This is a genomic window from Bacteroides sp. 519 (genome assembly GCF_010500955.1).
Taxonomy (GTDB): Bacteria; Bacteroidota; Bacteroidia; order Bacteroidales; family Bacteroidaceae; genus Bacteroides.
Map to the genome: position 1 here is coordinate 230686 of NZ_QVMJ01000004.1, position 57671 is coordinate 288356.

Annotated in this window: 49 protein-coding genes (2 of these 49 only partly in view); 22 read left to right on the forward strand and 27 right to left on the reverse strand. The window is 40.4% G+C overall.

The features are described from left to right. The 5 genes from D0T85_RS05785 to D0T85_RS05805 form a co-directional block, all read right to left on the reverse strand. On the reverse strand, window positions 1–622 hold the start of the coding sequence (locus D0T85_RS05785) for a DNA topoisomerase IV subunit B (protein ID WP_163211144.1). The gene continues 1229 nt to the left of window position 1, outside the view; the window shows 622 of its 1851 coding nt (coding positions 1–622); it begins with the start codon at window positions 620–622; the stop codon falls past the left edge of the window. Between the two features lie 118 nt (window positions 623–740). Further along, entirely contained in the window at window positions 741–1874 is a 1134-nt protein-coding gene (locus D0T85_RS05790) for an N-acetyltransferase (protein WP_163211146.1), read from the reverse strand. Between the two features lie 31 nt (window positions 1875–1905). After that, a complete protein-coding gene (locus tag D0T85_RS05795) occupies window positions 1906–2862 on the reverse strand; it encodes a calcium/sodium antiporter (RefSeq protein WP_163211148.1) in 957 nt (318 codons plus the stop codon). 75 nt (window positions 2863–2937) lie between these two features. Next, window positions 2938–4785: an erythromycin esterase family protein gene (locus D0T85_RS05800; protein ID WP_163211150.1), complete on the reverse strand. Its 1848-nt coding sequence runs from the start codon at window positions 4783–4785 to the stop codon at window positions 2938–2940. A gap of 21 nt (window positions 4786–4806) precedes the next feature. Continuing rightward, window positions 4807–6678: an erythromycin esterase family protein gene (locus D0T85_RS05805; RefSeq protein ID WP_163211152.1), complete on the reverse strand. Its 1872-nt coding sequence runs from the start codon at window positions 6676–6678 to the stop codon at window positions 4807–4809. Window positions 6679–7344: 666 nt separating this feature from the next. Between D0T85_RS05805 and D0T85_RS05810 the strand changes: the two genes are divergently transcribed. Beyond that, window positions 7345–8550 carry a hexokinase gene (locus D0T85_RS05810; RefSeq protein ID WP_163211154.1) on the forward strand — a complete coding sequence of 402 codons (1206 nt, stop codon included), beginning with the start codon at window positions 7345–7347 and terminating at the stop codon, window positions 8548–8550. Between the two features lie 112 nt (window positions 8551–8662). Here D0T85_RS05810 and D0T85_RS05815 read toward each other — a convergent pair whose 3' ends face one another. From D0T85_RS05815 to D0T85_RS05825, 3 genes are all read right to left on the reverse strand, one after another. Continuing rightward, on the reverse strand, window positions 8663–9835 hold the full coding sequence (locus tag D0T85_RS05815) for an SAM-dependent methyltransferase (protein WP_370459932.1): 1173 nt from the start codon (window positions 9833–9835) through the stop codon (window positions 8663–8665). 5 nt (window positions 9836–9840) lie between these two features. Continuing rightward, window positions 9841–10839, reverse strand: coding sequence for a M28 family peptidase (locus D0T85_RS05820; protein WP_163211156.1), 999 nt, complete (start codon window positions 10837–10839; stop codon window positions 9841–9843). Window positions 10840–11007: 168 nt separating this feature from the next. After that, complete coding sequence (locus D0T85_RS05825) at window positions 11008–11913, reverse strand: LD-carboxypeptidase (protein ID WP_163211159.1); 906 nt, start codon at window positions 11911–11913, stop codon at window positions 11008–11010. 105 nt (window positions 11914–12018) lie between these two features. Here D0T85_RS05825 and D0T85_RS05830 point away from each other — a divergent pair, with 105 nt between their 5' ends. The 3 genes from D0T85_RS05830 to D0T85_RS05840 are packed head-to-tail and all read left to right on the forward strand — an operon-like array spanning window position 12019 to window position 16619. Continuing rightward, on the forward strand, window positions 12019–12927 hold the full coding sequence (locus D0T85_RS05830; protein WP_163211161.1) for a phosphate acyltransferase: 909 nt from the start codon (window positions 12019–12021) through the stop codon (window positions 12925–12927). Between the two features lie 17 nt (window positions 12928–12944). Further along, complete coding sequence (buk, locus tag D0T85_RS05835; protein ID WP_163211163.1) at window positions 12945–14006, forward strand: butyrate kinase; 1062 nt, start codon at window positions 12945–12947, stop codon at window positions 14004–14006. A 27-nt stretch (window positions 14007–14033) separates the two neighbouring features. After that, the gene (locus D0T85_RS05840) at window positions 14034–16619 is read left to right on the forward strand and encodes a glycoside hydrolase family 2 protein (RefSeq protein ID WP_163211165.1); all 2586 of its coding nucleotides are present in this window, start codon (window positions 14034–14036) and stop codon (window positions 16617–16619) included. Window positions 16620–16738: 119 nt separating this feature from the next. On the opposite strand, the gene D0T85_RS05845 is transcribed toward D0T85_RS05840, so the two are convergent. The 4 genes from D0T85_RS05845 to D0T85_RS05860 all read right to left on the reverse strand — a co-directional run bounded on the left by D0T85_RS05845 (window position 16739) and on the right by D0T85_RS05860 (window position 19637). Further along, complete coding sequence (locus tag D0T85_RS05845; protein WP_163211167.1) at window positions 16739–17080, reverse strand: hypothetical protein; 342 nt, start codon at window positions 17078–17080, stop codon at window positions 16739–16741. 118 nt (window positions 17081–17198) lie between these two features. Continuing rightward, the gene (locus D0T85_RS05850; protein WP_163211168.1) at window positions 17199–18182 is read right to left on the reverse strand and encodes a hypothetical protein; all 984 of its coding nucleotides are present in this window, start codon (window positions 18180–18182) and stop codon (window positions 17199–17201) included. A 250-nt stretch (window positions 18183–18432) separates the two neighbouring features. Then, complete coding sequence (locus D0T85_RS05855) at window positions 18433–18861, reverse strand: DUF1810 domain-containing protein (protein ID WP_163211170.1); 429 nt, start codon at window positions 18859–18861, stop codon at window positions 18433–18435. Window positions 18862–18875: 14 nt separating this feature from the next. After that, window positions 18876–19637 (reverse strand): hypothetical protein, encoded by a 762-nt coding sequence (locus D0T85_RS05860; protein ID WP_163211173.1) that lies wholly within the window; start codon window positions 19635–19637, stop codon window positions 18876–18878. Between the two features lie 906 nt (window positions 19638–20543). On the opposite strand from D0T85_RS05860, the gene D0T85_RS23000 reads away from it, so the two are divergent. From D0T85_RS23000 to D0T85_RS05870, 3 genes are all read left to right on the forward strand, one after another. Further along, the gene (locus D0T85_RS23000; RefSeq protein ID WP_255495686.1) at window positions 20544–20666 is read left to right on the forward strand and encodes a hypothetical protein; all 123 of its coding nucleotides are present in this window, start codon (window positions 20544–20546) and stop codon (window positions 20664–20666) included. A gap of 597 nt (window positions 20667–21263) precedes the next feature. Next, window positions 21264–22178 carry a YafY family protein gene (locus tag D0T85_RS05865; RefSeq protein ID WP_163211174.1) on the forward strand — a complete coding sequence of 305 codons (915 nt, stop codon included), beginning with the start codon at window positions 21264–21266 and terminating at the stop codon, window positions 22176–22178. A gap of 71 nt (window positions 22179–22249) precedes the next feature. Beyond that, a complete protein-coding gene (locus tag D0T85_RS05870) occupies window positions 22250–22819 on the forward strand; it encodes a hypothetical protein (RefSeq protein WP_163211176.1) in 570 nt (189 codons plus the stop codon). A gap of 23 nt (window positions 22820–22842) precedes the next feature. Here the strand turns inward: D0T85_RS05870 and D0T85_RS05875 are convergent, their stop codons facing one another. From D0T85_RS05875 to D0T85_RS05890, 4 genes are all read right to left on the reverse strand, one after another. Beyond that, window positions 22843–23406, reverse strand: coding sequence for a leucine-rich repeat domain-containing protein (locus D0T85_RS05875; protein ID WP_163211178.1), 564 nt, complete (start codon window positions 23404–23406; stop codon window positions 22843–22845). Window positions 23407–23983: 577 nt separating this feature from the next. After that, window positions 23984–25051: a serine/threonine-protein kinase gene (locus D0T85_RS05880; RefSeq protein ID WP_163211180.1), complete on the reverse strand. Its 1068-nt coding sequence runs from the start codon at window positions 25049–25051 to the stop codon at window positions 23984–23986. 147 nt (window positions 25052–25198) lie between these two features. Then, window positions 25199–26695: an acetyl-CoA hydrolase/transferase family protein gene (locus D0T85_RS05885; RefSeq protein ID WP_163211182.1), complete on the reverse strand. Its 1497-nt coding sequence runs from the start codon at window positions 26693–26695 to the stop codon at window positions 25199–25201. 25 nt (window positions 26696–26720) lie between these two features. Then, window positions 26721–27071: a hypothetical protein gene (locus tag D0T85_RS05890; protein ID WP_163211184.1), complete on the reverse strand. Its 351-nt coding sequence runs from the start codon at window positions 27069–27071 to the stop codon at window positions 26721–26723. Between the two features lie 334 nt (window positions 27072–27405). On the opposite strand from D0T85_RS05890, the gene miaB reads away from it, so the two are divergent. Continuing rightward, window positions 27406–28770 carry a tRNA (N6-isopentenyl adenosine(37)-C2)-methylthiotransferase MiaB gene (gene miaB / locus D0T85_RS05895; protein ID WP_163211186.1) on the forward strand — a complete coding sequence of 455 codons (1365 nt, stop codon included), beginning with the start codon at window positions 27406–27408 and terminating at the stop codon, window positions 28768–28770. Window positions 28771–28852: 82 nt separating this feature from the next. Here the strand turns inward: miaB and D0T85_RS05900 are convergent, their stop codons facing one another. The 4 genes from D0T85_RS05900 to D0T85_RS05915 all read right to left on the reverse strand — a co-directional run bounded on the left by D0T85_RS05900 (window position 28853) and on the right by D0T85_RS05915 (window position 33473). Continuing rightward, entirely contained in the window at window positions 28853–30292 is a 1440-nt protein-coding gene (locus D0T85_RS05900) for a hypothetical protein (protein ID WP_163211188.1), read from the reverse strand. Then, window positions 30282–30992, reverse strand: a complete 711-nt coding sequence (locus D0T85_RS05905) for a hypothetical protein (protein ID WP_163211190.1) — start codon at window positions 30990–30992, stop codon at window positions 30282–30284. The genes D0T85_RS05900 and D0T85_RS05905 overlap by 11 nt, the downstream gene beginning before the upstream one ends. Window positions 30993–31053: 61 nt before the next feature. Further along, window positions 31054–31656 (reverse strand): hypothetical protein, encoded by a 603-nt coding sequence (locus D0T85_RS05910; RefSeq protein ID WP_163211192.1) that lies wholly within the window; start codon window positions 31654–31656, stop codon window positions 31054–31056. A gap of 143 nt (window positions 31657–31799) precedes the next feature. Continuing rightward, a complete protein-coding gene (locus D0T85_RS05915; protein WP_163211194.1) occupies window positions 31800–33473 on the reverse strand; it encodes a nucleoside kinase in 1674 nt (557 codons plus the stop codon). 103 nt (window positions 33474–33576) lie between these two features. Here D0T85_RS05915 and D0T85_RS05920 point away from each other — a divergent pair, with 103 nt between their 5' ends. Further along, complete coding sequence (locus tag D0T85_RS05920) at window positions 33577–35271, forward strand: Na/Pi cotransporter family protein (RefSeq protein ID WP_163211196.1); 1695 nt, start codon at window positions 33577–33579, stop codon at window positions 35269–35271. A 71-nt stretch (window positions 35272–35342) separates the two neighbouring features. On the opposite strand, the gene rd is transcribed toward D0T85_RS05920, so the two are convergent. Further along, on the reverse strand, window positions 35343–35504 hold the full coding sequence (gene rd / locus D0T85_RS05925) for a rubredoxin (protein WP_163211395.1): 162 nt from the start codon (window positions 35502–35504) through the stop codon (window positions 35343–35345). A gap of 206 nt (window positions 35505–35710) precedes the next feature. Between rd and D0T85_RS05930 the strand changes: the two genes are divergently transcribed. The 6 genes from D0T85_RS05930 (at window position 35711) to D0T85_RS05955 (ending at window position 41680) form a co-directional block, all read left to right on the forward strand. Further along, window positions 35711–38395 (forward strand): calcium-translocating P-type ATPase, PMCA-type, encoded by a 2685-nt coding sequence (locus tag D0T85_RS05930; RefSeq protein ID WP_163211198.1) that lies wholly within the window; start codon window positions 35711–35713, stop codon window positions 38393–38395. A gap of 15 nt (window positions 38396–38410) precedes the next feature. Next, window positions 38411–39019, forward strand: a complete 609-nt coding sequence (locus tag D0T85_RS05935; RefSeq protein WP_163211200.1) for an HAD family phosphatase — start codon at window positions 38411–38413, stop codon at window positions 39017–39019. Window positions 39020–39059: 40 nt separating this feature from the next. Beyond that, window positions 39060–39962: a bifunctional riboflavin kinase/FAD synthetase gene (locus D0T85_RS05940; protein WP_163211202.1), complete on the forward strand. Its 903-nt coding sequence runs from the start codon at window positions 39060–39062 to the stop codon at window positions 39960–39962. 10 nt (window positions 39963–39972) lie between these two features. Continuing rightward, window positions 39973–40656, forward strand: a complete 684-nt coding sequence (locus D0T85_RS05945; RefSeq protein WP_163211204.1) for a M15 family metallopeptidase — start codon at window positions 39973–39975, stop codon at window positions 40654–40656. Between the two features lie 110 nt (window positions 40657–40766). Continuing rightward, window positions 40767–40994, forward strand: a complete 228-nt coding sequence (locus tag D0T85_RS05950) for a DUF3791 domain-containing protein (RefSeq protein ID WP_163211206.1) — start codon at window positions 40767–40769, stop codon at window positions 40992–40994. Beyond that, window positions 40991–41680 (forward strand): DUF3990 domain-containing protein, encoded by a 690-nt coding sequence (locus tag D0T85_RS05955; protein WP_239060649.1) that lies wholly within the window; start codon window positions 40991–40993, stop codon window positions 41678–41680. Before D0T85_RS05950 ends, D0T85_RS05955 begins: the two co-directional genes overlap by 4 nt. Here D0T85_RS05955 and ccsA read toward each other — a convergent pair. The 6 genes from ccsA to D0T85_RS05985 all read right to left on the reverse strand — a co-directional run bounded on the left by ccsA (window position 41677) and on the right by D0T85_RS05985 (window position 50844). Continuing rightward, window positions 41677–43911, reverse strand: a complete 2235-nt coding sequence (gene ccsA / locus D0T85_RS05960; protein ID WP_239060650.1) for a cytochrome c biogenesis protein CcsA — start codon at window positions 43909–43911, stop codon at window positions 41677–41679. The genes D0T85_RS05955 and ccsA overlap by 4 nt on opposite strands. Continuing rightward, window positions 43896–44825: a sugar phosphate isomerase/epimerase gene (locus tag D0T85_RS05965; protein WP_163211208.1), complete on the reverse strand. Its 930-nt coding sequence runs from the start codon at window positions 44823–44825 to the stop codon at window positions 43896–43898. The genes ccsA and D0T85_RS05965 overlap by 16 nt, the downstream gene beginning before the upstream one ends. Window positions 44826–45101: 276 nt before the next feature. Beyond that, on the reverse strand, window positions 45102–46469 hold the full coding sequence (locus tag D0T85_RS05970; RefSeq protein WP_163211211.1) for a Gfo/Idh/MocA family oxidoreductase: 1368 nt from the start codon (window positions 46467–46469) through the stop codon (window positions 45102–45104). Between the two features lie 327 nt (window positions 46470–46796). Further along, window positions 46797–48350, reverse strand: a complete 1554-nt coding sequence (locus tag D0T85_RS05975) for an SUMF1/EgtB/PvdO family nonheme iron enzyme (protein WP_163211213.1) — start codon at window positions 48348–48350, stop codon at window positions 46797–46799. Window positions 48351–48446: 96 nt separating this feature from the next. Continuing rightward, complete coding sequence (nadB, locus tag D0T85_RS05980) at window positions 48447–50012, reverse strand: L-aspartate oxidase (RefSeq protein ID WP_163211215.1); 1566 nt, start codon at window positions 50010–50012, stop codon at window positions 48447–48449. A 37-nt stretch (window positions 50013–50049) separates the two neighbouring features. Then, window positions 50050–50844, reverse strand: coding sequence for a helix-turn-helix transcriptional regulator (locus tag D0T85_RS05985; protein ID WP_163211217.1), 795 nt, complete (start codon window positions 50842–50844; stop codon window positions 50050–50052). A 196-nt stretch (window positions 50845–51040) separates the two neighbouring features. On the opposite strand from D0T85_RS05985, the gene D0T85_RS05990 reads away from it, so the two are divergent. The 7 genes from D0T85_RS05990 to D0T85_RS06020 form a co-directional block, all read left to right on the forward strand. Then, the gene (locus D0T85_RS05990; RefSeq protein WP_163211219.1) at window positions 51041–52003 is read left to right on the forward strand and encodes a Lin1244/Lin1753 domain-containing protein; all 963 of its coding nucleotides are present in this window, start codon (window positions 51041–51043) and stop codon (window positions 52001–52003) included. Window positions 52004–52364: 361 nt separating this feature from the next. Then, complete coding sequence (locus tag D0T85_RS05995; protein WP_163211221.1) at window positions 52365–54131, forward strand: bifunctional DNA primase/helicase; 1767 nt, start codon at window positions 52365–52367, stop codon at window positions 54129–54131. Between the two features lie 11 nt (window positions 54132–54142). After that, window positions 54143–54382 carry a DUF4248 domain-containing protein gene (locus tag D0T85_RS06000; protein WP_163211223.1) on the forward strand — a complete coding sequence of 80 codons (240 nt, stop codon included), beginning with the start codon at window positions 54143–54145 and terminating at the stop codon, window positions 54380–54382. Between the two features lie 338 nt (window positions 54383–54720). Then, window positions 54721–55218 carry a DNA-binding protein gene (locus D0T85_RS06005; RefSeq protein WP_163211225.1) on the forward strand — a complete coding sequence of 166 codons (498 nt, stop codon included), beginning with the start codon at window positions 54721–54723 and terminating at the stop codon, window positions 55216–55218. Between the two features lie 203 nt (window positions 55219–55421). After that, window positions 55422–55523 carry a smalltalk protein gene (locus D0T85_RS06010; RefSeq protein WP_163211228.1) on the forward strand — a complete coding sequence of 34 codons (102 nt, stop codon included), beginning with the start codon at window positions 55422–55424 and terminating at the stop codon, window positions 55521–55523. 82 nt (window positions 55524–55605) lie between these two features. Beyond that, window positions 55606–55995, forward strand: a complete 390-nt coding sequence (locus tag D0T85_RS06015; protein WP_163211230.1) for a hypothetical protein — start codon at window positions 55606–55608, stop codon at window positions 55993–55995. A gap of 28 nt (window positions 55996–56023) precedes the next feature. Beyond that, window positions 56024–57671 carry the start of an RHS repeat-associated core domain-containing protein gene (locus tag D0T85_RS06020; protein ID WP_163211232.1) on the forward strand. It continues 4262 nt past the right edge of the window, so only the first 1648 of its 5910 coding nucleotides appear in the window; its start codon is at window positions 56024–56026; its stop codon lies off the right edge, out of view.

Here is a 57671-nt window from a genome sequence, read left to right on the forward strand (position 1 = left end):
TCTTACCGTTATAAAGAATAACTAGACCCGAGTTAAGGAATACATAGTTCTTTAATAGTGGCTCAATGTATTCGTCCAGGTAGTTGTATTCTTTAAATATTGAGCTATCGGGAGTAAATTCAATAAATGTGCCGTTGGGTTCGTTTGTAGGTATAATCGGAGTTTCGGCGGTGATATCTCCTTTGGAGAATTCGGCTGTTTTTTCTTCTCCGTCGCGGAAACTGGAAATACGAAAATAGGTAGATAAAGCATTTACTGCTTTAATACCAACTCCGTTTAATCCAACCGACTTTTTAAATGCTTTAGAATCGTACTTACCCCCTGTATTCATTTTTGAGGCCACATCTACCAGTTTTCCCAAAGGAACTCCACGGCCCATATCACGGACTTTTACTTTTCCATCAACAACAGAAACTTCAATGGTTTTACCATATCCCATCATGTATTCGTCGATAGAGTTGTCCATCACCTCCTTCAGGAGTACATAAATACCATCATCCGAGTGAGATCCATCGCCTAATTTCCCAATGTACATACCGGGACGGCGACGGATATGCTCTTTCCAATCGAGCGTTTTAATGTTATCCTCGGTATAACTCACCTCTTGCAATTTATCTTCCATATATTGTATTAAAATTATTTAGAACACAGAGACACAGAGGCGCAGAGAATTAAATGGAGTTTTTTGAATTGCTTCTAAACAAAACTCTGTGCCTCTGTGTCTCTGTGTTCTATTACTTTTAATTAATTACCTTCACAAAGGCTCTACGCTTTTTGTGTTGTTCTGTTTTAAAGTAGTCCCATTGAGCCTGAACCTTTCCGTTTTGTTCAAGTTCGGGGTTGCTCTCAGCAAAGATAAAACCTATTTTTTTATAAACTGGAATTAAATCGGAAAATAACAAAGCGTTAACACCTTTGTTTTGGTACTCGGGTTTTACTGCTACCAGCAATAAATCAAGCATTTTAGCGCGTTTAATAAACAGAGCCTTTAGCAAGTGATACCATCCAAATGGTAACATTTTTCCTTTTGCTTTTTGCAATGCTTCTGATAATGAGGGCATGGAAATTCCTACTCCTACCAGTTTATCTTCGCCATCGGTTATAAGGGTTACCATCCGAAGATCTACTATAGGCAAGTACATTTTAACATATTGTTCAATCTGTTTTTCAGTGAGAGGCGAAAAGCCATAGAAAGATTGATAGGCTTCGTTCATTAACTGAAATATCTCCTGTCCATAATCGGCAGCTATAGCTTTTGATGAAGTATATTTCTTTACTTTCAGGTTGTATTTGGCTTTTACCAGATTGGTTATGCGTTGATGTTTCTCGGGAATATCATCGGGGATATATATTTTGAATTCTACCCAGTCGGCATCTTTTTCAAAACCCAACTTCTCCATGTGAACAGGGTAGTAAGGATAGTTGTAAATGGTAGCCATTGTGCCTAACTGATCAAAGCCTTCAATAAGCATTCCTTCGGCATCGAAATCGGTAAACCCAAGTGGTCCTTGTATGTGAGTCATGCCTTTAGCTTTTCCCCATTCTTCAACAGCATTAATGAGGGCCGCCGACACTTCCTGATCATCAATAAAGTCGATCCAACCAAAACGCACATCTTTTTTATTCCAAACTTCGTTTGCTTTACGGTTTATTATGCCGGCTATGCGTCCAACGATCTTATCGTCTCTATAAGCCAGAAAATATTCGGCTTCGCAAAACTCGAAAGCGGCATTCTTTTCTTTCGAAAAGGTATTCAGCATATCATCGTAAAGATCGGGTATGGAATATGGGTTGTTTTTATATAACTCGTAATTGAAACGAATGAATTTTTTAAGCTCTTTTTTATTGGATACTCTTTTAACGATAACTGCCATGGTATTCTTCTATTAAAACTGCAAAGATAAATTATAATATTGAATTATGTAACAAAACAGCCACATACCCCACATAACACAACACTAAAATGGCGCCTTCAACTCTTGTTATGGTGCGTTTTTTAAAGAACAAGCCAAAGAACCATAACAAAATGCCCGAAGCCAAAAGTACCAGCAAATCAAAATTGGTGATATCGCCCATTTGCATTGGAGCAATTGTTGCACTACAGCCTAAAACAAAGAAAATATTAAATAGATTGCTTCCAATTACATTACCGATAGCTATTTCAGGGTTTTTCTTCAATGCTGCTACTACCGAGGTTGCCAATTCGGGTAAAGATGTTCCACCGGCCACAAGCGTTAGGCCAATAACAGATTCGCTTACTCCGAAACTGCGGGCAATACCACTTGCTCCGTCAACAAACCATTGTCCGCCTAAAACCAGTCCGCCTAAACCTCCTAATATGTACAATGTTGATTTCCAAACCGGCAACAGCTTTATTTCGCTTTCCGGTTCATTACTTCCCGATGCTATGGCAAACGTATAACTCAAAAATATAGCAAAGAAACAGAGTAGGATTAAACCATCGGTAACACTAAGTATGTTTACTGAGGTTTTATCAAGAATAACATCATTGGCACACACCAATAGAGCAATGAAGGCCAATATACATAGGGGGATTTCCTTCTTTAATGTATTGCGGGTTATTGCAATAGGGGCTACTAAAGCTGTGCAACCAACAATCATTAAGCAATTAAAAATATTGCTACCTACTACATTACCAATGGCCAGATCGGTACTTCCTTTCAGTGCCGAAGAAACACTGACTGTTAATTCGGGTGTTGAGGTACCAAAAGCCACAATGGTTAATCCGATAACAATTGATGGTATATTAAATCGTTTGGCTATCGATGCAGCACCATCCGTCAGCCCATTAGCACCAAGCAGGATTAAGAGCAATCCGCCTAAAAGTAATAGTATGTTCATGTTAGTTGTTAGTTATGAGCTGCAAATATAGTATGCATAATGTTGTCAGCATCCATTCGGGCAATAAATTTTTCTTTATTTGCTTCCAAAAGACTTAATGATTTCATTCCTTTCATGTACTTTCTCAATTTGAAAAAGCAATGAATCACCTTTTGCTACTTCGTTCATATTCTTATACCCCTCCGATCTTTTAATAAAAATAAAAGCATCAGTTAGTGTTGTTAGATTTATTTCTGCGTATGTTTCGGTAGGTGTGTATATGTTTCCAATAAGCCTGACTTTGGTTATTAATGGTTTGTTTGCAGGAGGATAAAAACAAAGCCAGGGCAACTGTTTGCTCGAACATACATCTTCAAAACTGTTTTGCACAGGCTTTTTCATGTGTACTATTCTCCGGACACTTTCTCTTGGAAGAGGTGCTGTTATTTCACCTTCGCCTGCAGTAATACCTATATTATAATATGCCTCTCCAAACTGTTTCTCAAAATAATAACCCATAGAAAATACATAAGGAATAACTCCGCGCATAACATATTTTTTATTGGTATGTCCTAGATGTGCAACAACCACAGCGCTTTCTTCTTCCGACAACCAAGTATTAATAAACTTCATAGAGTTATTAAACATGGAAAAATCCCGAGAATTTAATTCGTGGTATAACTCTTCTGTAGTTGTAGATGGGGTAAGAGGAGTGTTTTTAAGAACTGCATAATGAAATATCTCAAAGTTTTTTTCTCCCATTATATTTATTAATTCCTGTTTATGAGTATCCATATAAGCAAGAATATTATTGTAGTTTTCTGTATTTTCCCGATTATTTAATAACACCAACAAAGGCCGTAAGTGTTTGCTGGTATTGTTGTTGTAAAAAGCATATACATAGTCGAATAATGGGCTTTTTAGAATATTATACCACCCGTTATGGTTTCCTGCAATATGTACAGTCTTGGTTTTGCCCTGATTATAATCTTTCAGCCATTTAAAAAGCTCGGTTAATATTTCCGGATCTCCCACAGTGGAAGGCGAAAGATCAAGTTTCAGATCAGAAATTTTTTCTTCGGGTATTATTCCATGAATATACAAATCTAGTAATAATGTTGTATACATACACGATTCGAATAATACCAACTTGCAGTTGTTTTCTTTCACCATTTTTTTAATAAACTCAACCTGAAAACGGCTAATGCTTCCATTGCCATGTATGGTTTCGCCAAGTGCTATTATCTTTTTATCAGGTGGAACGCTTATATTAGAAAACAAATTAACTGTATCCAGTGGAATAATATTCTTGTCTGATAACTTCAATTTCTTTTCTTTAATTTTTATCTCAGATAAATCGCAATTTCCTATTTGCACCTCCATTCTATCCAAAGAGAATTTACGTTTTTCTGTTATTGCATAATCACCCAAGGCCAGAATTCCTATTTGTATAAACTGAGTATTGTTTAATGAAAGGAGTACAGTGTCGTTCTTCCATTCTTCGTGTTTTATGTCCTTTTCTATTGTTTGTATAACATTAAATTCACAATCGAATTTGATAACATTCAACAGGCTTTGTGTTAAATTTATCGATTTGCTATTTAATATTATCCGTATTGAATCCTTATTGTATTTCTTCTCTATCTCAAACATTTGATTGAATGCAACAGTCAGATTATGTGGCCTTGTGTCCGATTGATTATTGAAAGGCGCAACTGTCAAACAAAGTGGATACTTATTATTAACTATATCGGAACTGTCTATTTGCAATTCAGAAGAGAGAGCTGTTAATCGCCATTTAAAATCTTCTCCTTCCGCATAGCGGAAAGAGAAGTTAAATTTGTCTTCTATATTCTCTTTGGACTGGAAGAAGCTTCCGGATGCTAAGAATATGATACATCCGATACTAAGAATGAGAATGGGTAATAATATTTTCTTGTTCATCTACATATCCTCCACAATGTTTTAAAGTGATTCTTCAACACGTTCTTTTATCTCTTTTATTTTCATTTTTCTTCGTTCCGCTTTCTCTCCGCTTTCTTTTAATGGTTTCAGCATTTCCTGATTAAAAAGCTCCGATTCCTCATCTGTTAGTTTCGATCCACTTTTCAATTTATCCATTAGCTTGGCCATTGGATTTATAAACTCTCTGGTATCTTTGCATTTATTAATGTATAATACACCATCATAACGACGGAACAGATTAAAAGGAAGAAACTCACTTGGATATTCATGGCTGGCAATAAAACGAACAGGTATCAATCTATCATATTCCGAAGTGATTGGCACGTAAACTACATCTTCGTTTAACTTGCTTAATTGATACTCTAAACTTCCTGGCACAGGCAGTGAAATCTCTCTCTTATTGAAATAAGAAAGTTGATCTTTAATTAATACGCTTCCTTGCCCAACTGATAACAGTAAAGCAGTATATTCGGTGGGAAATTCTTTTTGAAGATAATACCCAAGCGACAGGCTAGGAACTGCCGGATGGGTAGAAATACGATTAACATGCCCACTATGTGCATATATAATGGTGCTTGAATTCGCCGGACAATAATTGGACACCCAAAATTTTGTATTAAGATACATTACAGAATCACGCATAGCCATGCGATTTACTTTATTGAGGCCAGTTTGATAAGATAGCTTCAGGATATGGTCAATTGCTTCATAATTCTTTTCCGGAAGAATAGATTGCAATACGTCTTTGTTTTTTTGCATAAAAGAAAAAGTTTTGCTTTTATCTTCTTCTAATAGTGCAAGAGCAAAATAGTCTAACTCTTTCCTTTTCAACCTATCGTTAAGCCATACAATATAATTGAAAATATCACTAAACGAATTATTTTGTTCATCCCAAAAATAATTATAATCAATACCTCCTAAATAAACCATATCCTGTTCATTCTTGTCCTTATTGTATGCTCGTATAGTTTCCAAAACACCACAAAACTCCTGATAGCCATCTTTTGATTTCAAATCAACCTCTTTACCTATTACATAATTGTTAAACAACAATATTCTTTCAAACGGATATTCTATCAATACCAACTTGCAATTTCCTTTTTTTATCTGTTGTTCAATGAATGTAGAAGCCAACTTATTTATACTGTAATTTCGATGCATTGCCTCACCCAAGGCAATGATTTTTTTGTTTTGTATAGCTTCTATATTTTTGAAAGCATCATTATTGGCAAGATCAATAGGTGTCCATTTACCTGGATCGAATGTTGCTTCTGCAGTTCTTGGTGAGTAAGAATCAATGTCTTTATCACCTATACGAATATTTAATTTGTGAAACCCTACCCAGGCATCAGTTTCTGATTCTCCTTCGATATGAAATTTCAAATTAAGAAGTTCTGCGTCCTTCAATGATATATTCAAAGCATATTTCCCTAAAGTCTCTACTAACGGCAGGCTTAATGTATCCGAATTGATACATTCTTCGCGGTAATTAAGTCCATCAATCACTAAATACGACCCGGATAAAGCCTCGCCTTTACCTTCAAATATAACTTGCCCGGTGGTGGCTTGGTGAGTGGGTAACAAAATTCGTTGTTCCATTTCCACTTCCAAACGTTTGTTTGTAGGCATTGGGTTTTTATAGCTTAATGTGTATACTGAATCTTTTCGGGATGGAAAATAAAAATTAGAAAACGCATAGGCTCCATTCACTCTCCAAGGGAAAAAATAATTGGTAACAGTGGTGGAGTCTTTGACTATCTTGAAATTCAGATCATAAAGTTCAGAGAAGGTATATTTCTTATCTAAATCAGATGGAAACAATAGGCAAACAGGCGTTGCGAATGCTAGGATGAGGAATAATATTTTCTTCATAGATTTTTTAATTTAAGCGATAGTTGCAAAGTAAGAAAAAACACAGCCTATTTACAAAAAAAGCACATTCTTTCTTTATGAAATTAAAACGATTTCCGCATGAGTATCAAATGGATACAGAAAATGGTTTTTCGCCATTTTGCTATCACTGCTATCACTAAGGCATTTTATGTTAGCTGTTAAATATCAGTGAGTTATAAAAACTCAACCCTCTACGCGGAAATTAAAAATCAAAATTTTCCAGCACGCGAGATGCGCATGAAACAACTAGTTTCATTTTGGTTTTGTGCAGTGAAACAAGTAGTTTCATATATAGTAAACCAACTGTTTCCTACATAGAAAACAAGTCGTTTCCTATATAGAAAACTGTTGGTTTCCTACTGTGAAACCGTTAGCTTCCTACCGTGATTGTCGAACCCTGACTTGGGTTGACTCTTTTTCTTCTTATCCGCATGGAAGTTTAAAACTCTGTGTAACTCAGTGAACTCTGTGGTGAAATACCAGACGAGTATGAATAATATAACCTGATTTCTATTTTATCGGGTGTTAACGAGTGATTTCTTTAACTAAATTTATTGCGGAAATATTCCCTTAATTAAGAATATCCTCTTAATTTTGCCTTTTTCAGATACCGGATCAAATATTAATCAACTAAAATATTATTTCATGGAAAACATTTTCTCATTAGTTACCGAAGAACTAAAGTTTATTGCAAACGCACTTCAAGCAAGAATCGAAGAAGGTCTTAAAGAAGATGATCAAGAAATCTTGGCTATCCCTACTCATATTCAACCTAAAACAGAGGGCATTACCGGCGAAGAAAGAGTGCTTGCGCTCGACTGGGGTGGAACCAACTTCAGAGCTGCTCTTGTAGAATATAAAGATGGAAAAGCTACCATTATTGAGGATATAAAACGTCGCTTATCTCGCGTGGAAGTAAAAGGCTTTACCCAAGAAAAACTGCATGAAAGAATGGCCTGCTTTATCAGCGAACTGAAACAACTTGACGAACGTGTTACCAAAATCGGATATTGTTTCTCTTATCCGGCAGACTCGCGCTTAAATGGTGATGCCATTCTTCTTCGTTGGACAAAAGGAATCGATATTCCTGATATGATAGACAAACCGGTAGGAGAGCCATTACTTAAATACCTGAATAACCATAAAGAGATAAATACTACATTTAAAGATATTAAGGTAGTAAACGATACAGTTGCCAGTTTGTTTGCCGGACTTACCGAACGCATAAACGGTAAACCTTTCGATTCTTACATTGGCTTAATTGTAGGAACAGGTACCAACATGGCCAGTTTAATGCCTCTTAATAAAATAGAAAAGCTGAACAGTAAAGATGAAGGCGTGATTCCTGTTAACCTGGAATCGGGAAATTTCAATCCTCCTCATTTAACAATTATCGATAATCTGGTAGATGCTATATCGAATAATAAAGGAAGTCAGCGATTTGAAAAAGCGATATCGGGTGGTTATTTGGGCGAAATCTTCAAAACCGTATTTATGTTTGAGAAGATTAAACATGACTTTGACGGTGGCGACTTGAGCTATATCATCAATAACCCTGATAAAAACAAGAAAGATCATGTAGATATCGCCAATTGGGTGTATAACAGATCGGCACAACTGGTTGCTGCTTCTCTGGCCGGATTGGTGCAGGTTTTGGTGGCACAAGACAGTGCAATAAAGAATATCTACCTGGCTGCCGACGGAACTCTATTCTGGAGTAACGATTATGAACAGCAAGTAGAAGCTGAACTTAAAAAATTGTTGCCGGCAGGTGTCACAATGGTGATATCGGCTAAAGAGAAGATGCAGGAACCAAATCTGATTGGTTCGGCCATTGCAGCACTTTCTTAGAATTCTCGAAATCATTGGGCATTAACCCTTTATCTTAAAAAGGGTGTACCTATCACAGGCACACCCTTTTATTATTATTTCAAAGCCTTCGCGTGTTGAGTGACGACAAATATCAAAACTTCTTGCAACGAATCAATACTTTAGAGTTATCCTGCAAAGTTGTTGCAAACAGATAAACCTCTCCCCCATCCTTCAACTTGCAACGTTTGCGTAAGTCGGCTACGGATAGCGGAAAGTTACGGGTGCTGATATTTGCTTTGTCTATACCCGCCAACAATTCTTTATCTTTTAAAGAAGAATAAGCCTCTACCTGAAAGACTCTTCCGGGAAAATCTTCGATATATTGATCCTTGGTATACAGGTGACTGTTAGGATGTAGCTTCTTTAAATTATACTTTGCTGCAATAATTTTGTAACCACCTGCTTTTAGTATGGATGCATGGGGTTCGTATAAAAAACGGTCTACTTCATTGGTATATACGCACTGGGCGTTTTGCTCTTCTATTTTAGAAAAAGTGAATTCCTGCTGGCTGGTAGTTGCAAAATTTACACAGTGTAAGGTTACCAAATCAGTGTCCGACTTATCTAATATTACCAGTAATTCTTTGCAATCGTTGTGCACAGATAATATATGTACCTGTGTTGCATATTTCAATTCTCTTAATGCCAACGATATATCGAGCATTGGCGAAAGTTTGATAACTACCCGATTGGCTTTCTTCAACAACAAATCTTCTAATAGGGTTACATCGGGTTCGCAGTCGGATAATTGAACTGTTTTTTTTCCATGTTTGTCTCTGCGTGCCGGATCAATAAAGATGCAATCTACCGGATCCATATTTCTGAGATACGTTATAGCATCCTCATTGAGTACACTAATATGATTTAATCCAAGCAGCGGAAAATTATGTTTGGCTATTATACAAAGTTCACTTTGTTTTTCTATGTATGTGGCTTTTGCAAAATTGGCAGCAATAAATGCACAATCAACTCCAAAACCACCAGTAAGATCGGTGAAAGTATTTCCCTTACAAAGTGTTGATTTATAGTGTGCTGTAACCTCCGAAGAGCATTGTTCGAGCGATAAATGTTGGGGGTAAAGGAGTTCCTCTACTGCATACCACGAAGGAATTTTGTTTGCAGCCGCCTGTCTGCCGGCTATTTGTGTAATGGCTGCTTTTATGTCAACATCCGGATACTTCCCTGCCTGTAATGCCAGAGAGCGAACATCATCGTGCTGATGATTACGAATAAAGTTCGTGGTTGTGGAGGAGAGGTTAATCACTTTAATTACTGTTCATTGTAAATTACAGTTAGTATGGTTTGCCCAACAGCTTTTAGTGTTTCTTTGCTGATGTTACTCATGTCATCATGAACAGTATGCCAAAAATCACCGAAAGAAGAATGTTGAGCATTAACAATATTAGGAACAATATCAATGGTAGGGATGTGGGCAATGCGATTCACAAACAAGTGATCATCGGTTACACTTCCTGTTTTTTCATTAACAAAGAACTTATTATACCCCAGCTTTTTAGCAGCTTTCCATACTTTCTTATTAACATCGGGTGCAAAATGTTCCGAATAGCCTTCTTTGTAGAAGGTTGCATCTTTGCCTCCCACCATATCGAGCAGAATACCAAAACGGGCATTATACTTTTCAACATGCGGATAACGTGCCCAGTATTGCGAGCCTAATCCCCAGGCTTCTTCTTTGTACGAGGGGCTTTCCTGACGATGCTCACCATAATCTTCGGCATCAACCAAAATAATATCTATACCCAATTCGGGCGCCTGCATGTTTATTTGTCTTGCAATTTCGAGCAACACACCTACCCCACTGGCACCATCGTTTGCTCCCAGAACGGGTTTATAATGATTGCTCTTGTTGCGGTCGTTATCTGCCCAGGGGCGGGTATCCCAGTGTGCAAAAAGAGCGATTCGTTTCTTTGTTTCGGGCTTGTACGATCCGATTATGTTACGCGATTTTAGTATTGTTCCGTTATACGCAATCAGGTCGGCATATTGATTGGTTACTACTGCACCAAATTCTTTCAGTTTTTGTGCAATGTATTCGCCACACTCAACATGTTGTTGTGTATTGGGAACACGTGGGCCAAAATCAACCTGCTCTTGAATAAACTGGTAGGCTTTATCTGCATCAAACTCGGGTACATCTACTTTTATTTCAACTGTTGTTGCACTTTTACTATCCTTATTACTCCATTGACATGATTCTATTGATAGAAGAAAACAACTAATTAGTAATAGCATTATTAAATTTTTCATTTCTGGTTTGTTTATAAAGAAAACAAAAATACTAAAAAATTTTGAGTAATGAGTAGTGAGTAGTGAGTAGTGAGTAGTGAGTTTTGAGTTACCATGCGGCATCGTTTACTACTCATTACTCACTACTCACGACTCACGACTCACTACTCATTACTCACTACTCAAAACTCAAAACTCAAAACTCACACCTCCTTTACTTACTTTCAATTCTATTTCAGCTCCGCAAATTAAGGGCAGATTATTAACAACATGGCCTACCGGAAAGTTGAAGCAGATGGGGCAATCGCACTCTTTCAGTACATCGGCCAAAGCATGATACAGCTCTTTACCTAGAGATTTATCTTCTTCGAACTCTGTAAACTGACCAATAATTATCCCCGAAAGTTTATTCAGAACACCGCCCAGCTTTAAATTGTATATCATTCTCTCAATTGCATGAGGGCGCTCGCTGATGTCTTCAACAAAAAGAATAGTGCCCTCGGGCGGGAAATCGTAAGGTGTACCACGCAGTCCGTAAAGTACAGCTAGGTTACCACCTCGCAAAATACCCCGGGCAGTGCCTGCTTTATTCAGTTTATGTCCCTTACATTTATACGAGGGTATTTCTCCACATAATATGTTTTTCAGGTGGTTTTTGCATGCATCATCATCTGGTTCAACAACCAGATGCCTCCCCATAGGTGCATGTAGTGAAGCATATCCGTTGGCCTGCATTAAATTGTGCAGGGCAGTGATATCGCTAAATCCAATCAGCCATTTGGGGTTATTACGGAAACGGGTAAAGTCCAGTTTTTCAATAAGATGCACAGCTCCATATCCGCCACGGCTGCAAAATATGGCTTTGGCTTCTTCGTCATCCAAAGCTGCTTGAAAATCGGAAGTTCGTTGGGCTATTGTTCCTGCGTACTTGCCCCATGAGCTACCGGCATATTTGCCAATGATTGGTTTCAACCCCCATTCTTCGAGTTTCTTTTTCATGCCTTTCAGAATCATTTTATCAATCTTACCCGAGGGGGAGACTATTATAACTTTATCTCCTTGTTGCAGAAAAGGAGGAAAAATTAGGTTGTTCATATTGGTCAGGTTATTTAATGACTAAATTCATTTGAGCGTGCAATTTACAAAAACACGCTATTTATTCTCAATCTTTTTTCTGATATTTGCTAAAAATATAACGAAATGGAACCTATTAGAAGTTTTAATGACCTGACAGCTCATTTACAATCTCAGAAAAAGAGGAAACGAATAGCCGTTGTTTGTGCCAAAGACCCTAATACAGAATATGCAATAGCCAGAGCTCTGGAAGAAGGTATTGCCGAATTTATAATGATTGGCGACTCGGCCATTCTTGATAAATACCCAACGCTGAAGCAATATCCCAAGTATGTAAAGGCTATTCATATTGAAAATCCGGACGAAGCAGCTAAAGAAGCCGTTCGCATAGCTCGCCAAGGCGAAGCCGATATTATTATGAAAGGTATTATAAATACCGATAATCTGCTACACGCCATTCTGGATAAAGAAAAGGGCTTGTTGCCTAAGGGGAAGATTCTTACCCACCTTTCGGTAGTACAAATCCCTACATACAATAAACTTCTGTTCTTCTCGGATGCGGCTGTTATCCCCCGGCCCACATTGCAACAACGCATAGAAATGATATGGTATGCCATAGATACCTGCCATCACTTTGGTATAGAACAACCACGTATTGCATTAATCCATTTCACCGAAAAGGTTAGTGCAAAGTTTCCCAACTCACTCGATTATGTAAATATTGTAGAGCTGGCCGAGGCCGGAGAATTTGGCAATACAATAATTGACGGTCCGCTAGATGTGCGCACAGCTTGCGAAGAGGCCAGCGCAGATATTAAAGGAATTGTTTCGCCCATTAACGGCCAGGCAGATGTATTGATCTTCCCCAACATTGAATCGGGTAACACATTCTATAAATCTGTTTCTCTGTTTGCTAATGCCGAAATGGCAGGGCTGCTACAAGGCCCTTTGTGCCCAGTTATTCTGCCTTCGCGTAGTGATTCGGGACTTTCGAAATATAACAGTATAGCAATGGCGTGCCTTACAAGTAATTAAATATAAAGAATTAAGAAATGAAAATACTGGCAATTAATCCAGGATCAACTTCAACTAAAATAGCTGTTTACGAAGATAAAGAGTCTTTGTTTGAATCTACCATACGGCATAGTGTAAACGAATTATCTGCTTATACATGTGTAAGTGATCAGTTTGAGTTTCGGAAATCACTGGTTATGGACGAGTTGAAAAGAAACAATGTTCCCTTTCTGTTTGATGCCATAATTGGAAGAGGCGGTTTAATAAAGCCCATCCCCAGCGGTGTGTATGAAGTAAACGATGCATTGAAGAATGATTTAATACATGCACAGCGTGAACATGCTTCGAATCTGGGCGGACTGATTGCCCTTGAACTGGCTTCGGAACTACCCGGCTGCAAGGCATTTATTGCCGATCCTGTGGTAGTTGATGAACTTGCCGATGTTGCCCGCATCAGTGGCTCTCCCTTATTACCCCGGATTTCTATATTCCACGCTTTAAATCAAAAAGCAATAGCCCGCCGGTATGCCAAAGAGTGCGGCCGTAAGTACGAAGACCTCAATCTGGTGGTTTGCCATCTGGGAGGAGGCATCTCTGTTGCTGCCCACAAACAAGGCAAGGTTATTGATGTAAATAATGCCCTCGATGGCGAAGGACCAATCTCGCCCGAACGGGCAGGAACCCTCCCCGCTGCACAGTTGGTAAACCTCTGCTTTAGCGGTGAATATTCTAAAGACGAATTGCTGAAAATGATTACCGGCCGTGCTGGTATTGCCGCACACCTGGGAACTACCGATATGATTGCTATCCTGAAGAGCATTGAGAACGGGGATAAGCAAGCCGAACTTATATTCAATGCCATGATTTATAATGTAGCAAAGGCGGTTGGCAGCATGGCTGCTATTCTATGCGGAAAAGTAGATGCCATTTTGTTTACAGGAGGCATTGCTTACTCTGAACATATAATATCTTGTTTAAAAGAATATATATCGTTTCTGGCCCCTGTACATGTTTATCCCGGTGAGGACGAATTGGGTGCGTTAGCCACCAATGCTTTAGGGGCTTTAACGGGCGAGTTGCCTGTTTTGAGTTATTGTTAAGGAAGGTATAAAATATAGATTAGAAACATGAAAAACCTAAGAATTGTAACAATTATGGCCTCCTCGCTTATTTGTGGATGTCTGTTTGCAGCTACTCCATTAAAAGAAGAACTACACAATGGTTGGAGGTTTAAACAGGCAAGGCTCCATAACTGGTATCCGGCAACCGTTCCGGGAGTTGTACACACTGATTTGCTTGATAATAAGATGATTGAAGATCCGTTTTATCGCCTCAACGAAAAAGGCATGCAATGGATTGACAAGGAAGACTGGATTTACGAAAAAACATTCAATGCTTCGCCCCAACTGATGAAGCGCAACCATATACAACTGGTATTTGAAGGATTAGACACATACGCCGATGTATATATCAACGAACAGAAGGTACTTGAAGCTAATAATATGTTCCGCCAATGGAATGTAGATATAAAGCAATACCTGAAACCAGGCGACAACCAGCTGAAAGTATATTTCCATTCGCCCATTAAGGTAGATATCCCCAAGTTCGATGCTTTAAAATATCCTGTAGAAGCAGGTAACGACCAGTCGGAAAACGGAGGAATCTTTAATAAGAAGGTTAGCGTGTTTGCCCGTAAAGCCGGTTATCATTATGGTTGGGACTGGGGGCCGCGGTTGGTAACAAGCGGTATCTGGCGTCCGGTGTATCTGTTGGCTTGGAACGACGCCCGCATAGATAACATCCATTATATACAAGAGGATGTTACAGCCAGCCGGGCAAAGATAAAAGCAAAAGTACAGGTAAAGGCCGACAAGGATTGCAATGCCACACTAACCATTCAGGCCGAAGGTGTTAAAAGCCCTTGGATAAAGAATGTTCAACTCAAAAAAGGCATGAATACCATTGAACACAATTTGGTGGTTAATAATCCCCGGTTGTGGTGGACCAATGGTCTCGGCGAAGCCCATCTGTATTCTTTCACAGCAAATATATCCATTGATGGAGATGTTGCCGATACAAAAACAGATAATATAGGTATCCGCAGTTTGAAAGTGATTAATGAAAAAGACGCCAACGGCCACTCCTTTTATTTCGAGCTTAACGGACAGCGGGTATTTGCTAAGGGCGCAAATTATATTCCACAAGATAACTTCCTGACCCGCGTTACGGATGAAAAATATGAGAAAACAATTCTCGATGCAGTAAATGTAAACATGAACATGCTTCGCATCTGGGGAGGTGGTATTTATGAGAATAAAGTATTTTACGACCTTTGCGATAAATATGGTATCTTGGTTTGGCAAGACTTTATGTTTGCCTGTAGCACATACCCCATGAATCCGGACATGCTGGAAAACATTCGTCAGGAAGCCATTGATAATGTAACTCGCTTGCGTAATCATCCTTGTATTGCCATTTGGTGTGGTAACAATGAAATGCACACTGCCTGGTTTAACTGGGGATGGATGAGGAAATACAAAGAACTTGGTGTACTGGCCGAATTGCGTAAAGACTATAAAGATGTTTTCCACGGTGTATTGCCCGAAGTAGTCGAAGCTTATGATCCTACTGCTTTTTATTTACCCTCTTCACCGTATGGTGGCGATCCGGACAAGAAATGCGAATCGGGTCAACCTTTGTGGAACCCCAATGGCGACGGACATTATTGGGGCGTATGGCATGCCAAGGCTCCTATTACCGATTATAATATTATCCGCGCCCGTTTCTTTTCGGAATATGGTTTCCAGTCGTTCCCCGAGTATCAGTCGGTATTAAAATACGCTCCCGAAGAGCGCGACCATGATATTTATTCGGATGTAATGATGGCTCACCAGCGTGGAGGCGATCATGCAAACAAACTGATAGAATCTTATTTATTGAACGAATACCAGAAACCGCTTAACTTTGAGTCGTTCCTTTATATGAATCAGGTTTTGCAGGGCGATGCTATTAAAACTGCTATGGAAGCCCACCGGCGCGATATGCCTTATTGCATGGGTACACTGTTCTGGCAACACAACGACTGCTGGCCTGTGGCTTCGTGGTCGAGCCGTGACTACTACGGACGTTGGAAAGCCCAACACTATTTTGCACGCGATGCCTTCCGCGACATGCTGGTTTCTCCTATTGCCGAAGACAATATGCTGAATGTATATGCTGTTTCCGACCGTTTGAAAGCTTCTGGTGGAACCCTTGAGATAAAGATTCTGAAACAGGATGGTGAAATAGTGAACAGCTATCGTAAATTGGTTAAAATACCTGCTAATACCAGTACAAAGGTTTGGTCGATAGAGACAGAAAAGGCATTAAATGGTGTTCCTCAGGGCGATGTTATAGTAAATGCTGTTCTTACTGTAGGTAAAGATATATATAAAAACAATTACTTTCTGGTAAAACAAAAGGAGATGAATTATCCTAAGGCTACCATTACCCGTTCGGTACATCCGGTTGATGGCGGCTACGAGGTAACATTGACTTCGGATAAGTTTGCACGAGCGGTGTTTATGTCCATCAATGGCATTGATAACTTCTTTGCTGATAACTATTTCGATATTCTTCCAGGAGAAACAGTGACTAAGCTTGTTACTACCGATTTAACTCAAGGGGAGTTTGAGAAACAGTTAAGGGTTACTTCGTTGAGAGATAATTACTAATTTGCGTTGACCCACTTCGGGGTCAATGTTGTGTTGTTAACTTTACGTAGGGCGATGCCAGCGATGCTGGCGTGCCCTACGCTATTGAGTTAAGGCCGTTGGCCTTAATAAAGTGTATCTTAGAACCCAAAATCAATATCAAGATCTCCAACCAATTCGGCAGCTTTTTCAGCTATTTTCAAAAAGCGTTTGTTTAACTTCTCTAAACGTTCTTCTTGTTCTTCAGTAAGTTCGTTATCATCATCTTCGTATTCCTCAATTTTTTCTTCCATTTTCTCAAGTTTCTCAGCAACCTCTATTAATTTAGTTGCATCAAGCTTTTTGTTTTTGACTATTTTTTCATAATCATCAATTAGTTCTTCATAGGTGTCTAGCATTCCATCAATACCAGAACGGCTACATGACATAAAAGTGACACTCATGATGCAGATAACAACAAAAATACCTAGTATACTTTTCATAAAATAAAGTGTTTTGTTCTTCCCAACCTCAAAGAAGAGTTCTATAAATGAAGAAAGTGTGAGGATTGATAACTAAATAGTTAAACACTTTCATTAATAATCAAGGAGTGTTTAAACCTCACTTCTTTTTGCCCCGATGTTCGCCTTTATCCATCAATTGCAATTCAATCTTGCTTAAAATCAAGTTCATGTCTTTTTCAAGGCCATCTAATTCGGAGGGAGTAAACTCTACATTACTAACTAAATAGTTACCTGCATTTTTTAAAGCTTCATAGTTTGAAACTCTGCCATCATTAATGTTTTCTAATACATTATGTATGATCTGCAATGCGGGAAGTTGATCTTTTAATGTATACAACACATTTACAAACGATTCAATATGATCGATTACAATATCCTGAAGTGTAGTTGTATAAGCTTCTATCACTGCACCTCCAACAGAAACAGCAGTATGGAGATTGTGTTTTCCGTTTATTAATGCTATACCATCTTTGCTGATGTCTAATGTTTCTACATCTTTGAATAATATTTTAGTAGATGGGCTAGTATAAACAGTGATGTTATCTATTTGTGTATTAATCCAGTTGTCGAAGAACTCTCTTCTATCATATCCATAGAATATTTTTTTCAATACGCTGATTGGGAAGCATAAGAATTCATAATATCGATCTTGTGTGATTAGTCTGAATATGAAGTTTTTTTGTAATTCTTCTTTTTCGTAATGATATACATTAGTTTGTTTTCGAACTACAGGCGCTTTGAGTGATGCACTACTTTTCTTTTCTGTGTATAATGTATCAAGAAACTTTTGATAATTGTTTTTTCCAAACAGTGCGCGTGGTACATGGTTTGACTTTGATTCACTGAATTCGCTAAATGGTGTGCCTTTTCTGTATATGTCTGCTTTCAATATATCCAGTTTATCTTTGTCTACCTTAAACGGATTATACCCGTATGCCAATGCAAATTCAACAGCATAATCCGAAAGTTCTGCTATAAAAAAGTCTCTATCACTTTTAAATGTATGAACAAAAAAATTTGCAGTCTTCCCTTCATTGGTTTCAAGATACCAGTCAACAAAGTTGATGAGTAGGTTTTTCATAATTTTGAAATTAACTCCCTCTCTGGTTCCTGTAAGAAGAGTTTGTAAAATGAAGAAAGCGTGGAACCGTTAACTTACTTTGTCTAACAGTTTTAGTAGAAGTGGGTCTAAGATAAGCAACAGTCATGCCTATTGGCATGAGAGTAATTAACTTATTCTCGACCCTCCTTTAAATTTACCAGATTTGCTAGAGAGAGATAAGTAAAACACTTTCTATGTTTGATTTTTGATTATGGTAGGAGGCGAAATGCTATTCTGCATTATTCGCCCCTACTATTCTTAAAGTGGCATTGTCTTTCTCGTTGTTGAAATACATATTTAAAACCTTATTGAATATAGGATTATCAGACACCAGCGAAAACAGTGTCATAGATGATTTTAATTTCATTGCATCTACACTGCCAAAGATGCACTTAGCTGTTTGGTTTTGTAATCCTAAAAGTATCTGACAGCATTCAACCAAGCGATGGCCTAATACCGGATTGTTAAGATACTCCTTCGCTTCATCTAAAGAACTTATTGCATAATACTGTGCAGTTGGAGAGTAGCCCAATCCCCGCATTTGTGGGAAGATATACCACATCCAATGCGATGTTTTGCTACCTTGTTCTAGTTCTGTCAGTACTCGCTCATAAATATCGTTTTGAGCTTCAATAAAGCGGTTTAAATTGTATTCCATTATTTCACTGCTTTTTATCTATATAAATATGTTGTTGTTTCTTCATATTCATAACTATTATCTATTCCATAAATAACCAGCTCACTGTCGGTTAGTTTTTGAACAGTGCTAACAAAGGTTTCTTCCAAGGTTTCCTCCTCCCAGGTATTTGTTCCTCCCTCTTGAGTAATTTTAATAGTTTTAGAGTCTACCCATTCCCAAGCACCATACGTACTAAAGGATTCTATTGGTTCTTCTCGGAAAGTTCCCTCAGAATAATAAGTTCCAGTTTCTGTAAAAACTAGTCTGTAGTAGGAGTACTCACTGGGAAGTTCTTCACCATTTATAATAGACTTGTCAAATTTCCACTCATGACACAACAATTCTGTTTTCGATTTATTGGTTGTAATTTCTGGTGCTTTATTGGTATCATACGTTTCACCATTTACTGTAATGGTTGCTCCCGATCCGGATATATTAATCACTATTGTTCCAAACTCTTTTAAGTTTAATGTATACTCATTACCAGTACCACTTAACGACGAATAATCTCCAAAAATAACAATGATATAAGTTTCGCCTGCGCGAGTAACTGAACGAGAGCCATTGGGTGGGGTGGTGGTTCGTTGAGTGATAATGTACTTTTTGTCGCTGGTAAACTCAAAAGAACCATACGCTGCATTTTGGTTCGATACCTCCCATTTACCTACAATAGCCGATTCGTTGCCTTCTGTTCCTGTTTTGTCATCGTCATCCGAACTACAAGAATAGAACCCTACCATGCATAAAGCGAGCATGCTCGCAAAAATTGTTTTTAAAAAGCCAGTGTGTAACATTAATTTGTTTTTTTTGTTCCCTCTCTGGTTCCTAAAAGAAGAATTATAAATTAAAGAAAGCGTGGAACCGTAAACTTACTTTATCTAGCAGGCTCTGGTAAACCTTGGGTCTAAAATAAGCAACAGCCCACGCCTATACGGCATGAGAGCAATCAACCTATTCTCGACCCCTTTTAAATTTACCAGATTCGCTAGAGAGAGATAAGTCAAACACTTTCTATGTTTGAAATCTAATATGTATACCTATTATTACTAATTGGCACAACAAATATAGTTATTATTCAGAACATTCCAAGTATTTTTACTCTCAATGAGCTGTTGCAGTTGCAAAGATGTATGTTATTGTTATAAAAAACAAAGTCCTTTTTAGTCCTTTTGTTTTGGGATAAATTTATTGAACAGTCTCCATAAAATCTACATTTGGTGTCATTGTTATTCTTTTTAATTGGTTCAACATATTCAGCACTTCACCCCTCATTGGTTTATTGCTGATACAAAGTAAAGGGGGGAAAGCATCATTGTATGATGCTGGGAATAATTATTTTATTCTGAAATGCACTTTATTCTTTTTAACCGCAGAGTACGCAGAGTTTCGCGAGTTTAAGATTCAATGCTGCATAGAAATTAAAAACTCCGCGAAACTCTGCGGTTAACTGGTGAATCATTGCACATTCGTTGTAAATAGATTGATGATGTGTTGTACAACCACGGTTCATTCATAGTAGATAGAATGAAAAATGACAATCTATTGATTTCATCTGAATATGTTACACCGTTTATGTGCAATTACGCCGTGAATATGTTTCATTGCCGTGAACTCGGAAAGAAAAGTTCCGACAAGCGAAAGGTGTAAAAAAGCAACGGTCGTTGAATTTCGTTGCAACAAAAGAAAAGAAGAGAAAAGAAAAGAAAACATCAGTAGAAAAAGATAAAAAAGAAACTGATGATGCTGATGCTGATGCTAGTTGGGAGTTGAGAGTTGAGAGTTGAAAGTTACGATGCCGCATGGAACTCTCAACTCTCAACTCTCAACTCTCAACTAAAATGAACTGCATTTGCACCCTAAATGAACTGCATTTGCATGCTAAATGAACTGCATTTGAGGTATAAATGAACTGCATTTGAGGTGCAAATGAACTGCATTTTTTGATTATTGGCGCTCGTCTGCGTATCCATCCCATGGCAATTAGAAGCGATATTTGAGGGGTTTGGAGCCCCTGATGAATAATTAAATGACAATTTTTACCATTTTCGACCAAAATAAACCAAAATTGACCAAAACCTGCATGCCCCCAATTGGCAGCATTGTATCTTTGCTGCATCCAAAAAAGGACTATAGCGCTATAGAGAATTAAACGAATTAGAATTAACAAACTAAAGACTTAACAAATTATGAGTATTCTGGTAAAACGCGTTAAACGCAAACAAATTTTGAGTTTCATTCTACATCGAAACAAAACTTTTGTTTTTGTATTTTGTATCACACTAGAAACTATTAGGCCGTTGCCTAATAAAACTCAGCGCCTCTATGTCTTTGTGTTCTTTTATTCTTTATTTTTGTTTCCTGTAAAATCAAACAGAAGCACTATGTCACGTATTCATTCCTTGCAGCGTTGTTTATTAATCATACAAAAGATTGAAAGTACGCCATACATTAATTTCGCAGAACTAACATCGTATTTGGAGCAAGAACTGCACATCCGTGGGATTTATGATACAGGTTTATCGCGCAGTACCATACAGCGCGATATACAAGATATACGAACCGAGTTCAGCATAGACATTATATATTGTCGTCGTAATCAGGGCTATTACATTGATGGCGATAGCAGATACTCAAACATAGAACGTTTTCTTGATTCGGTCGACATGCTTTCGTCTCTCAATTCAGAGGCAGGAATACATTCTTTTGTACTACCTGAAAAGCATCGCCCAATGGGGACACAACATTTGCAGTCTCTCATTAAAGCTATAAAAAGAAACTCACGTATTTCTTTTTCGTATTTAGTATATGGAACAGAACAACCACCCTTTAGTCGGGTATTAGAACCTTATGCAGTGAAAGAGTGCCGAGGACGTTGGTATGTAATTGGGCGTACCAAAGGACGCGATGATATGAAAACATACGGGTTAGACAGGATAAACGATCTTATTATACTAAACGAAACTTTTACTAAAGACGATACTATAGATATACCCGAGAAATTTAAACATAGTTTTGGCATTTACTCGTCCGACGAATTTCCAGTAGAAGATGTTATACTTTCTTTTGATGCCAGAGATGGCAGTTACCTGAAATCCTTACCCCTGCACCACAGCCAGGAGATAATAACAGATACCAAAGACAAATTTGTTATCCGCCTGCAACTGAGAATAACATTGGATTTAGTAATGGAACTTATGTCGCGAAGCTGGTCGCTGGAGGTAATAGAACCATTATCGTTGAGGAAACAGATATATGATATCTGTAAATCGGCACTGGAAAGAAATATGCCAATATAATAATGTGCCAATGTATCAATTACCATGCGGATAAGGTTTGACATACTAAAGATTTTATTTAAATTTGCACCATGAAGCAAACTCCCGAACTTGCCGCACTTAAAGAAGCGTTAGAAAAGTTTGTTCAACGAAAAATGAACGGCCCTACCGACTATGAATATCTGTCGGACGCCATTAAGCAAAAGCAAAAAGAGGGTTTGAACCCCACTACTCTGAAACGTATGTGGGGATACATTGGTGGGGCAGAGACACCACGACGTAGCACACTGGATATCCTTTCCAAATTTCTTGGTTATGAAGACTGGGATGGCTTTTTGAAACATTTAGCTGATAACAGCGCAATAGAGTCAAGTTTCTTTAGCACCCGGAATATTAATAGCAAGGATTTGGCAATAGGTAACAGGGTTGCTGTTAGCTGGCATCCTAACAGAAGATGCGAGTTTGAGTACTTGGGCGATGCCCGCTTCAAAGTACTTAGTTCCTTACATGCCAAGCTTCGGCCCGGCGATACGTTTGAGTGTTTATCGTTCATGCAAAACCAGCCACTTTACCTCAGCAACCTGATTCAAGGCGAAAACGAAGCTGTAAGCTATGTGGCAGGAGCAAAAGGAGGGCTGGTAATGGTGGAGGTTACGGGATAAACCGAACGGGCTTACAGCCCTTGCTACCGGAATTCTATTTTGGCATCGCAGCCTTTATTCCAGTTGGGCGATAATTTGGTGGAAGCTGGTAATGAGACAGATTTCAGGCTTTTGCAATTGCTAAATGCAGACTCGTCAATATACTCCAACGAATTAGGAAAAATTGACTTCTCAAGCAATCTGCAATTACCAAAGCAAAACATGCCAATTTTTTTGAGAGAGGCAGAGTATTGAATCGTTGACAGAGCATAACAGTTGTAAAATGCACAATTTCCAATTTCGGTTATGCGATGAGACATATTTACTTCTTTGAGTAAAGTGGATTCAGAAAAAGCCATCTCATTAATTTTAGTAACAACATACGTTTTATCTCTGTTTTTTACAGACTCTGGTATATTGATAACTGTTTCACGATACCCATAAGGTTTCCTGTCTACAGCAACTTCAGTATTAGAAATTACCAGATACTGAATCATTACTCCTTCAGCATTGAGCTGTTGAAAACTTGACTTGTTAAAAACTTCTTGTGCTAAACTTGATAAAGACAGGGTTACAAACGCGGTAAAAATCAAAAGATGTTTGAACATAATATGATATTTTTTAAATTATATCATATATATCCAGGTACGAGCGACAATATAAGTAAACGAATCTTTCAAAAATCTTTGATTCAATAACCTATTGAAAAAAATTGCTTTATCTATTAAAAACGGTTATTCAAAGAAGGTGTAAACGCAATACTGATTTGAGTTAGTTAAGCACTGAAAGTGCGTTCGATTTAGCCCAGGGTTTTAACCCTGGGTATATACGAGATGTACCAATCAGAGTGCTGTAAGCACGAACGAATAGCATAGGGTCGTGCTTACAGCACTTCATTGCTGGCGATTGATAGCTTACCCAGGGTTAAAACCCTGGGCTAAATCGAACGGGCTTACAGCCCTTGCTTACAAACTGTAACCAAATCAAAGACCGTAACTTGTGTTAGTAACCAATTAAAAGAAAAAAGCAATTGCTGCATTTAACTACAGAATTGCAATTGAAATTTAAATCTTAAAAAAAACTAATGGAATTTGTATGCCTTATGAACTTTCAAAACACGACGTACCAGGGCAATGTGGTTTCTAAAATAAATCTCGTAGGGGGGTACAGGTTTGTAGAAAAAGTCTATTTACCCGAAGTATCGACAAAGCTATTATACTTTTCTTCTGCTATAATTCTAAAGTATTTAAAGCGAGTTTCTTGTGTGTAATCAGCAAATTCATTATTTCTCGTTTCGATATACTTGCCACAAAGTTCATCTTCTTTTGCAGCCTGATAGCATTTATCGAAAACTTCTTTAAATATCACTGCGAACTTTTTATGTTCTTCTGGGCTTACTTTTAGTAATGAGTCAACAGGTTTAAAATATTCATTCAGTCTTGTTGTATATCGATCATACTCACTCAATTGCGCACCATCTTGCCTATTCAAAAACAAAGTTCCCACAAGCCCTACAACCACTACGCACGCTGCTACTAAATACCATTTGCGTGCAGTGGTTGGTTGTAATGCCGCTTTCAGCTCTTCTACCGATTGATACCGACGCTTCGGGTCATCAGCAATACATTTATTAATAACTTTTTTGCGGCCAATGCCAATCTCTTTTAATACTTGGCCAATGGCATAAATGTCGCTGGCAGGCAATAATTCGCTTCCGGTTATCTGTTCTGGGGCGGTGTAGCCTTCTGTTCCGGCAGGGTGATAAAGGAAAGCATCCTGATAGGCAAAACCAAAATCAATCAATTTCACATGGTTTCCCTTGCAGGTAATCAGGATGTTACTGGGTTTCAAGTCTAAATGCAGAGTCTGATGCAGGTGCAAATAATCGATAGCAGAAAGCAGTTCGGATATAAAGAGGTTTTGATTGTTTTTATTCTTGAAATAACCAGGACGTATCTTTGTAAATTCGTTCAGCGGGAGTCCATCTACATATTGCATAAAGATCTCAGTATCCGTTTTGTCTACATACTGTACAATGTTGGGATGATCCAGATGTATGCCTACTTCAAATTCCTTTTTAAAAGCTTCCAGGTATATTGTGTTGGTTGTAAGTTCCGGCTTTAACTGTTTCATTAAAAACCATTTATTGTGCCGGTTCACTTTATAACAAAGAGAAGTAGAACCTTCGCCAATAAGCTGTGAGTGTATTGAAGTAGACTGGGGAGTTTTATGCAGAATGAAACTAGAATCCATAATTTAATTAGCGCGAAAGGATGAAAGCGCGAAGGCGCGAAAGGATGAAGGCGCGAAAGGATGAAAGGATGAAGGCGCGAAAGTGTAAAAGCTTTCTTGCTTTCGTGCCTTTACGCTTTCGCGCCTTCGCGCCTTCTTACTTCTTGCCTATTTCCCGTACTTACCCCAGTCGATATTCCTCATATCGCCTGTTTCGTTCAGTTCGGCATGCATGCCCAAGGCTGCTTGTATGCAATGAGGTGTTTGTCCTTTACCGGCAAGTTTTGCATAATCCCACAAGATTTGTTTGTAATCCGGATGCGCGCAGTTCTCAATAATAGCACGTGCTCTTTCTACCGGGCTCTTGCCACGAAGGTCGGCAACTCCCTGTTCGGTGATAACCACATTAACAGAGTGTTCGTTATGATCGTGGTGCGAAACCATCGGAACAATTGAACTGATTTTGCCACCCTTGGCTACCGATGGACAAGAGAAGATAGAGATATAAGCATTGCGGGTAAAGTCGCCCGAACCACCAATACCATTCATCATCTTAGTTCCTGTGATATGCGTTGAGTTGATGTTACCATAGATATCGGCTTCGATAGCTGTGTTCATCGAGATGATACCTAAGCGGCGAACAACTTCGGGGTTGTTTGATATTTCGGAAGGACGCAATACCAGTTTATCGCGGAAGAAGTCGATGTTTCCATAAATCTCATCCAAACAGCCGTTTGTAACCGATAGCGAACAAGTACTACCAAACTTAATACGTCCGGCTTTCATCAGGTCGATTACCGAATCCTGAATTACTTCGGTGTACATTTCAAAGTCAGGAATGGTTTTATCTCTTCCCAATGCTCCCAACACAGCATTTGCAATATTACCTACTCCCGATTGTAGTGGAAGGAAAGAAGCAGGGATAATTCCGCGTTTCATATCCGATACAAGGAAGTTAGCTACGTTTACACCAATCTGATCGGTAATCGGATCGGGTTCGGTAAAGTCGCGTGCTTCATCTTTCATATTGGTTTCTACAATACCCACAATCTTCTTAGGATCAACCTGAACGTAAGTAGTACCAATACGGTCGCTAGATTTGTAGATGGGGATTTCACGACGCAAAGGTGGGTCGAGTGGTTGGTAAACATCGTGCATACCAATCATATTTTTGCTGTGGGCGCTGTTAAGCTCAATGATAATAATATCTGCTTTGTCGCAAATAGTTGGGCTGATACCTCCGGCAGCAGTCAGATAGATTTTTCCGTCGGCAGTTACATCACAGGCCTCAATAATTGCCACATTAACATGACCGAGGAATCCGAAACGGATTTCCTGTGCCATTTGCGAAAGGTGAATATCGTTATAGGCAATCTCGCCATTGTTTACAGCTTTACGGAAATCTCCGTTTGTGGTATAAGGTGCACGGTAACGCATGGCTTTTGCACGGGTTAAAACTCCATCGCAAGAGTCGCCGGTTGAAGCTCCACTTAAAATACTGATCTGAAACGGATTTCCTTTAGCGTGTTCTTCTTCCGCGTTTTTAGCAACTTCTACAATAACGGCTTTCGGAGATCCGGCAGGTGTAAAGCCGCTTACTCCAACAGTATAGCCGTTTTTAATAAGGCTTGCGGCTTCGGCCGCAGATAAAATTCTGAATGACATAGTAATTATTTAATTTTCCATTTAGTTAATACTTTCTGTTCAATATTTCGGACCAGATAATACCTTTACGGATTTCTTCAATAGATTGTGTGTCAATATCACTATTAACAGCTTCATCTTCTTGTAAAGGCGAATTGATAACCTCTCTTGTTTTATCAACGGTTTTTTTAGGGAATTCTGCCGCTTTGGTTCGTTTAATGGTGGGAGGTGATTTTGCCAACGGAGGTACAGGGGTTACTTCCGGAAAAACTTCATCCATATCAAAAGGCACAGGGGGAGTTTTCTTTTCTGAACTATCGTCTGGTTTCAGTACTTGCTTAAAGACAGCAAAGCCAATAAATCCCAGAACCAACAATATGTTTAAAATACCATCCATAGCATTATATAAAATTATTGTTCAAAGATAGCTAATTAATATTAATAGGCTGATTTACAGCTAAATTTTTAACAAGAAAAAAGGGCAGCTTCACAGCTCCCCTTGTTTTTTTAACCTAAACCTTAACTATGAAAAAATCTAATGTTTCTTTCATTGCACAAATATGTGAAATATATTTAATTGAGCAAAACGAGAGCAAATAAATGTTCAATCGATTAACATTTATTATAAATTATAGCTTAAACCTTTTCGGCTTGAGTTAATTTTAAGCAGGGTTTTGATATTATTTAAGGGTTATAGCTATCTTTGCATGTTAAATTTAAAACGAAATAAGATGATGGAGAAAACGGAAGCAGACTTTAAATCTGCAACTGTATCGGGCAGCAAAAAATTGTTTATAGAAACATATGGTTGCCAGATGAATGTAGCCGACAGCGAAGTGATAGCTTCGGTGATGGGAATGGCCGGATATACGGCAGTTGAAACGTTGGAAGAGGCTGATGCTGTGTTCTTGAACACCTGCTCAATCCGCGACAATGCCGAACAGAAGATTCTGAACCGGTTAGAGTATTTTCACTCGTTGAAGAGGAAAAAGAAAAAATTTATAGTAGGCGTAGTAGGCTGTATGGCCGAACGGGTAAAGGATGATTTAATAACCAATCACCATGTAGATCTGGTTGTAGGCCCGGATGCATACCTTTCGTTACCCGACCTGATTGCATCTGTCGAGGCTGGCGAGAAGGCTATTAATGTAGAGCTTTCTACTACCGAAACGTATCGCGAAGTTATTCCTACCCGTATTTGTGGGAATCATATTTCCGGTTATGTGTCTATTATGCGCGGATGCAACAACTTTTGTACATATTGCATTGTTCCTTACACTCGTGGACGGGAACGGAGCCGCGATGTAGAAAGCATTCTGAACGAAGTTCGCGACCTTATCAGCAAAGGTTATAAAGAAGTAACTCTGTTGGGACAAAACGTAAACTCTTACCGGTTCGAAAGTGGCGACGATATTATTACTTTCCCCCAGTTGCTGCGCATTGTAGCTCAGGCTGCCCCGGGAGTTCGTGTACGCTTTACCACTTCCCACCCCAAAGATATGAGCGATGAAACATTAAAGGTTATTGCCGAGGTTCCTAATGTTTGCAAACATATTCATTTGCCTGTACAAAGCGGAAGTTCCCGAATTTTAAAACTGATGAACCGCAAATATACGCGCGAATGGTACTTAGACCGCGTTGCTGCTATCAGGCGGATTGTTCCGGATTGTGGATTAAGCACAGATATATTCTCTGGCTTTCATTCGGAGACAGAAGAAGATCACCGCGAATCACTTTCGTTGATGGAGGAATGTGGATTCGATTCTGCTTTCATGTTTAAATACTCCGAGCGTCCGGGCACTTATGCATCTAAGCACATGGAAGATAATGTTCCTGAGGATGTTAAAGTATCCCGCCTGAATGAAATTATAGCATTACAGAACCGCTTATCTGCCGAATCGAATTCGCGCAGCATCGGAAAAACGTATGAAGTTTTGGTAGAAGGGGTTTCGAAGAGATCACGAGATCAGTTGTATGGCCGTACCGAGCAAAACAAAGTTGTAGTGTTTGATAGGGCAGGGTACAAGATAGGCGACTATGCTATGGTGAAGATTACAGATGCCAGTTCGGCTACGCTGAAGGGCGAGGTAGTTTAGTAGCTAATTTAACAGACCATCCTTAAGAGATACAATGGGATTTGATCTCTTGAGGATGACTGTGAAGATTTTCATTGTGGAGTTATCCTTCCTCCTCTACCTTTTCCCAACCTTTTTTAATATTATCCGCTATATACGAATCGTAAATCTGCATGATTTGTTCTTCGCTGTTCGATATACGGACTTCGCGTTGCAAAGGTTCTTTTCTTTCCGAGCTGTAGTTGGTATAACAAAACACATACGCCGGATATTTGCGGGATGCCTCTTTATTGGTTTTCCACCACATAAACTTTTGCACCATTAATTTACCTTTGGTTTCTTTCTTGTAAACCTCGCGTTGCAGTATTTCACTCTTTTCCTGCGCTGTTGCGGTTTCTTCGGATGGAGCCACATACACAAAATCGGTTATTTGCGATAGCCTCAGGTCGGTAGCATTTACTGATTTATCTTCGCGGAAACGCTCAAAGATGGGGAATATCATGGCAACTCCCGGAGTAATCTTACTCAGTTGATACTTGCCGTTTACTATCTCAAGAACTGGGTTTGTGATAATGGAGGTTGAATTCTCAACAAGTACGTCGTTGAAGTTTACTTCGAGAATAATCTCGGGGCGCACCATGTGGAAAGCAACATGGTTGGAGTCTGTTTCAATGTATTGCGACGGCATCTCCATGGGTTGAAGCCTTTGAAGTATCTCCTTACGCATCTCGTCGGAGAAACCGTTGCCGGTTTTACCTATAATCTGGAACTTTCCTTCCTCGGGCATCATGGCCAGCAGCATACTACGAATCTGCCCTTTTGCATCATCTATCCCTTCGGAATAGCCCACAACTACCACATCGGCCGAGTGACGGGGTTTAAGTTTTAGAATGAAAGGCAAGTCGCTGCGAATAATAATACCTTCGCCATTTTCATCGACTACCCATTTCTCGTAAAGCTCTTTAACCTCTTGTCTGGAATTGGTTTTCTGGTATTTGGGTGGAAAAACAATGTTCGATCCGGGAAAGATGTTACACAGTTCTTTGTAAGTTTCTTCGTAATTAGGGAAGAATTTCTTTTCACCGTCTATTTCAACTATGTCGAAAGGCACCAAACGTAAATCGGGTTGCATAGCCGGATCGGCCCAAGCGCTTAGTACATTGAATACACGGGTACGTCCTTGATCTTCTTTCATGCAAACCTCGCATGCAAAGATAGCCGATTTTTTTCCAGCCTTCTTTAGTAAACGTGTGGCTTCATCAAGAAAAGGCAGTCCGGCTCTAACCTTTCCGCCGGGGTTCATTATGTACGATGTTTCTCCATCAAACAAAAGCACATTAAACTCACCATCGTATTTGTAAGTAAGATAAAACTCCTTGCCTGTAAGCTTATCGTCGATTTGACGTGGGTTTATAGAAAGGAAACTTCTTGATATATCTTTTTTAAACAGCTTGGCTATTTCCCGTGTTTGTTCGTCTACAGCATCCGGTGTTCCAAGCAAATAGCCTCTGTCTTGCTTTAGCTTTGTTATGTCAATCTTCATCGGTAATAATATTTTTTAGTTCAAGGTTTGTTAAATGCAGAATCAGGCAATATTTATTGCCATCTATACGGCCTTCAAGAAAACCACGCTGAGGTTCGCCCCCTGTGGTTAATATAATAGGCTCAATACCTTTAGGTCCACCTCCCATAAACATCAGGGAGTTGCTTTCGGCCAAGGTTTTAGCCATGTCGTAAAGAAAGTCGTATGTTAACCCGTTAACGTGCTTAACCTGGTATTTACGCGAGAAAACGAATTTCTTTACAGCGGCTGTTTTGGGGAAAAGCTTCCCTGTCCACCGCAAAGGTATTTCTTCGGTAACATTCATTTCACGTCTTTCGGCGTCGCGTTCTTCTTTTATGGTTCCATCCGGTGCCTTTACAATTTCTTTTATGTGTATGCGATAAACAATTTCATCGTTACCATTCAGATACAGTTTTTGTGTGCGCGACAGCAGCTTACCAAACAGTTCGGTATCTATTTCGGGATCCGATTTTATAATGGCTTCGCCCAGTTCTACCATATCGGTGTACTCGTTCTTCAAAGCATCGAGAGATGTGTCCATGGTTCCACGCAGTATCTTAATGTTTTTACTGTCGCTACCATCGGGCAACACATATTTTATGCTCGACTTTTGCGGAAGATTGTCTAGCCCTACAAAAGCATCACGTTTTTTATCGTTGGATATATTTAATTGTTTCATATTAGTTTTTGAGTTTTTGAGTTTTTAAGTTATAAACTTACAAACTTATGAACTTATGAACTCACATCATTGAGAAGTCAATATCAAAGTCGTCGGTTTCTGTTTCTTCGGTTTCACTGTCAATTACGGCAGTTTCTTCCAGTGTAATAAATTCGAAGTCGTTTTTATAGCCTACCAGCATAAACAGTTCGGTGCCGTTTGTTATCAGAAATGCCGGATTGGTATCGTAGCTATTGCGGTAGTTAAACCTGAACTCGTAAATATCGTTACCAACAAATTGTATCAGTTCACTGTAATCGCCTGTTAGTTGATATATGGTGGTAATACTATGATCCAGGTAATGCTCAACAGTAACTTTCTTGTCGAGTACTACCGGTGTTGTAAATGTAGAGGGTATTTGCTCTACTTTTTCGCCGTTGCTGTTTACCACTTGTAATTCGCTGCGCTCTACCCATCTGAGGTTTTCGTCGACAATACCAAGGGCTATCCCCCCTTTGGGAATGATGATAGTACCGGATTCGTCCATGCTTACTGCTTTACACTCGTTGTTGTTATCGTCCAGGATAACTTTATCGGTAGAGCCGTAAACCTTAGATCTTTCCAGTTTGGTGGGGGCGCACACATAATTTGCGCCTCCGGCAATAAAGGTTAATTCTTGTGCCATATTTAATAAATTAGGTAATTAATATAAGTATAAGCATTTACCCCGACAGGGGTAATATGTGCATAACCCTGGGTGAGCGAAGCGTAACCCAGGGTAGATAGCTTCTTTTCATGCACATCTCACCCCTCCGGGGTGATTGCTAATTAATATTTAAAACTACTTCCTCCCAGAAACTCTCTGATTAATGAGGTGGGTGGAATTTCTTTATCTTGTATCGGTACAAAATACCGGATAAACTTTAATAAGCGATAGGCCTCGGCATACTCGGGGCAGTTACGGGGAACGCTGCTTAATATCGGTTCGGCGTAAGGACGCAATGCTGCAAATTCAAACAACAATGCCGAGTTAAACATTACATCAGCATTTTCCTGATAGGGGAAAATCCATTTGTCTTCGCCGGCCCTAACGCTTGGCCAACGCGAAATTGTATCTTGGGCCGAGTATCCGCGGTAATTGTAATCTCGGATAATGCGGCGAAGCAACCTGTTGTCGGTGGTTGGTATCCAGTTATGATCGTCGAGCGAGATGGTTGTTAATGCCGATACATAAATTTTATATTTATTTCCTTCGGGAATATGTGCGGTTAATTCCGGGTTCAGTGCATGGATACCTTCTAATATAAGTATGGTATTCTTCTTTAAACGAAGTTTCTCACCCCTGTATTCTTTCTTCCCTAAAGTAAAATTGAAGCGTGGCAGCTCTACCTCTTCTCCTCGTAACAAGGCTTCCAGATGATTGTTGAATAATTCAAGATCCAACGCATATAGCGACTCATAATCGTAGTTGCCGTTTGCATCGAGCGGGGTTTGCTCGCGATCAACAAAATAGTCGTCTAAAGAAATTGGGTAAGGAATTAGTCCGTTTGTCATTAGCTGAACAGATAAACGCTTGCTAAAGGTAGTTTTACCCGATGATGAAGGGCCGGCAATCAATACCAGCTTTACCCGGTTTTCTTCGGTATCCAAGCTATGGATTGTATCGGCTATGCGGGCAATTTTCTTTTCTTGCAGCGCTTCGGCCACATTGATAAGTGGTGTTGCTTCGCCTCTTTTCGAAAATTCGTTCACGTCTCCTACGTTGCTTACCCCCATAATGTAACTCCAACGAAGATATTCTTTAAACACATCAAGCATTTTTTCTTGTTTAATCACATCTTCAAGCTTGGTGGGGTCTTCTTTATTAGGAATGCGCAGAAGCAATCCATCGTAATATTTCACCAGATCGAATAGATAAAGATAACCTGTACTGGGCACTAAGTTGCCATAGTAATAGTCTATTGTATCGGCAAGGGTATAATAATAGGTATAAAGCGATCCTGAAGTTTCTAACAGTTTAACTTTATCATTCATCCCTCTTTGCCTGAATATCTCTACGGCTTCGTCTGTGTGACATTCGGTTCGTTTAAAATAGATATTCTTGTTTATAATTTCCTGCATTCTTGCTTTTATGCGAGATACATCGTCTATTTCTATAGGCCTACCAATTTGTAAATCGCAGAAATATCCTTTCGACACCGGATGCTCAACAAAAAGTTTGGCTTCGGGAAACAGATCTCTCACTGCTTTAAACAATACAAAGCAAAGTGAACGAACATAGGTTCGCATACCCGATAAATCTCTGACATCCAGAAACTCTATATCTTTGTTGTTATATACTTTAAAATTCAATCCTTCTGAACGGTTATTTACTCTGGCGCTAACAATTTGATAGGGTAAATCCAGTTCGAATCCTTGATAAATTTCAAAAAGAGTACTTCCGGGAGGAAATTTTTTTCGTTTATTGTTATTTTTGCAATATATTTGCACCGTTTGTTCCATAATTCTATTTTTTTAAATGAAAAAATGTTAGGGGTAACTCCATTATGGGTTAAATATATTATTAAATGTAAACGCAAGCAAAGTTCGACCAAATTAATAACAAATGCAATATTCTTTTTATGATTTTTTAAAGCTCATTGGCTCTCTCGGACTGTTTCTATACGGAATGAAGATCATGAGTGAAGGGCTTCAGAAAGTAGCCGGCGACAGGCTAAGAGGCATTCTGACAGCCATGACCACCAACCGCGTAACAGGCGTTTTAACAGGCGTTCTTATAACTGCACTCATTCAATCTTCCTCTGCCACAACTGTAATGGTTGTTAGTTTTGTAAACGCGGGTCTTCTCACACTAACCGAATCCATCAGTGTTATTATGGGTGCCAATATCGGTACTACGGTCACGGCATGGATTATTTCAATTTTCGGATTCAAAGTGGATATGTCGGCTCTGGCACTTCCGTTACTTGGTATAGCACTTCCACTTATTTTTTCGGGGAAAAGTACACGTAAATCTATAGGAGAATTCATATTTGGATTCTCTTTCCTTTTTATGGGCCTTGGTTTGCTGAAAGAGAATGCACCGGATTTGCAACAAAACCCGGACATGCTTGCTTTTGTTCAGAACTATACAGATATGGGCTTTGGGTCTATCCTGCTGTTCCTGCTAATTGGTACCATTCTTACCATGATTGTGCAGGCTTCGGCTGCAACCATGGCTATAACACTGATTATGTGTGCCAACGGATGGATTAGTTATGAGTTGGGGGCCGCACTGGTCTTAGGCGAAAATATAGGTACTACCATTACTGCTAATCTGGCTGCAATAACCGGAAATGCCCAAGCCAAACGGGCTGCATTGGCGCATCTGGTATTCAACATATTTGGGGTTATTTGGGTACTTCTTATCTTCCAACCATTTACTAGTGGGGTTTCATGGTTTGTAGATAACTACATACATCCGGGATCGGAAGATGTTGCAGTATCGTACAAACTATCTGCTTTCCATACAGTATTCAATATGTGTAATGTGTGCTTGCTGATTTGGGCAGTAAAACTCATTGAAAGAACTGTTCGATGGATTATTCCGCAAAGAGAAGATGAAGAAGAATACCGTTTGCAATACATATCGGGAGGTATGCTATCTACTGCCGAACTTTCTATATTACAGGGAAGTAAAGAAATTCATTTGTATGCACAACGCACTCACAGAATGTTTGGCATGGTACAATCACTGTTGCATACCAGTAAGGGCGATGAGTTCAACAAAATTCATAGCCGCATACTAAAGTATGAGAGCATTAGTGATAATATGGAGATTGAGATAGCCAACTACCTGAATCAGGTTGCCGAGGGACGGTTAAGTTCGGAAGGTAAATTCCAGATACGTGCCATGTTGCGCGAGGTTACCGAGATTGAAAGTATCGCCGACAGCTGCCACAATATATCCCGTAGCATGGATCGTAAGCGTCATGCAAACGTTGAGTTTACCGAAACGCTATATAAAAACATTGATACGATACTTGATATGCTCAATAATTCGATCTCCTTAATGATTACTATACTCGAAAAACCAGAGCATCTCAATAACAACGAACTGAATAAAATATATAATCAGGAAAACGAAATTAATCATTTCCGCACCCAACTAAAAGACCAAAATATTGTTGATGTTAACAATAAAGAATACGATTATCAAACCGGCGTATATTATATGGATATTATATCCGAATGCGAAAAAATGGGAGATTATATCGTAAATGTGGTTGAGGCTGTTGCGGATGTGAAAGAGAAAAAGTAGGGATATTTACGATTAGACGATTTACGATTGAAATTCAGTGCAACTTCAATCGTAAATCGTCTAATCGTAAATTACTCCACTTTCTCAAAATCATCCTTACCTACACCACAAAGCGGACATACCCAATCGTCTGGAATAGATTCGAAAGGTGTTCCGGGTTCAATACCACTATCTGGATCTCCTACTGCGGGGTCATAAACGTATCCGCAAACGCTACATACATACTTCATAATTCTCTTTTTTAAGTTAATGTTTAAATAACAAGCGAAAAATACAAAAAGTTCGCCGATAACAACCTCTTTTTGTATATGGATTTAATCTTTACTACGATAGACTCTGTCTATAATACACCTCTTTGATTCTAATAAAAGGTTAAACCGAACAATCAATACCAGATATATGTTGTAATTTTACCCCGTAATTTAATTTATATACTGTCATGACGACATTAAACGAAACGTATTTTCATAAAGGTCTTAGTGAGAAAGAAGTTCAGGAAAGTAGGGAAAAACATGGTGCCAACCTTTTAACACCACCCAAGCGCCCCTCATTATGGAAACTATATCTCGAAAAGTTCGAAGATCCTATTATCCGCATTTTATTGGTTGCTGTAGTTTTTTCACTAATCATTTCTATTATAGAAAACGAATATGCCGAAACAATAGGCATTATTATTGCCATTTTGCTAGCTACAGGTATTGGCTTTTATTTTGAATACGATGCTAATAAAAAGTTCGATTTGCTGAATGCTGTAAACGAAGAAACACTTGTAAAAGTAATACGGGCAGGCCGAATTCAAGAAATACCACGCAAAGAGGTTGTTGTTGGCGATATTATTATTCTGGAAACCGGCGAAGAAATTCCTGCCGACGGTGAACTGATTGAAGCCATATCGATGGAGGTAAACGAGTCGAACCTAACAGGCGAACCGGTTGTGAGCAAAACTACCAATCCGGCACACTTTGATGAAGAAGCCACTTACGAATCGAATACGGTACTAAGAGGAACAACTGTTGTAGACGGACATGGAAGAATGAAGGTGCTACATGTAGGTGATGCTACAGAAATAGGCAAAGTAGCCCGGCAAAGCACAGAGCAATCTACCGAACCAACCCCACTTAATATACAATTAACCAAACTAGCCAACCTTATTGGTAAGATTGGGTTTACTGTGGCTGCCCTGACTTTTATTATTTTTGTTTCGAAAGATTTATACCAGTATTTCACAATAAACGGTTCGGCAGGATGGAGTAATTATCTAGCCATTATTCAGATTGTTCTGAAATATTTCATGATGGCCGTAACGCTTATTGTTGTAGCAGTACCCGAAGGTTTACCAATGAGTGTAACCCTGAGCCTTGCACTAAATATGCGCCGTATGCTTGCTACCAACAACCTGGTACGTAAAATGCACGCCAGCGAAACAATGGGAGCCATTACGGTTATCTGTACCGATAAAACAGGAACGCTCACCCAAAACCAAATGACGGTACATCAATCAAACTTCTATGCTTTGGGTACCAATCAGGAGTTGGGCGATAACGAAGTAAGTAAGATTATCCTTGAAAACATAAGTGTTAACTCTACTGCCTTTTTAGAAGAGCCTCAAGCAGGCGGCAAACTAAAGGGAGTAGGAAACCCTACCGAAGTTGCCCTTTTACTTTGGCTTAACGGCAGGAATTATAACTACCTGGAATACCGTGAGAATGCTACAATTGTTGATCAGCTAACATTCTCTACCGAACGGAAATACATGGCTACCATCATCGAATCTTCGCTTATTGGTAAAAGGCTTTTGTTGGTAAAAGGTGCTCCCGAGATTGTATTGGAAAAATGTAATGATGTTGCTCTGGAAAATGAAACAGTAAGTGCCTCTTCCTATCGTTCAACAATTGAAAATCAGTTGTTAGCGTATCAGAATATGGCAATGCGTACTCTGGGATTTGCTTATAAGATACTAGACGATTCGGCCAACTGCGATTGTCCGGAACAGGTAGAAATGAACAATCTTACTTTTTTGGGTGTGGTTGCTATCTCCGACCCCATCCGTCCGGATGTTCCCGAAGCTATTACAGAATGCCAAACAGCTGGTATTGATGTAAAAATAGTAACTGGCGATACACCGGGAACAGCTACCGAGATAGCCCGTCAGATAGGTTTATGGAAACCCGAAGATACCGAACAGAACCGTATAACCGGAGCCGAATTTGGTAATCTTACAGATGAAGAAGCACTAAACCGTGTAATGGATCTTAAAATTATGTCGCGTGCCCGTCCAACAGATAAACAAAGGTTGGTGCAATTGCTACAAAAAAAGGGTGCTGTTGTAGCTGTAACCGGCGACGGAACAAACGATGCTCCAGCTCTTAATCATGCCAATGTAGGTCTTTCTATGGGAACAGGAACATCGGTTGCCAAAGAGGCCAGTGATATTACTTTGCTCGATGATTCGTTCAATAGCATCAGCACTGCGGTAATGTGGGGACGCTCACTGTACAAAAACATTCAACGGTTTATTGTATTCCAGCTAACCATCAACTTTGTTGCATTGCTTATTGTACTGTTGGGGGCATTTATCGGAACCGAACTTCCGCTAACAGTAACACAAATGCTCTGGGTAAATCTTATTATGGATACTTTTGCTGCTCTTGCACTAGCTTCTATCCCTCCCAGTGAGGATGTAATGCTGGATAAACCACGTCGCAGCACCGATTTTATAATCAGCAAACCAATGGCATGGAATATTATTGGTGTAGGTATTGTTTTTGTTGTTACCTTGTTAGGATTGCTATTCTACTTCAACAATACAGCAGGCGGAATGACCATACAACATTTAACAATCTTCTTTACTTTCTTTGTAATGCTTCAGTTCTGGAACCTCTTCAATGCAAGGATATTCGGAACACGTAATTCGGCATTCAAAGGGATTACCAAGTCGTATGGCATGCTGGTGGTTATAGTGATTATTCTGTTAGGACAATTCCTTATTGTACAGTTTGGTGGCGAAGTATTCAGAACCGAACCATTAAGCCTGGGTACCTGGATAATCATTACCGCAGTATCTTCGCTTGTACTGTGGCTGGGCGAGATTGTTAGGTTTGTGCAAAGAGTAATTATTAAATAACCGTAGGGGCAACCAATGAATAAAAAAAACATAATCTTCGATCTGGGTGGCGTACTGGTTGATTTAAACCGTGACAGATGCATGAATAATTTCAAAGCACTCGGTTTTCATAATATAGATGAATTGATTGATCCTTTTGAACAGGAAGGAATATTCATGCAACTGGAAAAAGGTATCATCACCGCAAAAGAGTTTAGAGAAAAGATTCGTGAAGAACTGAATCAACCTCTTACCGATGCGCAGATAGATGATGCCTGGAATAGTTTTCTGGTTGGATTTCCATCGTACAAACTAGATTTATTGCTTGAATTACGTTCGCAGTATAAATTGTACTTGTTAAGTAATACCAACGAAATTCATTGGGAATGGTGTAAGGAACATGGATTTGCATATAAAGGATATAACGAAAATAACTTCTTCGAAAAAATATTCTTATCCTTCGAGATGCAAAAAACAAAACCAAGTGCTGCAATATTTCAGACGGTATTAAACGAAACTGATATTATACCCGGCGAAACATTCTTTATTGATGATTCTCCTGCTAATTGCGAAACAGCAGAGATACTGGGTATTGCAACATATACCCCCAAACCGGGAGAAGACTGGAGTCATTTATTTCATTGAGTTATTAGTTACTCATAACTCACAACTCATTACTCATAACATGAATATAAAACCATGTGTAGCATCAATCGGCTTCTTCGATGGGGTTCACAGAGGACACCGTTATTTGATTGAGCAGGTTAAACAGGAAGCTGCCAAAAAGGGGGTAGCCTCGGCATTGATAACATTCCCTGTTCATCCGCGGCTGGTAATGGATCAATCATACAAACCCGAGTTATTGACCTCGCACAAAGAGAAGCTAAACCTGTTATCGCAAACCGGACTCGACTACTGTATTGTTTTAGACTTTACTCCGGAAATGTCTCGTCTTTCGGCAAAAGCATTCATGGAAACCATTCTGAAACAATACAATGTTTGCGGATTGGTTATTGGCCATGATCACCGGTTTGGACACAACCGTTCGGAAGGTTTTGATGATTATTGCCGCTTCGGAAAAGAGCTGGGGATTGATGTTATTCGTGCTCGTGCCTATGTAATTGATGATACAACAATAAGCTCTTCTGTTATTCGCAGGCTTCTGCAACAAGGAGAGGTTAGCCAAGCCAACAGTTACCTGGGATATAATTATTTTCTTGAAGGGATAGTAACAGGTGGGCATCAGGTGGGCCGTACACTTGGGTTTCCTACTGCCAATTTAAAGATAGACTCTTACAAACTCATCCCTGCCGATGGTGTGTATGCTGTTCGGGTATCTGTTGCCGGGAAAGAATATACAGGGATGTTGAATATAGGTCGCCGACCCACTATCGACAATGGAACCGACCGTACTATAGAGGTTCATATTCTTCACTTCCATTCGGACATTTACGATTTCCCTGTCAAGCTCTCTTTTGTTGAGTTTATACGTCCGGAAATGAAATTCTCCGGTAAAGAAGAGTTGAGGGCACAGCTTCAAAAAGATGCCATCCGGGTTGAAGAGGTTTGTAAAAAGTTCAATGATTAAACCGATTTGTATGTTAAAGCTTTCTTATTTCATATCATTGCTATTGCTTTGGTTGCTACCTCTTCAGCATGCCAAGGCACAACATAAAAGCAAAACTGCTCTCCAGTTTGAATCTTTAGGATTGGTTAATCTCAAAGAACTGGATAATACATTCGAGGTTTATCTTTTGTATGCCACTCCCGATAATTTCATCGGCGAGGTTCTTTATGATGATCTAACAGAGGCTTACTTGCATCCGGCTGCTGCCACTGCATTATTGAAAGCTCAAAAAAGTTTGAAAGAGCTACACCCCGGTTATACGCTTATTATTTATGATGCTACCCGTCCAATATCTGCGCAACAACGCATGTGGGATTTTGTGAAAGGTACTTCCAAGTATATTTATGTGTCTAATCCTGCCCGTGGAGGCGGACTGCACAACTATGGCCTTGCTGTAGATGTTAGTATCCTTGATGCCAACGGCACACCTTTACCCATGGGTACGGAAGTAGATCATCTGGGAATTGAAGCCCACATAAATAACGAAGACAACCTGATTAAAAGTGGTAAAATAACCCAGAAGGAAAGAGAGAATAGAATTTTACTGCGGAAAGTAATGAGAGCTGCCGGGTTTAGAACAATCAGCAGCGAGTGGTGGCATTTTAATTATACCACCCGGGATGATGCAAAGAAGAATTATAAGTTGATAGATTAGGATTGGCTCCAGATATAATTGTTGTAATTCTAAGAAAATATTGTATTTTTGTGTAGAAACGTTGTTTAAAGACCAGGCTTTATCGAACTGAAATTTAAATATACTCCAATATGAATATAGAAAAAAAGACAAATGATAAGATTAGTTTTATAACTTTCATTATCATAGAATTTGCAGAGGCTTTCAAAATGAAGAAGACCGACGCTTATCAATACCTGAAAAAATATGGAGGTTTAGATTTTTTGTTTAAACATTGGTGGGCATTACATACTGATGATAAATATTTCACTTTGAGAGATTTATATTCTATTTGTCTTGAAAATGGTGGACAACGATGAAAGTATATCACGGAAGTTACACAGAAATAACAGAAATTGATTTATCCAAATGCGAAAAAAATAAAGATTTTGGGCAAGGATTCTATGTTACTAAAAACAAAAAACATGCCGAAGAATGGGCAGAACGAATAGGAAATCGTCATCGCACTTCGGGTATTGTTACAGAATTTGAATTTGGTAAGTACTTGTATCTTGAAAAAGACTTCAATACATTACATTTTTCGGACTATTCCGATGAATGGCTTGATTTTATAGTTTTAAATCGTACTAATAAAACAGATGAACCCGCACATGAGTATGACTATATTGAAGGACCTATAGCAGACGATAAAATATCTCGAAGAATATACGATTATCTTGATGGAATTGTTTCTAAAACTGATTTTTTGAATGAATTAAAGTACCATGAACCTACACATCAAATATGCTTTTGCACAATCAAATCTCTACAATTGATAAGTAAACCAAGTAGAAAGCCTATTAGTGCAATAGAAACAGTTGTTGAACATATTGTTATTCAATTAATCGCAGAAAATATAGATGAAGAAGTTGCTATAAATATAGTTTATAATTCTGATACTTTTATTCAACTAACAGATGAAGCGACTAACCTTTATAAGAAATCATGGCAAGAAATATATGAGTTATTAAAGCAAGAATTGAAAGAGAAAGGATTGCCTACTTAACCATACGAATGCATCCCACTAAGCAAATAATTCACCCCAAAATACGTCATTAACACACAAATAAAGGCAAGTACCGAAACAAGATTAAAGAGGAAAGGATTATCCCATTTCTTTACCAGGCGTAAGTGAGTAGCAACAACATACACAATAAGTGTAATAAGTGCCCATGTTTCTTTAGGATCCCACCCCCAGTAACGACCCCACGACTCGTTGGCCCAGATGGCTCCAACAAAGATACCAATTGCCATAAAAGCCAAACCGATGAGGAGAGACATTTCGTTCATTATAGTAAGCTCTTTTATGCGAAGTGCAAGCAATTTGGTTTTGGTTTTAATACGTAGCAGAATTAAATTGGTTATTCCGAATAAAAAGCTAATCCCGAAGAAACCGTAGGCAGCCATTATAACAGCAACGTGAATCATTAACCAGGGCGACTTTAACACAGGCACCAATGGGGTTATTTGGGGGTTCATCCAGTTAAGGCCCGACACAAACAGAATAACCCCGGCAAATAGGGCCGACAGTGCCAATGGTAGTTTATGCTTACGACTAAACAGTAATCCGCCTAAAACAACAAAGAAAGAAAGCAGTATCATGGTTTCGTACGAATTGCTCCACGGTGCGTATCCTGCAATGTACCAACGCATAATAATACCTGCCAGTTGAATAAACAACACCACCCATAGGTGTATGGCAAGTACCTTGGCTACCCAGTTAATGCGCTTTGTGTTACGGAATAATATCAGCAAACAAACAATTAACAAAGAGGCACCAAGTGCCAGATACAACCGCTGGCATTTCTTGAAGATATCTACTTTGTTGTAAAGAACTTCGGCTTTTAACTTGTGCGGATGGATATTGCCTGCTGTATCATGCTCGTTCTGCCAATTGCTGATTTGTAACAACGCATCATTGGCTGTTTGCCAGTTACCACTTTTAACGGCATCGATAACCGACGACCGATAATGCAATATTAACTCCTCGGCATCGTTGTTCTTGAACGAAAGGCCATCTACCAAAAACGAATTGATAAGCTGATAAAAGATATTGATTTGCTCATCAAGCTTAATTAAATCCTTATCGTATTTTGTTCGTTTGTTGGGTGGCTTGGCAAAAACTTCGGCCAAATCGCCTTCCAGTTTGTAGTTTCCATTCGAGTCGAACATTTCGGCAAAGGAACAATACTCTTCGTTCAGATCGTAATTAAATGCAATGTCTTTGTTCGAGTAGGCTATGAATGGAATATACATCCATTTATGTGATTCGGCAAATACGCTGAGCAAAAATTGGTCGGACGTGTATACACCTATTGTGGACGATTTATGAAGCTTACGCAGTATTTCGGACGAAAAAGTGTTTACCGGTTCTACTCTGCCTTTTCCCGATTGTATGGGAAGCAAACCAAATAAGCGGGCATGTTCTTTGTTTATATCATTGCTTTGCAAAAATATTTCGGCAGCATATACTTGCGCATTGAGGGTTAAGGGGGCAAACAGAAAAGCAACTATTGTTAAGTGCTTTAGTTGGCGGGCCAATCGTCTGAAACGGGTGTTGCTTCCTGTGAAACAGCATATAAAGCCAATGAATAACAGCAAGTAACCGGTATAGGTTATGTTGCGTCCGGCCACATCTTTATTCGCCGACAGAATGCTGCCTTGCAGATCTTTATCGTAAGATGCCTGAAAGAGCCGGTATCCTTTTATATCGAGTACATGGTTCATCGAGATGTTTTGTTCTGTTTCCCGGCCATCGGCATGAATAATCAATTTACTTTGATAAGACGACGGACTGGACGAGCCCGGATAACGTTCGAGGTTGAATTTAACCAATGTAATTTTGAATGGCAACAGATGAAGTTCGCCTTCAATGCCGTTTTGCACAATCATATAATCGGTGGTTTCGCCTTCGCGTAAATGAATAGTGCCTTCTTCACCAAATACATGGGTTACCAGTGCTCCGGTAACGATGATAACAAAGGAAAGGTGAACCAGCAAAAAGCCCCATCTTTTTAATTGCAACAGGTTGTGTTTTATGGATACAGCAAAGAAGTTTACTATAATCAGCCCATATAATATGTAAAGAATAGGAGAGTAATAAACAAACGCCTTAGCCACCGGCGTGCCACCGTACTTTTCGATAACAGTGGCAAACGCCAGCAAAAAGGCATATATCAGTAATAGGTATATACTGGTTTTGTAGGACGAAAGTGTTTGTTTTAAGCTTTTTCCCATTGTTCGCGAAGTAGTTTTACCGATTCGGGAACAACGATGTTACGATCGCCCTGGCATCCGCATTCGTAGCTAACGTACTTGTCGTAGTTTAGCATTTTTAGTGCCTTGAAGCCGTCGATGTAATTATCGGCATCACCGTCTTCGCCCGGCATGCTGCGACGCTTACGACTGGCAATGTGTACATGTTGCAGATAATCGCCGGCAGAGAGGAAGGCACCCATATCCGATGTTTCTTCCCAAGTCATGTGCCAGAAGTCACCCATACAACGAACGCCGGGATTGTTAATGTCTCGGCAGATGGAGGCTGCATCGGCTACCTGACGCATATAGAATGCTTCTTTGCGGTTAAGCGGCTCAAAGATAACTGTGGTTTTATGCTGCGCTGCATAAGTACCCATTTCGTTAAACTGCTCGCACAGAAAATCGCGGGTTTCGGGTGTGTGGGGCAGTACCGGAACCTGACTGTTGAAAGCCGGCACAATAATTACACCTGTTGAACCTAGTTGGCCGGCTGCGGCAATAATTTCTTTCATTGTGTCCATACATTGTTTGCGTATGGCCGCATCGGCAGAAAGGATAAACCCTTCGAAGCCGGCACAGATGGCACTTACTTTAATGTTGCGTCCGTTCAGGGCTTGCTGTATTTCGTTTACACGGCCGGCAAGTCCCCGGCCACCAGGCTCGAAGCCTACAATGCCAAGGTTTTCCATATAGTCGAACTTCTCGTTCAAACTGTTGCCCGGGGCTATGCCTTCTTGAAAGGATAACTTAAGTTGGGCTGTGCTGTTGCAACAGGCTTTCTCGTCTTTGTTCTTAGTAGCCGATGAACAGGAAATGGTTGTTGCGCTTCCCAAAGTTAATAAAGCTGCTCCTGATAGGGAGGTTTTGAGGAATTTTCTTCTATCTAATGACATAATTATGAGTATTGAGTTGTGAGTTGTGAGTTTTGAGTTGTGCTATTTCATGACAAAACTAGGTAGTCAGCTTGTGATTTAAAGTGGTCGAATTCGACCACTTTAAAATGGGGACTATTTATCACTTCTCAACTATTATGAGTATTGAGTTGTGAGTTATGAGTTGTGAGTTATGAGTTGTGAGTTGTGAGTTGTGAGTTATGAGTTTTGAGTTGTGTGTTATGTGATGGCACCGCATGGTACTCACAACTCATAACTCACAACTCAATACTCATATTATTTTCCTTTCCCCGGCACAGCCACCACAAACGAACTCATATCCATCTTACCCAGATTAAGATCGGCAGGAGTATAATCCTGTGGTGAGGCAATCATCTGATCCCAGGTGGTTTGTGCGCCAGTGTAAGCCGACTCGCGTCCCATAATGGCAGCCATGTTAGAAACGGCAGTTTCCGAAGCCTGTTCGAGTGGTTTGTTTGTGCGGATGTGGTTTATCCAGTTTACATGCTCCAATACATAAGGGTCGTGTTGTGCAAACGATTCATCTTTTTCGTACTTCCAGATAACGTTACCGGCAAGGTCTTTAATTACGGTTTCGTTGTTAGCGGTAGACCATGAACCTTTTGTACCCTGAATAAACTCGCTCACATTGTTGGCGCATCCGTCTATCTGACGGCACATACTATGCAGGTGTATACCGTTTTCCATAACGAAATCTATGCTGAAGTTATCGTATTGGTCGCCAGTAATGCGGCGCTGACGAGAACCGAATCCTACTGCACTAACTGGTTTTAAACCGCTGAACCATGTAAACACATCAATGTTATGGCAGTGTTGCTCTACAATATGATCGCCCGATAGCCATTTCCAGTTTACCCAGTCTTTAATCATAAACTCGGCATCTGTCCAGTTCTTCTGACGTTCGCGATACCACAACATGCTTTGGTTCCAGTAAACTGCACCTCCGGTAATTTCGCCAATGGCACCATCCATAATTCTCTTGTACGATTCTACATAATTACGTTGATGATGACGTTGGGTTCCTGTTACCACCGATAGATTTTTGGTTTGGGCCATGCGTGCAGCCTGAACAATGATACGGTAACCGGCAGGGTCTACACAGATGGGTTTTTCAAGGAAAGAGTGTTTTCCTTTTTCGGTAGCGTATTTAAAATGTATGGGGCGGAAAACAGGAGGGGTGGCTACAATAACCACATCTACTCCGCTATCAATAAGTTCTTTGTATGCGTCGAGTCCAACAAAACGTTTGTTTTCGGCAATATCTATGCCCCGTTCGTTCTTTAGTCTGCCGGCCAGGTTGTCTACCTGCTCTTTGAAGGTATCTGCCAGGGCAACAATTGTTACACCATCGGCAGCATCGAGGAAGTTGAAGGCTGCACCCGAACCACGTCCGCCGCAACCAATTACTCCGGCTTTTAGCTCTTTACCTGCACCTGCTTTATCAACAAGGTTAGGAATGTAATATGTTCCGGGTTCTTTTAATGGCGCATTGGCAGCACCCGGTTTTTCGCTTCCACCGCATGAGGTTAATACTGTGCTTCCACCGGTTCCTAGAACTCCGGCTGTACCGATTAGTGCAGAGCTTTTTAAGAAAGACCGTCTGCTCATTTTTTCTTTTTTCATGATTTTAAATTTCCTGTTTAATGGTTAATATTTTATTTGTGGTTGTTTTGAAACGCAGATTAACGCAGATTAACGCGGATTTTTTATTTCGATGCCGCATAGTGTTGTATATACACCAATCCATGCGGCATAATTTTCGATTTTACTTATTAAAGTATCCATCATAATATCAAATTAAAAACTCTGTGTCTCTGTGCCTCTGTGTTCTAAATTAGCACATTGGCATATTGGTTTATTTTGAAACGCAGATTAACGCAGATTAACGCGGATTTTTATTAAATTCATAATCTGCGGAAATCTGCGTTAATCCGCGTTTCAAAAAAAGTATTACTCTTCGCAAACCACCCTAAACCCAATGCCCCTTATATCCGAGTACCACCAGATACTCTTTGGTTGTTGCGGGTCGGTTTTTAGCCAGGCATCGTGTTCGGTATGGCTGCGGGCGGCACAACGCAGGTCGGCAGCATCCGATGTGTAGTTACCACCACGTACTACCCACTCGGTACCTTCGGTAACAAGCGGATTGGTTACGTTTTCGCCTCCTTTAGTGTAGGCATCGGCACTATATTTATCGGCACAGTATTCCATTACGTTTCCAAGCATGTTTTTCAGTCCAAACGGATTGGCTTGTACTTCGGTAGGTTGCTGTGTGCGGTTTTTGCTGTTCTTTTTGTAGATCACATAATCCGAAATCACCTCTGTATCGGCATTGAAGAATTTACGCCAGAAACCCTCGTCGGAGAATTTCTTGGGGTTACCCTCGAAGAAGTAAGGCGTCTCTGTTCCGCCGCGTGCGGCATATTCCCATTCGGCCTCGGTTGGTAAGCGGTATTTCTTTCCGGTTTTCTTCGATATCCATTGGCAGAATGTTTCGGCAGCGTAGTGCGTCATGGTTATAGCCGGACGGTTGCCGCCACCCCATCCCTGATCGGGAAATCCAAACGGAGGTGTAGGACCTGTTACCACATCTACATCGGGGTTGTTATTGTTTAGGAATACAACTTCGGGCGGGGTACGGCCTTCGCTCATGGTTTCGCGATAAAATGCCCAGTACATATCCCAGGTAACTTCGGTTTCGGCCATAAAGAAACGGTCTAGTGTAACATTGCGTACGGGCGATTCATCTTCCTTGTGGAATTTCTCTTTCTCGTTGCTACCCATCTTGAACGAACCGCCGGGAATAGCTACCATCTTAAACGAAACCGGTGTCCCGGGTATCTGTTCGGTAAATGTTTCGAAAGCGGTTATGGGTGTAGCAGTTTTAAAGAACAAACTGGTATCAATCTGAGCAGTAGATTCGCCGGGCAGGCCTGCCATGTGGCTATGTTGGTAATTGGGGTTGTAGTGTCCGGCATCGAGGTGGCAACTGATGCATTGCAGGTCGAGTTTTTTTTCGTTCTCTTCGTAATAGAGGTGGGCAATGATGCCATCGTCTGTAATACCTTCGGGCAGCAAATTGTGGTGACACTCTTTGCACGATTCGTTAGGGATGTATTTTACGGCATGTTCCAGTTGCGATTTGGCTTCCCAATCAATCTCGGCACTATCTTTGGTGAGGTATCCCCATACATCTTTTACACCCAGTTTCAGCTTGGCGGTATAGTGCGCCCATGTTTGGTTTTTAGGTGGAAGATGACAGTCGACACAGTGGGTACGGGTACCGCTGCCGTTGTTCATGTGCTTGGATAGTTTCCAACTATCTTCGACATGCGGATGTATGTGGCACGAAGCACACGACTCGTCTGTTGAATAGTAAACCGATGTTTGGTATAACAGTGCAGATAAACCTATCCCTAACACACCCCCCAGGATGAGATAAAACGATTTACGCTTATAAAACCGTTTCTTTTTTCTTTTGTTTTTATAGTAGTTTGTGGCCATATTTAGTTGAGAGTTGAGAGTTGAGAGTTGAGAGTTGAGAGTTGAGAGTTACGATGCCGCATGGCAACTCTCAATTCTCAACTCTCAACTCTCAACTCATTCATGTGGGTAATCTATCGTATAATGCAGCCCCCGGCTTTCTTTTCGTTCAATAGCCTGGCGCATAATGAGGTATCCGGTATTGATTACGTTTCGGAGTTCGCAGATATCGCGCGAAACGAAGCTGCGTTTAAAGAGGCTTTCTGTTTCTTCGTAAATAATATCTAAACGGTCCCAAGCCCTTTTTAAACGAAGATCGGAGCGCACAATGCCCACATAAGCACTCATTATCTGGTTAACCTCTTTCATGCTTTGGGTAATGAGTATCATCTCTTCGGGCGAGGTGGTTCCTTCATCGTTCCACTTGGGTATTGCCTCGTTATAATTGTAGCTGTTTATTACGTTCAAACTGTGTTTGGCGGCAGCATCGGCATAAACCACGGCCTCGATAAGCGAGTTCGATGCCAACCGATTACCCCCATGCAATCCCGTACAGGCACACTCGCCAACGGCGTACAGCCGCTCGATGGACGATTGTGCATCATCATCAACCAATATACCACCACAAAGGTAATGGGCGGCAGGTGCAACAGGAATATAATCTTTGGTGATATCAACGCCCAGACTCAGGCATTTTTCGTAAATGTTGGGGAAGTGCGCTTTGGTTTCTTCGGCATCTTTGTGTGTAACATCAAGATACACATGGTCGTCGCCACGGTTTTTCATCTCATTGTCTATGGCCCGTGCAACAATATCGCGCGGTGCCAACGACAAGCGTTCATCGTACTTCTGCATAAACTCCTTGCCATCCATGGTACGCAACACAGCCCCATATCCGCGCATGGCTTCGGTTATAAGGAACGACGGCCTATCGCCCGGATGGTAAAATGCCGTAGGATGAAATTGCACAAACTCCATATCCTTTACCGTTCCTTTGGCGCGGTAAACCATGGCAATACCATCGCCTGTGGCCACCAGTGGGTTGGTGGTGGTTTGGTACACAGCCCCAATACCGCCCGTAGCCATCAGGGTTATTTTGGCCAGAAACGTATCTACCTTACCCGTGTTCGAATCGAGTATATACGCGCCATAGCACTGTATATCGGGCGTTTGGCGGGTTATTGTTTTGCCCAGGTGGTGTTGGGTAAGTATTTCAACAGCAAAATGGTTTTCAAATATCTCTATATTAGGATGCTTTTTTACGGCTTTAATAAGGCTATCTTGTATCTCGGCCCCGGTACTATCCTTATGGTGCAGGATGCGGAACTCGGAGTGGCCCCCTTCTTTGTGCAGGTCGAACTCGCCTTTCTCGTTTTTGTCGAAGTCAACCCCCCAGCTAATAAGCTCTTCAATTTGCTCGGGTGCTTCGCGAACCACCTTTTCAACAGCAGCCCTGTCGCTTAACCAATCGCCGGCAATCATGGTGTCTTCGATATGCTTCTCGAAGTTATCGACCAGCGTGTTGGTTACCGAGGCTATGCCCCCTTGTGCAAAATATGTGTTGGCTTCTTCGAGCTCTGTTTTGCAGATAAGTGCTACACGGCCTTTACCAGCCACTTTCAAGGCAAAACTCATACCGGCTATGCCCGAGCCTATAACGAGAAAATCGAATTTCTTTATCATGATTCACGAAAAACTATAATGCCCACAAAGTTATAAATTATTTCCTTATTCCTATCTTTCCTTTTACCTCTTCTAGCTGTTCTTGTAAATCATCAAATTTCTTTTCCAGGTTATCCAGTTTTTTGTAATACGTTTCTTGTATATTCGGCATTTTAGCAGTGAAATACCACTCGGCTCGCAATATAGTATGTAACTCATCTTGATAAATGTTGAAGTTAGGATAAGTACCCTTATCGGCATTGTCGGACATGCAGACAATAAATCCCCGCTCGCGCAAACGGTTTTTAAGACGTTTTACGTAGGCCGAACCTTCGACTGTACTAATTACATACACATGGTTGTCGACAATGTCCTGCCACTCGCCACGATCTAATAAACGTACAACCAGATAGCCCGAGTCTAACATTGTTGGCGCCATACTTTCGCCCCGCACGCGGATGCAAAGGTAGGTAGCCCCCCGGCGTATCATGCTATAGGGCATCTCTATCGTGTCTTCTATCTCTAGGTGGTTAGAGTTTTCGTATCCCACAGCTCCTGCAGCAGCGCCTATATCTACAATGGGGATCGAAACCGTATCTTCGCCATATTTATTTACAGATTTATCGTCGCCCATCATAGGGCCTTTGCCCGATAACAACCAGGCATCATTTATACCCAGAGATTTTACCATCTTCTCAAGCACATCTTGCTTAGGCAATACCCCCTTGTTAATGTAGCCGCGAATATTGCCTTCGCTGCTTCCTACCAGTGCGGCAAACGTTGTATTTCTTCCGTTTCCGAACTCTTTTACTAAAATAGCAATGCGTTCGCTTATTGATTCGGGATTTTCCATAATTAATTTTAGTGTTGTTGAAAAATAAACGCGAAATCTCTTGCATCATAATAAACTTAATTACGATATTTGCAGCGAGAGATTTGTTGAACTCAGGAACAAATATAGGGATTATTCTTTGATATATCCTAAATTAGTTCTATAAAAAACGCGAAAACAATAAAAATAATCGAATTTACAAACTAATTAAACTAGAATGATGATGAAAACAAGAACTTATCTTCCTATCGAGACCGATATTTTAAACGATGATCGCATGGGCGCATTGGTTAACAACATGGGTGTGGCCGGTTATGGCATTTATATGATTTTATTAGTTGAACTGCGCAATCACAAAGATTACTGCTTTGGTAGCGAATCGCTGAAGATAATTATGCGCAAATACAACATAAAACGAGCCAAAATGGAAGCTGTTTTGTACGATTACGATCTCTTTACGATCGACCAAACGGAAAATGGCAGTCTGCTTATTACTTCTGATTATGTTACACGGGTTATGCGTAATTACAATGATGCAATAGCTAAACGCAGCATAGCCGGAAAGAAAAACGCAGACAAACGCTGGCAGAAAGAAAATGGTAATACCATGGCAACAGAACAGAACAAAACAGAACAGAACAAAACAGAACAAAACAAAACATCAGAAAAAACAGAAAAAAAAGAAACTGCTGCTGTTGCTGCTGCTGATATTGATATTGCTGCTGTTTATGGAAACGAAATCGCCCTTGTTGATTTCAAGAAGCAACACATCGGCTGGGAAGAATATCTGATAGAGGCACTGAACGATCGTACCTGGATGGAGCTTCAGGCTAAACACTCGGGATTGGGAATGCGGTTCGTAAAGTACGAAAACGACATTGTACGCATGTTTATGGACCATGTGTTAACCCACGGCAAAGAGTATGGATTGCACTCGGTGGGCGAAGTAAAATACTACTTTGCCAACTTTGTGAGGCAGGCAACCGCCACCAACAAACGCATTACCGACGAACTGGACAGAATTGAACTGGACGAAAAAACAAACAGCCAATACCGGTTCGAAGATATTGATCCCACAACCGGAACCCGAACATACTACGGCAAACCAATCCCAGCCGAAGCACCACCCCGACCCAATAACAACGCCATCTGGATAGAAGAAGTGCAACAGTGGATGTAGGGAATTGAAAATTGAGAATTGAGAATTTTGGGGGAAGGTATATAGCATTGGCTCACGGAGGTATATAGCATTGACCATCGGAGGTATATAGCAACAGGGTGCTGGGCTATATAGCATTGGGGTTCGGTCTATATAGCATTGGGCCTCAGGAAATCCAGAAGAGTTATCCGGGTGATAAATCATCCCGGCAAACTATCAGGCTGATAAATCAGCCACTAGACTTTGTGATTGATTTAGTCTAAAGGCTGATTTATCAGCCGGATCATTTGCCGGGAGCATTTATGCCCCGGATCATGAAAATGGATGATTGATAAAAAACCAACAAACTTAAAAACTAGAAACTATAAACTCAAAAACTAACATGATTAATTTCGAAAAATACCAAATACACACAGATGGCCGTACCAGTGGCCGGATGAAGACTTTTTGCCCCGAGTGCCATGCCCAACGCAAAAACAAACGCGACAAATCACTAAGTGTTAACCTCGATACCGGACAAGTGTACTGCCACTACTGCAATTGGAAACTCAATGTGCGGTGGGAAGAGCGACCCAAACCCGAGCCCTATATTGCACCCGTTGCACAAACAGTAGTGCTTAAAACCGAACATGTGGAGTGGTTTTTGCGGCACAGAGCCATCCCCGCCAGTGTGCTTACAACAGCCGGCATAACATCGGCCGAGGAATTTATGCCGCAAACCAGGAAAAAAGAGTGGTGCATTTGCTTTAATTACTACGAGGGCAACCGACTGGTAAACACAAAATATCGCGATCTGAACAAGAATTTTAAACTGATTAGCGGAGCCGAGCTGATTCCGTATAACCTGAACGGCATTCTGAACCAACCGGAATGCATTATTACCGAAGGCGAGATAGATGCACTGTCGTTCATGGCAATCGGCCGTACGGATGTGATATCGGTGCCCGGTGGTGCCAACAACAACCTGTCGTGGATGGACAGGTTTATCGAATCGCACTTCGACGACAAGAAGGTGATTTACATCTGCACCGATACCGACCGTAAGGGTCAGCAGTTACGTAACGAGCTTCTCCGACGCCTCGGTGCCGAACGATGCCGCATTGTTGATCTGGCTCCCGCCAAGGATGCCAACGAAGTGTTAACCGCCCCACACGGCAGCGAAGCGCTGAAAGCAGCCTTGGAAAACGCACCACAAGCACCGTTAGAAGGTGTTTATACGGCCGAGGACTTGGGCGATGAGCTACGCACGTTGTTCGAGAACGGCTTGGGTAGCGGTGCCGATACGGGTTGGGAAAACCTGGACCGGATTTGCACCTTCGAACCCGGACGTATTTGTGTTGTAACCGGTATTCCAGGCTGTGGAAAGTCGGAGTTTGTCGACGAGCTGGTGCTTCGGCTTAACCTGCGGCATCATTGGCGGGCAGCATTTTTCAGTCCCGAGAATATGCCGTTGGTGTATCATCTGCAAAAGCTGGCCGAAAAAATTATAGGGAACCGGTTCTACAAGCACTCGCTTTCTGAAGTGCAGTATCAGGCAATCACCAATTATCTGCAAGAAAACATCTCGTTGATTTTGCCTAAGGAAGATTTTACGGCAGCCAACATCCTGGCCAAAGCGCGCGAGCTGGTGCACCGGCGGGGCATACGCACGTTTGTGCTCGATCCGCTAAACTGTATTGAGCACCTCATCCCCCACGGGGATACGGAAACCCAGTACCTGAATAGCTTTTTGAACGATCTGGTGAACTTTGCCCGTCGCAACCACTGCCTGGTGATTTTGGTGGCGCATCCACGAAAAATGCCGTTCGACCCCAATACCCGGCAAACAGCTGTGCCCGATATGTACGACGTCAGCGGGTCGGCCTCGTTCTACAGCAAAGCCGATTTTGGTATTGTGGTAGAGCGCGACCGTGTGAACGAGGTTACCCGCATACATGTAAAGAAAGTAAAGTTTAAACACTTGGGCGATAAGGGGATAGCATCGTTTGTTTACAACAGCATCAACGGCCGTTTTACCGAATGCAAGGAGGTGCCCGGACGAGCGGGAGCGGGCAGCATTGAGTTTAAACCGCAACCATTCGACTTTAATAGCTGGCTACCCAAGGAGGTGGAAATGCCGGCTTTGGATTTTGAAAGACACAATACATAATTGGGGAAACCATGGAAGAATTAACAGTAAATCGGCCATTTGTTTGTAAAAGCTACTCGAAGAAGGAGCTGGCACAGCTTTATTTGCCCTATAACGCCGAGTCTACAGCGATGAAGAAATTCAATAGCTGGTTGCAGGAGTCTCCGCAGCTTTGGAGTCGGTTGCAAGAAGCAGGGGTAGGGCCTTGTACACGGTATTATACTGCCACCCAGGTTCAGTTGATAGTGAGCTACTTGGGCGAACCGGGATGATTTTTTGAGACACGGATTACGCGGATTACACGGATTTAAAAACACGGATTAAATACGGATTAAGTACACGGATTATTTCGAAGTATATTAATCTGTGTTTTTAATCCGTGTTTTTTAATCCGTGCAATCCGCGTAATCCGTGTCTAACATAGAACAACAAAACGATACTTTAACTTCTTTTAGATATTTATTTCGGCGTTTCTTTCCATTTCTCGCCGTTTCTCGCCATTTCTCGCCATTCGCTATTTTGGGTACCGTATCTTTGTAGTGTTGAAAGATAAGAGCTCAAAACTAACAACGAAACAATCAAAAACTAACAAACTTAAAAACTTTAAATTATGAGTATTCCAGTACAACGTTACAGACGTAACAAAATCCTTGGCGATCAAACTTCGCCCGAGTTATTTTACTTAAAGCCGGTGGCAGGTCAAACCCGCGTTTACAGCATCGACGATGTGGCTGCCGAAGCCGAAACCGTGGGTGCACTTAGTGCCGAAGATATGGTGCACGCTATGAAGTCGTTTATCCGTTCGCTTCGCAAGATTCTTGTCAGAGGCGACAAGGTGAAGATTGAGGGCTTGGGCACGTTTCACACTACCTTCAACTGCATCGGCGCAGAGGAGGAGAAAGATTGCACAGTGAAAAACATCCGAAAGGTAAATGTTCGCTTCTCGGTAGATAACACGCTTCGTTTGGTGAACGAGAGCAACGCTACTACACGTGCAGCAGATAACAATGTGAGCTTCTACATTAAGGGCGAAACAGTGACTTCTTCGGGTGGCAACTCCGGCGGCGGCGATGATTCAGGCGGCGGATGGATTGATCCAACGGCTTAAGCGGCAACGTGCCGCAGCGAGGGTGGCAACGTGCCACAGCGAGGTTTCCATGCGGATAACTTCGTAATTTAATCAACTTTTCAGGGGAAGTATTTCGAGTGATTTGCAGGTGCAGGAACCTGTGAATAGCCCTTCCTGCATGCTTCTCCGAAAGGTGGAATTAAACTAAAACTAGTAACTAATAGATTAAAACTTAAAACATAATGAAGATAAATAGTAAGGCATGGGATGTGATTCTTAAGGTGATAATTGCTGCGGTAAGCGCGCTGGCAGGGGCGCTGGGGGCGAATGCGATGAGTCTGTAAGAATTACAATGCAGATGAGGGTGTCATAAGCAAGACACTCTCATTAATATTAACAAATTAAAAATTTAAAACATACAAGACAATGAAAAAATATATTCTTATTCTTTTGGGATTCTTGTTTATTCATATTCCCAAAATAACTTCTCAAACACCTCTGGACATCTCATTAAACCCTAATGGTGTAATTTATGACCTGAGCCCACTTTCAGTGAGAGAATTAACATCGCAAACTTCGGATCATCCCGAATTGGATAAAGGAAGATATCTGTTTGTTTTCAGTTCACAAGGTTCCAGTTATACAAGGACCTGTACGCCAACAATTAGTTTTGAAACTCAAAGAAAAGATTCTAGCGGTGGAAATGATCTTATTAATGATGGAACTATTGGTGCAGATGATACTGGAACTGGTGGCATAACTTTTACTTACGACTCACGCGGTAACCGTACATCACGCAGAACCGTACCGCTTTAAATTACAACAAATTTAAAAACGAATCAATATGAAACATATATTTATTAAAGGAATTATAGCATGTATATTATTACATCTTATTCCAACTCAAACTTTTAGTCAAACAATAGCCGGCTTAACCTATGTTACTCCGGTAAACATCGATACCTATAGTATCAATACCGACCTTAGTACAAATAACACATCTTATGATTTTAAAGTAGGTTCTACCGGATCGGCAAATTTTGCTATTCCAATAGCTTTGCCTATTGGTAATGCCGGGCTCACACCTTCCTTATCTTTAGTGTATAATAGTTATTCAGGCGAAGGGATGGCTGGACAAGGTTTTAACTTATCCTGCCTGTCGTCCATTACCCGTGCCGGTAAAGAGTATTACAACGACAAGACCAATACAGCAGTGCAGTTAAATAACAACGATCAGTTTAAACTGGATGGTATGCGTTTATTAAAAACAAATACTGTTGGCAATGGATTGCAAGGAGCCGAATATGCTAAAGAAATTGAAGATTTCTCTGTAATAACCTGCCATGTAAACTCAGGAAGTACAGGGCCTACTTACTTTGTAGTCACCACAAAGGAAGGAGATAAATATTACTACGGTAATTATGGCGACACAAATGCTTACCAGAAATCTTCGTCGAACGCAGCCATTATCAGCTGGTATCTGGCCCGTCACGAAGATACCTATGGAAACTATGTGCAGTATAACTACGAACAAGACACCGATAATGCCGATGTTTGGTTAAAAAGCATAGCATATACTAAAAACAGTGCTACAACATTTCCAAAAGAGAATAAGGTTACATTTACATACAACCGGTTTAGCAATGTTTCTACAGGGTATTTAAAAGGTTGCCAGGTGAAGCGCGATAAAATACTGAAGGAGATTGTGGTAACAACAGGAACAACAACTATCCGTAAGTACCAATTAGATTATATCACTGATAAGGAAAAAACAGGGTATCCACGTTTAAATAAGGTAACCGAATATGGAAAAAACAATGAAGCTTTAAACCCCATTATAATCAATTGGGGAAAAAAGGGAAACCCAGCTATGGGGCCCGACCAGTTTAACGGTAACGGCAGTAACATTGTTAGTATGAAGAAAGTAGATTTCAATAGTGACGGTATTGATGATTTGCTTATAATTTACAAAAGGCCGATATACAATGGTAATGGAACTTTATCGGACTACAGCGATTATCACTGTACAATAGACTATGGCAGCGTAGGCGGCGGTAGAGCCGAAGGAATGATTGGCGGTGTAGAATATCTCCGTAATTTTGATGTACTGGCAGGCGACTTTAATGGCGATAAGACTATAGACCTTGCTATAGTAAAAGATGATGGTAAATACCATATATGGAAAGGTTCAGTAAATAGCAAAGGAGCACCGGTATTTACCGACACAAATTTACGTGTTCCACGTATAACCGTCACTCCATCCATAGAACATGTTGCTGATTTCGATGGCGATGCTAAAGACGATATTTACAGCGGAACTACCTGCTATTTCTTTAACGATAATCTAACATCGTACACCAGCATGTATGCACCGGTTACAACTCCCGGTTACAATAATGATGAAACTACCATTATTGATTTCGACGGTGATGGTTGTACAGAAATAGTTGCTTTCGACAGGTATCGTCCCAGAATAATTGTGAATAAAGTAA

Coding starts and splice junctions, on each gene's coding strand:
- D0T85_RS05790 (WP_163211146.1), bottom strand. CDS start 1,874: ATGGCAGTTATCGTTAAAAGAGTATCCAATAAAAAAGAGCTTAAAAAA.
- D0T85_RS05795 (WP_163211148.1), bottom strand. CDS start 2,862: ATGAACATACTATTACTTTTAGGCGGATTGCTCTTAATCCTGCTTGGT.
- D0T85_RS05800 (WP_163211150.1), bottom strand. CDS start 4,785: ATGAACAAGAAAATATTATTACCCATTCTCATTCTTAGTATCGGATGT.
- D0T85_RS05805 (WP_163211152.1), bottom strand. CDS start 6,678: ATGAAGAAAATATTATTCCTCATCCTAGCATTCGCAACGCCTGTTTGC.
- D0T85_RS05810 (WP_163211154.1), top strand. CDS start 7,345: ATGGAAAACATTTTCTCATTAGTTACCGAAGAACTAAAGTTTATTGCA.
- D0T85_RS05820 (WP_163211156.1), bottom strand. CDS start 10,839: ATGAAAAATTTAATAATGCTATTACTAATTAGTTGTTTTCTTCTATCA.
- D0T85_RS05825 (WP_163211159.1), bottom strand. CDS start 11,913: ATGAACAACCTAATTTTTCCTCCTTTTCTGCAACAAGGAGATAAAGTT.
- D0T85_RS05830 (WP_163211161.1), top strand. CDS start 12,019: ATGGAACCTATTAGAAGTTTTAATGACCTGACAGCTCATTTACAATCT.
- buk (WP_163211163.1), top strand. CDS start 12,945: ATGAAAATACTGGCAATTAATCCAGGATCAACTTCAACTAAAATAGCT.
- D0T85_RS05840 (WP_163211165.1), top strand. CDS start 14,034: ATGAAAAACCTAAGAATTGTAACAATTATGGCCTCCTCGCTTATTTGT.
- D0T85_RS05845 (WP_163211167.1), bottom strand. CDS start 17,080: ATGAAAAGTATACTAGGTATTTTTGTTGTTATCTGCATCATGAGTGTC.
- D0T85_RS05850 (WP_163211168.1), bottom strand. CDS start 18,182: ATGAAAAACCTACTCATCAACTTTGTTGACTGGTATCTTGAAACCAAT.
- D0T85_RS05855 (WP_163211170.1), bottom strand. CDS start 18,861: ATGGAATACAATTTAAACCGCTTTATTGAAGCTCAAAACGATATTTAT.
- D0T85_RS05860 (WP_163211173.1), bottom strand. CDS start 19,637: ATGCTCGCTTTATGCATGGTAGGGTTCTATTCTTGTAGTTCGGATGAC.
- D0T85_RS05865 (WP_163211174.1), top strand. CDS start 21,264: ATGTCACGTATTCATTCCTTGCAGCGTTGTTTATTAATCATACAAAAG.
- D0T85_RS05870 (WP_163211176.1), top strand. CDS start 22,250: ATGAAGCAAACTCCCGAACTTGCCGCACTTAAAGAAGCGTTAGAAAAG.
- D0T85_RS05875 (WP_163211178.1), bottom strand. CDS start 23,406: ATGTTCAAACATCTTTTGATTTTTACCGCGTTTGTAACCCTGTCTTTA.
- D0T85_RS05880 (WP_163211180.1), bottom strand. CDS start 25,051: ATGGATTCTAGTTTCATTCTGCATAAAACTCCCCAGTCTACTTCAATA.
- D0T85_RS05885 (WP_163211182.1), bottom strand. CDS start 26,695: ATGTCATTCAGAATTTTATCTGCGGCCGAAGCCGCAAGCCTTATTAAA.
- D0T85_RS05890 (WP_163211184.1), bottom strand. CDS start 27,071: ATGGATGGTATTTTAAACATATTGTTGGTTCTGGGATTTATTGGCTTT.
- miaB (WP_163211186.1), top strand. CDS start 27,406: ATGATGGAGAAAACGGAAGCAGACTTTAAATCTGCAACTGTATCGGGC.
- D0T85_RS05900 (WP_163211188.1), bottom strand. CDS start 30,292: ATGAAGATTGACATAACAAAGCTAAAGCAAGACAGAGGCTATTTGCTT.
- D0T85_RS05905 (WP_163211190.1), bottom strand. CDS start 30,992: ATGAAACAATTAAATATATCCAACGATAAAAAACGTGATGCTTTTGTA.
- D0T85_RS05910 (WP_163211192.1), bottom strand. CDS start 31,656: ATGGCACAAGAATTAACCTTTATTGCCGGAGGCGCAAATTATGTGTGC.
- D0T85_RS05915 (WP_163211194.1), bottom strand. CDS start 33,473: ATGGAACAAACGGTGCAAATATATTGCAAAAATAACAATAAACGAAAA.
- D0T85_RS05920 (WP_163211196.1), top strand. CDS start 33,577: ATGCAATATTCTTTTTATGATTTTTTAAAGCTCATTGGCTCTCTCGGA.
- D0T85_RS05930 (WP_163211198.1), top strand. CDS start 35,711: ATGACGACATTAAACGAAACGTATTTTCATAAAGGTCTTAGTGAGAAA.
- D0T85_RS05935 (WP_163211200.1), top strand. CDS start 38,411: ATGAATAAAAAAAACATAATCTTCGATCTGGGTGGCGTACTGGTTGAT.
- D0T85_RS05940 (WP_163211202.1), top strand. CDS start 39,060: ATGAATATAAAACCATGTGTAGCATCAATCGGCTTCTTCGATGGGGTT.
- D0T85_RS05945 (WP_163211204.1), top strand. CDS start 39,973: ATGTTAAAGCTTTCTTATTTCATATCATTGCTATTGCTTTGGTTGCTA.
- D0T85_RS05950 (WP_163211206.1), top strand. CDS start 40,767: ATGAATATAGAAAAAAAGACAAATGATAAGATTAGTTTTATAACTTTC.
- D0T85_RS05955 (WP_239060649.1), top strand. CDS start 40,991: ATGAAAGTATATCACGGAAGTTACACAGAAATAACAGAAATTGATTTA.
- ccsA (WP_239060650.1), bottom strand. CDS start 43,911: ATGGGAAAAAGCTTAAAACAAACACTTTCGTCCTACAAAACCAGTATA.
- D0T85_RS05965 (WP_163211208.1), bottom strand. CDS start 44,825: ATGTCATTAGATAGAAGAAAATTCCTCAAAACCTCCCTATCAGGAGCA.
- D0T85_RS05970 (WP_163211211.1), bottom strand. CDS start 46,469: ATGAAAAAAGAAAAAATGAGCAGACGGTCTTTCTTAAAAAGCTCTGCA.
- D0T85_RS05975 (WP_163211213.1), bottom strand. CDS start 48,350: ATGGCCACAAACTACTATAAAAACAAAAGAAAAAAGAAACGGTTTTAT.
- nadB (WP_163211215.1), bottom strand. CDS start 50,012: ATGATAAAGAAATTCGATTTTCTCGTTATAGGCTCGGGCATAGCCGGT.
- D0T85_RS05985 (WP_163211217.1), bottom strand. CDS start 50,844: ATGGAAAATCCCGAATCAATAAGCGAACGCATTGCTATTTTAGTAAAA.
- D0T85_RS05990 (WP_163211219.1), top strand. CDS start 51,041: ATGATGATGAAAACAAGAACTTATCTTCCTATCGAGACCGATATTTTA.
- D0T85_RS05995 (WP_163211221.1), top strand. CDS start 52,365: ATGATTAATTTCGAAAAATACCAAATACACACAGATGGCCGTACCAGT.
- D0T85_RS06000 (WP_163211223.1), top strand. CDS start 54,143: ATGGAAGAATTAACAGTAAATCGGCCATTTGTTTGTAAAAGCTACTCG.
- D0T85_RS06005 (WP_163211225.1), top strand. CDS start 54,721: ATGAGTATTCCAGTACAACGTTACAGACGTAACAAAATCCTTGGCGAT.
- D0T85_RS06010 (WP_163211228.1), top strand. CDS start 55,422: ATGAAGATAAATAGTAAGGCATGGGATGTGATTCTTAAGGTGATAATT.
- D0T85_RS06015 (WP_163211230.1), top strand. CDS start 55,606: ATGAAAAAATATATTCTTATTCTTTTGGGATTCTTGTTTATTCATATT.